The following is a 47,755-nucleotide window of genomic DNA, read 5'->3' as shown; positions in this document are numbered from 1 at the left end:
GTATTGGAATGACCAAATTGTTTTTCGCAACGAAATGATTAGAATCTACCAAAATCAGCAAAATTCAGAGATTTTTAATTCCATGCTGTTCGAAAACTTGTTTGAGGACAACAAGCCGCGGAAACCCGAAGACGGAACAAAAATAAAAAATTCCCGCATCGTGTCCAAGCTTGTAGTGACGAACAATAAATGGATTTTGCCAATTCCCAACAAAGTCGTTCATAAGAATGAAATCGACGCCGCAACGGCAAGATTGAACGACGCCGTTACATTCGCCAAAAACCAAAAAACAGAAGCATACTTCGTCTTTAATCCGTCAAGGACCAAAGCGTTGATGCATTTATATCCGAAATATTTTCAAACCGACGCTTATGCTAAATCGAAAGAGTATTTCTTGTCTAAACTCGATAAAGATGTAAACGTGATTAATCTGGGAGAAAAGTTCGATACCTTTACAAAGGCACAATTGGAAGAGCTTTACTTCGAAACCGACCATCATTGGAATATCAAAGGCGCTTTCATAGCTTATCAGGAAATGATTACGCAGCTATCTAAAAAGTCCTCCAAATTCGAAGGCACGCCAATGTCCTTGGATGAGATCAATGTTTCTACATTAACAACCGGTAATTTCAAAGGCAGTTACAATACTCAAATCAATTATGCTGTAAATCCGAAAAATGCAGATAGAACGCCGATTTATGAACCAAAAATGCCGTTTACATTTAAGAATTTTGAGGCTATTAGCACGGACGGCAAAGAATTTATCACGAGCTTTCATGATTTTTATCGTTTCAAATATGGAGAAAGCGATTATTCTTATAAGATCCTATATGGTGGAGACAAACGAAAAATCGCTTATGAAAATCCAAAAGCCAATAATCAATTAAATGTCCTGCTGATAAAAGATTCTTACATGAATCCAATTACGCCTTATCTGGCGCAGCATTTTAACAAACTAACCGTTTTAGACAATCGCTATTATTCGGATTTCAGCTTAAAAAAGATTTTGACTAGCGAGAAATACGATATCCTTATCATCGCTTGCCATGATGACAATCTATTCAGTAACAATTATCAATTTGAAAAAAGGGCAGGAGAGTAGATAAAGAACATGCTGTTGAGTATTGGGCATGAGTAATATTTCCACATTACTGCAAGGAATAAAATTCCTTTCTAATATAGAGCAGAATACAAATCAAAGCCTCCTACAAATTCGTCAATTAAACTATTTAATTAAAGGATTTTTGTTTGTGTTGTCCCTTCAATGCCAGTAACAACTAATATTGAAGGGACTCCCAATAATATCATTATTAGTAATTGTAACGAATTTATCTTACGTAGCCTCTTGTAATTCTCCTGTTTTACTAAATGTCTTGCGATTTAAGAAACCAACAATAACAGCTACTGTCGTCAGAAGTGCAGCTAAAAGGTACAAATTGTCTATACCGAATCGATCTGCGAACCATCCCAACATTAATAAAGAAACACCAAATGTAAGATTGACCATAACATCCAACGCAGCTAATGCTTTGGGCAACTGGAGAGCATTTATACTCTGCTGAAAAAGAGTCCTTCTTATTACAGCAGCTATTTCTATTGGTGGTCCAGTTAATGTCATGAGTACGAGGGCAAGTAGAGGGTGTGTATTACATGCAAAAAACACAGCTAATAGGATATATACGGTAAATCCAAGTAACATGAAGAGAAAACTGCGCTTTTGTAGCCGTTTTACCAAAGCCACTACTAAAATACCACCTACAATTGACCCGGCAAAAAAGGAGCCGTTCATGATGCCTAACCAGCTTTCATCACGATTCAGGACTTGCTTAACAAAAGCCAATACAAACACGCCAATCCAGGCTGTTCCCCCCATGGTGTCCAATGTATCAATGATGGTAAGTGTACGAATACGTTGGTTATGCCCAATGATTTTCCAACCTTCTGAAAAATCATTCCAAAATGACTCTTTTCCCTCAGTAGTCTTGTCCCTTCCTGTTACATTCTCCTCTTTATCAAGTTGCTTTTTCTTTTCTGCATTCATGTCCAGAGGATCTTTAATAAGAGCTGTAAACACCATCGCTATAAAGTAACAGACCAACGCTAACGTGAGCGTAGATTGCGAGCCAATCAAAACAACAATTACCCCACTTATAGCCCATCCCGCGCATTTTACAATATGATCACTTACGGAAATGAAACCATTTGCTTTCATCAAACCTTCCCCTAATGCTAAACGGGGCACAAGCGCATTACGCACAGGATTAGTCCACCCATCCAGAAAGGACATTCCAAATACAATTGGAAAAACGATGGGATATGAGCGCTCCTCTGGAACCATCCAAAGATAAAATAACAGCAAAGCAAGTAGAAAGAACTGTCCGAATTGCGAAAAAAGAAGTATTCCAGGTAATCTGTACCTTGAGAGTACCAGTGGTGCCAATAAACCACTCAACGTTTTCGAGAAGAATCGGAATAAGGGAACAAAAATAGTTATCAGTAGCGAATCAGTGCTGTTTAAAACTAAGGATATCAGACCCATCAAATAAATAATATCAGCTATATTTGAAAGCGTCTGAGTCCCGAATAAGTAATAAAAAGATCGTGTAATCATATTTTTTCCTTTCATTATGTTTAATCTTTTAAATGTTTATTATTTATAATCTTTCCACCTTTTTTATAACATATATTACTATTAATTGGTATTATAAGTTAAAATAAAAAAATATTACAGTTATATCAATAGGTGGGGATTTTTGAAATGGGTTCAATAAAAACGTTACGCTCTGAAATTGAAAGGAGCATGATGTTATTCGGTTTTAATCTCACACAGCTAGGTAAGTTAGCAGATATAAAGATAGGAAATTTGAGTACCTTTTTAAAAAAAAATCGCCCTATACCCATACAACAACTTGATCGAATTACGAGGGTATTTGGATATGGTGATGGATGGTTTTATCCGTTGTACGTGGATGAATGTTTTTCTAATGAGAAAGTAATTCGTCATAAGATGGTGTCTTACTTAATAAGATGTTCAGAGCTAAGTAAATTTGACTGCATAAATTTAGTTATGCCAAGGTTACTGGAAGATCAAAAGAACATTGAGATTTTGTTTTCTGTTGCTGAATCATTGTTTGACAAAGGAAAAAAGAAAGAGTCTGCTTTCTTTTATCAGATTATAACTGAACATGAAAAGGACAGTCATTCTGAACGTTTAGCTATCAGCCACTATAAATTATTTAGAGTTTATCTGGGAAAGAATGCAGAAGAGAACTGGAAAGCGATTATTCAATTCCATCCTTTTCGAAAACGCGTGCCAGAGAGATTTCAATTAGATGCATTATTACAATTATCTACTATTTGTTTTACATTACACAGATGGAAAGAAGTTGAGACATATGCAGATGAATTAAGGGAATTGGCAGAAGCTGTTTACAATGATGAATTGAGAAAGATTAATAATAATATCATTGAACCACTTACAACTGACCGACATCTCGTTGTATATTATGGGCAAGGGTATTTATTGAAAAGTGTAGCTCTTGAAATGCAAGGACAATATGAAAAATCCAAAAAATACCTTCAAGGATACGCTGATTTAAGTTGGTTTACATTGCTAGATGATGTGGGAAAGAGAGAAGTAGAAAAGTTCTCCGTCTGGAGCAAAGCAAATTTATACACTCTAGATTTGTTATCGGGGAATATAAATATTTTGACCGACTATGTAAATTTTCTTGAAAATCATTCAGAAGAAATATTACCTGCACTAATAACCATTGTGCAATCTGCTAATGTATATAAATTTTCAATAGATGATATTCTTGAGCGTTTTTCTGACTCAATCATTAGTTTTGATTCCTACAGAGATCCTGTAAATGTTAGTAGATATTTGCAATTCAGGTATCACAAATCTAAGTATGAATTTGAAAATTCTCGCATTGGAACAGGGTTAGATGATATATTAAGGTGTATAGCTTTAGCTGATATTGCCAATCATCATGAGGAGTATAAACGTTCTTTGAAATTGTTCTGGAAATATAAAGATTATGCATCAGATCAACAAATAGATTACTTTCAAAATATTATGGATGGAGGTTGTGAGGATGAAGAAACCTTTACTTTCGTTAGCCGTGTCAACCAGATTAATTAGTGGAGTTCATGTAGCTATCATGGCAATTATAGCTTATCAACATGGTGTAGGTGGGTAATCGTATTAAGTGATGAAAGGAGCCAAGTTATTCTTATTCACCTTTCATTTTTTCATTAAACGTTATATATTTCCCTTAATCATATAGCGCTTCCACCTGTTATGACGTTTATACGGATGTTTAGAGACCTCCGTATAAACGTTTTTTATGTTATTTTGATGTCTGGTTCCGAAAAAAATTAACCTAAGTATTAACTCATTTTTACCGCGTTAACTTTTTATACAATTTTCTCAGTCAGGATTTTGATGAAAGCTGATGTATAGTTTGATTAGTAAATATTGGTTATTAAGGAGGAGGTTGATATTAATAATGAGCTTGAAATAGAAAGGGACAATCCTCATTCCCACAGTACAGGAACGTCCTCTTTCCAATCACTACATTGTGCTGCCACTTTATCACAGAATGACGATCTTGAAGTCGTGCGCCAGAAGTTAGTAAATTATTTATCCAAGAAGGATCTTTTTCAATCAGCAACTGGATGAATATATCGTTGTAATTCAAAAAGTTACAAAAACAACAAAGTAACTATCACGTAAAATAAGCTGTACAGAAAACTACAAAACCCTTTTGAAATAGCCATTTTTCAGCTATTCCCTTCCTTGATTATCCACTCAGTCAAACTAAGTAAAGATATTCAGACAGACGATGAGAAAAATCTGAATAGGAGGAAATAATATGCTAGCGTGGAGTGACTCAGACCCTATAGATTGTTTGCAGAATAAAAACAATGATCAGAAATCTATTGGATTTCAAAAGTCAGCAGTCAAGTCTCAAAACAAAAATCAAACAACACATCAACAGGAGAGAGAATTTAAAAGAATCTTGGAGGAGGTGATGATCGATGAAAGATAAAAGGACGTTCCCAGCCGGCCAGCGAGGAACGTCCAATAACAAAACATTAAATACATCCCTATCTTAACACAGCGTGGTTGCGATTCACAGAAATTCTCAGAACCTTTACTCAAAAAAATTAGATGTGACTACCACCCCTAAAGAGGAAATAGCTTATGTTCACAGAGTTCTGGGGTGGTAGTCAGAAGTGTGTTTCTCCGTATAGTTGTCTCAATTTGATTTAGATAATATTTTTTATGAAATATTTACAAAAAATATCATTGTTGGTAATATTTATTAGGAGAGGTTGTTATGAATATGAAAAAGAAAAAACTTATTGCAAGTATCCTTGCAGTTGCGTCTATTCTCACAGTCATTTCTTCCGCACATGCTAAAGTCGAACCTAACAGAGAAGATCCTGGTACGTATCCATTCAAGTGGCCAGTTCCAGATTCCAGCAAAATTAACAGTGACTTCGGATATCGAAAAGATCCTATAACAGGGAAGAGAGTGTTGCATGCTGGACTTGACATCGCTCCTGTGAAAAGAGGGGTTCCAGGAGACAAAATCGTAGCAGCTTATCGGGGAACAGTGATTCGTTCTGAAGAGTCTAGTAGCTACGGAAATGTAGTCTATATAAACCACAAACTTAGAAAAAATGATTGGGTTCAAACAAGGTATGCACATATGCACAAAAAGCCTATCGTAGATGTAGATGAGGAAGTTTCAAAAGGAACAAAATTGGGCTTGATGGGAGAAACCGGTGAAGTAACAGGAGTCCACCTGCATTTTGAAACACGAGAATCTTCGAAGGAACCTGATAGATCAAATAAATCAGTACCTGTAGACCCTCTAAACTATGTGGAGCAACCAAGAAGTCTAGATATCCAATCAACTGTAGATGAAGATGGCTTTGTACCTAACCCGTACAATGAACTATACAGTGAAGAAACATCCGATCAGTAGGTAATACAAATTCCCCTTGGCACCTCAAGGGGAAATTATTTTTAGGAGGGAACCATGAGAATAATAAGCTCATTCATTGTGATGATCCTACTTGCTATAAACCTTTCTGGATGTGCTAGCACAAATGTAAGTAATCAATCGATGGGAAATACTGTTGGTAATATTACGAACATGGGGTTCATTAGTTCAAGTTCAGATGATTGGATTTATTATGCTAACACGAATGATCAAAATAAGTTGTACAAGATGAAGGCAGATGGATCAAATCCTACAAAAATCACAGATGATCAAGCTTATGATCTCAATGTTGTAGATGATTGGATTTATTATCGAGCATTAGATAAAAACGCTATGATGTATAAGATGAAAACGGATGGCACTTCCAAAACCCAATTAACCAAGGAACCATCAGGTTATATCAACGTGGTGGATGATTGGATCTATTACTCGGACTATTCCGGGTATACGCCTGTGATGTATAGAATGAAAACGGATGGGTCTGGTAAACAAAAAATTACCGATGATTATTCGGAGCAACTATTGGTATTGGAACCATATGTTTTCTATCGTAATGGAAACGATGATAGTGCCTTTTATCGTATAAAGAATGATGGGAGCAGTAAAGAGAAAATCAGTGATAACCGTGTAAACTTCCTTAGCTATTCGGATGGGTGGTTGTATTTCGCCAATGGGAGGGATAAGTTCAAATTATATAAGATGAAGATAGATGGAACAAAAAGCACAAAACTAACTGATGATTCCATTAATTCGGTTGTTGTGGATAATGAATGGATCTATTACAGCAATGACATGGACCACAACAAATTATATAAAATTAGGATAGATGGTACCAATAAAACAAAGATTTTAGATGATACTGTAGAGCGGCTTAATATCGCAAAAGGATAGGTTTTTTATTGGGAAGGTAGGCAAAAAGCAAATCTTCACCGTGTTAAAACAGACGGAACGAACAAACAGGAAGTTAAATAAACCTAAAGGTAAGATAAACAGTTTGAATATAATTATTATGTATCAGCTGTAAAAATCTTGAAAGGAGGAAGTCATTCTTCTCGATCTTAGTACAAGCCCTACATTAATGTAACAATTTTTATCAAAATTCGTTTAAAGGAGTTGTTTGTATTGCGTAGAATCCTTGCCTCCACTCTTACATGCTTATTACTCTTTGGAGTTGTAGGTCAAAGTGCATTTGCTCTAAAAGAAGAACAAAAAGGTATAATCGTATTAAAAAATTTGAATGGTCTAGATCGAACTATAAAAATTGATATTCCTAAGGACGCAAACAGTACTAAAGAAAAAGTCTCATTTGCTTTGCACGAATTATTATCAGGCAATTATGAAAACAGTGAGGCATTTAGCGAGATTCCAAAGGGAACCGATATAAATAACCTAGACTTTGATGGGGAAAAGCTTACGATTGATCTGAATCATGAGTTTCAGGATAATTTGACAAATAACCACAATGTTGGGTTTATTTTAGACTCATTGTTGGGAACAGCTTATCAGTTTGACGATATCAAAGAAGTAGATTTTTTAATTGATGGTGCTCCAATCGGATATCTTGATATGTACGATTTCTCAGTTCCTTTTGAACGTCCAACTGAGGTTAAAGAAAAAAGTAAGAAACAAAAAGTGTCTCCTATGAGAAATGAGCCAGGTGCTGATCCAGTCATAGTTATTGATCCCGGTCATGGTGGAAAAGACCCTGGATCAATAGGAAGCGACGGAACGGAAGAGGCTGATTTGAATCTTGAGATCGCAAAAAAACTCAGAGATTATCTCGAAGATAGATTAAATGCCACCGTATATATGACTCGCACAACAGACAAGTATATTGATCTTGATAAAAGATATGCACTTGCTAATGAAAAAAAAGCAGATATTTTCATTAGTGTACATATCAATTCCAGTTCAAATTCCAGTGTTAAAGGAACCACTGTAATATATCCTAACAATCATCATATTAAATTAAGTAGAGAGGCTGCCGATTTTGTACACAACAGAGTTATCGATGTCCTACGCGACTATAAATCTCCATACGAAGACAACCGTAACTTGGCAGTTTTACGTGGAACTAAAATGCCCTCAATTTTGACTGAAACAGGTTTTATATCCAATAGTTCTGATTTGAAATATTTGAAGTCAAGCTCAGGACAGGATGAGATTGCTAATAAGATTTACAGAGGAGTAAAAGACTGGTGGTTTGATTAAAGGAGGAATTTAAAATGAAGCTAATTCCGTTTATTACCTTATTGCTTTCTTTTTTGTTACTTGCAGCATGTGGAAATCAATCTACTATGAGTCAAAATGTCGAATCCACTCTAAAGAATTTAGCTGTTCAATACATTGAAGCAGAGTATAAAGGTGATAAAGAGTTACTCATGAAAGTAACCAGGGAAGAAGCAAAGAAAGCTGTTGAAGAAGATCAACTCAACATCTTTAAAGATCAACATCTTGATCATATCGTAGACACAAAAATCGAAAAAATTTCCGATAATGAATATAGTTTGGTTGTAACCGTTAGCTCATCTCCAAAAGAAAACGAGCAACCAACAAATTACACCGAAAACTTAACTATGACTAAATATAACGAAGAATGGTTAATTACAAAGGTTACTAGAGAACAATAGAAACAAATAGGAAGTTATAAGAAACCGGTTTTCACCACGTTAAGGGTGTAACCGGTTTTATTACTAACATTGGTTAACGACCGTAATGATTCTAATGTAGTGTCGGTCGCTCCGGGCAGCAATGATATTAAAAAAATTAGCTGGTGTTAGAATAGGGAAGTATCCCTGAATTTCTGTGGTGAATAGTCTCCTGTCACCATGATATACAGCTACCGAAATGAGTAGGGAACTTGATCTTTCTGTTAGTTATCTAACCGAAAAAAATAACAAGAAGCAGCCATCACTTAAGAAACTAGAACGCTATGCAAATGTTCAGGGCTTAAAAAATCTTCAATTCTGCTTTTGGCGGAGCAATTGCATAAGGCAGAAAAGACAAATACAGAACGTGAGTTAATCAGGAGTTTAATGGTTCGCTGAATCCCAAGGGCTTTTCGTGTTGCCTTTTTTTATAAATCCAGAAAATAACGCATGACTGCCAAACATAACTTGAGTAGTTTTCCGCATGTAAATCAGAATCGAAAAAAAACTTGCTCTTGATGCCTAACTAAACTACCCACAAGTATTCCTTCTATTCGGCTGTAAAACCAGCACTTCATCTCCTAACTCCGATAATTTCTCCATCAGGGCATCCATGCCATGCTCTAATTTATATTCCATTTCCTCTTTATATAAAGGCAGCAGGAAATAGGCATTAACCTTATTGCCATCCTTTGTTGGAATGACGCTGATTTCCTCTTTTAACTGGAAGATGACAACTCCGTTTAACCCAGTTGAATCTGCATATGGCTCATAGTCCTGATAATTGGGGATGGTATGTCCATATCCCAACCAGGTATTATACTGATGAGGAAAACGAGCCATCTGCTTCATTAATCTGATCGGCCAATAATTATTTTCATCCTGCATCGATTCTTGTGTTAATTCCCAAGAAGCTGGCAGGAACATCATAACCTCTGCTCGATCGAATTGATCATCAAGCTGCTCTTGCACCTCATCTGGTATTGTCATTGGTAAATCACTCATACCAGTTGTATATAAGACCCAAAAGGGCTCTTCTTCTGTAGGCTTCAATATATTCACATCAATATGTATGGTATCAGATATGATCTCATGAAAAACACTGCTTTCTCTTCCGGGAAATACTGCTTCAAAATGTTCCGCGATTTCCTCTACATATTCCATTGGGGCTGGGGGAGAATAGCTAGCTGATTCTTCATATTTGTAAATCGTAGTGCCGTCCTTTGATTTTTCTCCGTTGTTCTTGCCGCCGAATATCTTTTTTAAAAAATTCATCTAACATTTTCCCCTTTGCATTATTTGTTTTCAACAAATTTCTTGGAAGTCTTCTTGTGCTTCTCATCTTGTTTTGTGAACGAGAGAAGCGTATGCTGTTCTATTCCTTCTTTACCTATGTATTTCATTTGTGCACATTAAATGAAGATTATGAAAATATTGCAAGGACGAAGTAAACTAGCCTTACATGACACGTTTACCTACACATTTATATTTAAGTAAATGCTTTATAAAATAGCAAGTAAAATAAGGAATTTCATTGTAAAGTTTCACATGAATGACTCGGTGAAAAAATGATTTTCCAGAACGTATCGTACAGGGCTACAACCTATACCCCGGCAAGAGAAGAGCAGCCAAAAAATTTTTATAATAAAAGTGAAAGATCAGCAGAAGCTCTTCCGTCTATACAGTGATAAGGAGGTGGAACACAATTGGATGACAATGCTGGAGCACGCATTGAACAATGGTTTCTAGCGTACAGCACTGATATATATCGTTTTCTCGTCTATTATACGGGGCGAACGGATATAGACGATCTTGTACAAGAGACCTTTATTCGTGCCCTAAAGGCTATCCATTATACCGAGATTGCAAATCCCAAAACATGGCTGTTTGCCATTGCTAGAAATGTCGCCATTGATGAAAAGCGTAAGACAAAGCTAATAAGCTGGCTGCCGGATATATTCCTGCAGCATCTCGTTTCACCTGATAAAACACCTGAAGAATCTTTAGAATTAAGCGAGAATAAACGTTTTCTTTATAACATCATCAATCAGTTGAAACGATCTTATAGGGACGTGCTGATATTGCGTGGTATCAAGGGGTTATCTAGCGGGGAGACTGCGGAGGTATTGGGGTGGAGCGAAGCCAAAGTAAATCTCACTTTACATAGGGCAATAAAAGCTGTTCAAAAAAAACGGAATGTTCCTGTTTCGGAGGTGATTCAAGATGCCGTCACAAGATGAACAAATGATATTGGAAGAGTTAAATCATTTCCCCAATCAGAACCTTTCTTGGGAGCGCAAGCAAGTGATAGTAGAAAACATACGAAAGGAGAGAAGAATGATGCAAAAACAAAAAAGACGGAAAGCATATTTGGGATGGGCGGCAAAAGGACTTATCACATGTGCAGCGTTATTTGCTTTTATCTGGATGAAGCCATTCTCTTCTCCATTAGAAACCTCTTCTTCAATAGACACATCAGGAAATAAGGATGTAATAGAGCAAAAGTATATTACGGCTGCTCAAACAGAAATAAAAAAAGCGTTTGGCATTAATAAGGATTTTCATTTTGAAAAGTTGGATAAACACACTGATTCCTATACGTTAGAGACAGAGGATCGAGAGGCAATGGTGTGGTTTAAAGCTGGAACTACAGAGGTTATAAGCGTCACGGCTGAATATAATATAGATGAGCTGCCGAATATCTATCAACAATATGTAGAGACCGCACGAAATCGGATTAAGGAAACGAATCTACATGATAATTTTCAAACGGTCCGTCTTTATAAAAACAAATCAGGAACTGGCATGACTCTTTTGTCAGAAGTTAACCAGAGGCTTAGTGTCGATCTGAATACAAATAAAGTGGACCATTACTCTTTAGATTACAATCTGGATAATGTGGATAAAAAGTATGTGTCCATAGCTCAAAAAGCGTTAGTGAAACTTTCAAATAAAAATGATTTCTCATTTAATCATGCAAAAAAGACCTCTTATGAAAAAGAAGATAGGTGGAGGTTCTCCAATAAGGAAGATGAGTATCATGACAAATATTCTGTTGAGATTGGAGCAAAAACAGGTCAAGTGTATCGTGTACATTATGAAACTGATCATTATAATATCAAATCAATAGACGAAGCGATGTCAGTGGGTAAACCGCTCATCAAAAACATAACTGGAATAGATGTTACTGGGTATAAGGTTGATGGCGGTGATCATATGGGAGGCTATTTATTTCAGAGTCCGGGGAAAACAGCCGTCTCCATATTAACTGATAGAGCGATTGATAGATCGGACGGTGGTAATGTTAGGGGTCTCATTGTTTGGTGAATAAGCAAAAGCTACTGACTAGCATACTTTGTCAGTAGCTTTTTTGTCCTTTTGACAGCACTATATTACTAATTCCTTTTGAATTTTTTTAGGTAGCTTATGAAAAACCAATTCATAAGAATGAGTAATCAGCTTCTCCCACAATTCAGCAGGAATATCGGCATCTAAATAAATAGAATTCCAATGACTTTTATTCAAGTAGTAACCAGGAATAATCCCCTCATATGCTTCTCTTAGCTGTTCGGCTCGAGCTGGATCGCATTTTAAGGATAGGATAGGCCTTCCGCTAGAATCTCCACCAAGCATTGCAAACATTTTTCCTCCTACCTGATAACGCTCTGCTTCCCATTCCACTTTGTAATCATGAACCGCTCAATAGGCTTCCAGTGTGGATTTTTCCATGATAAGCTCCTTTCTGCACGCATTTTTTTCATTTTATCACTGATGGCTATCTTAGGTGTAAGAGACTATTGATTGAAAAAAGAGGTTGGAGGCAGTGCAAGGATTTTATCATGAAAAAGAGAAGGAACGAGGCTTGTTGATGACGTATAGGAAGAGAACAAACAGGAGGACAACCTAAGGAAGGAACAGGATTGGACTTTTATCATTTTTTTCATTTTATTATCAGCAGAGGGATAAGCTGATCCGTTGTTGAAAGCAATCTGGGTGGAATGATTTATATTCTAGAAATGAATCAGGCGGGTAAAGGGATGATTGCTCCAAACACAACCAAATATAAGACAATGTAGACTAGATAAAGATAAACAAGTCTGATCTTAAATCTTTCACAAAACCGTTTAACTGCGTTTGTCAGAAACGAATCAAAGAATGTAAGGATAAGAAAAATGATGGATAGCTCAATTATTGATGCAAGATAAAAGTTGGTAAATAGGAAATCGACCCAATAATTCAGCTTTATACATATACTAATAAAAACAAAAAAGATAAACATGGAGTATCTTTTTTCATGGTTCATATGTGTTCCTCCCAATTCCTAAAAACGAAAGAGATACTCCCATTTTTAGATATGGATTACCACTTTTTTCGGTCTATTTCGTAATACTCTACTTTTTTCGGCTTCTTAAAATTCTCATCTTTGTAATGAACAACAGTCTCGTAGTAAATATCAGATTGTATGTCAGAATCCTGTACCTTCCAAACCCAATATCCAACATAAGTATCAGCTAATGTTTTCTTGCTCCATGCGGAAAGCTTCGCAATAGTCCAACCTAATAGTGCCTTTTTTAATTTTTTTGTTGGAATCGGAATCTTTTCTGCCACCCAAGAAACAATGATGTCAGCCATTTCTCTGTGGACACTATGGTCGTAATGATCGTATTTTGGACCATAGACAATTTCAGCGCTTCCACCAGGTCCGTCAATGATTGATGTTCTATTTTCTTTCATCATGCTCTCATACATACTCTCCAATTGATGTTCACTCAATGGATTTGGGCCAGCAAAGATAATTCCATGGCAGGTGTACGTATATTCCGCGCTTTGTTCAATAGGAGAAGTCGTCGTGCTCTCAATTGATGCAAAAGCAGATGTTGTCATGCTTAATGTAGTAAGAAATGCCAATAAGCTTAACGAAAATCTTTTCATCAAAAGAATCACCCTCCTTTTTGTTTTATTATAACAAATATTACAAAAATAACCAATTTAAGATGTATTTTTTACCAAAAAATCCCTTAACCTTTTTTCCTTAGCTGTTTTTTCAGTACAAATAGGTGTATTAATCAACTTGTGTACTAATTTTTCCATAATCCATAACTCAGTTGCTGTTGTTGAGAAATGGTGTCTCACTTACAACAATATATTGTATTTTACGTTGAGACTTTCTCTTGAGTTTAGCTATTTTAATAACATCCTATTGTACAGTAAAAAGCATCAATGTATGTGTTAAAACCGCTTGTTGCCTCCTATATGGTATTTTGCATGGTGTCTTGAGGTTTTCCTTTAAAATAAAAAAGGAGAAACCCTCTTTCGTGTTAGACAAAATATGACAAGCTTTCACCGATAAAAAAGAATGCGATAGCTCTTTTGATGTGTTGCTATAACATATGACAGCGATAAGCTGCGCGAGTATCTTCATATACTTGGTGCAAACGGAGCTTTTACATCGACAATGTGAAGCATAAAACACCAAATTAGTAACTAAAAATGAAATATCCCGCTGCTAATTTCACTGGGTATAATGGTTCAGATTCATATGCATTTGGTCACCGCTATAATTTACTTACAAACTAACTCCAAAGGAATGTAATCGTATTTATAGGTAGTGAAGTATATCTGTTCTATTAGGTTAAGCAAAAAAACGATGATGGAAAAATTGCTATTTATTTAGTATAAGTATATGAATGTGTATAAAATGTCACCGTTTCCTATAAGGGTATTTAGCTTTCTTTACTAGATTATGGTGATAGGAGTAGTAATCATAAATTGGTATAAAAACAAGAAAACCAAGCATGAATCAAACATTCAGGGTTTTTACATGACTAAAAAAACATGGTGGATTTCTCTCAATCTAGTCACATTGTACAGTTAACGAATACTATATATAAATTACATATACTAAATGTTAATCTCGCATAGTAAAAGGTTAACATTTGGTAGATAAGACCCATTTACTTACAATTATTACCTAATTATGATAATGGTGTAAGTTACATTGGGATGGAGGTAGATTTATGCGTAAACAATCTAAGAAAATGATTGTAAGTCTTTTGTCTACGTCACTATTGGCTGTATCTCTAGCAGTTCCTGTTTCAGCATCAACCACATCTTCCGTACAGCAGGCTGTAGTAGTACCGAACAGTGAGGTTGGGGCGCAAAAGGTAGGGACCTATGGATGGAAGACTCATATTACAAAAGAAGGTGTACAAATAGTTATTAAACACATTAGAAAAGGGGGAGCTACGTTAGAAAGAGCGATTAGTAAGCTATCTCCTGCGGCGGCTCAATCATTTAAAAGATGGTCTAATAAAATAGCAGATCATCTGGAAGGACTCATCAAAGGGTGGGAACAAAAAGAAGAATACGCTATTGTTTATGTAAAGGATCAACTAAGGAACTTTTTGAAAGCGAACTCCAATCTTTCTGATGGAACAATCCAGGAGATTGTTGTTGCGATTGAGTGGCTCCTCTGGTTCGTAGCTTAGAGAATAGCTGAGGGGGAACCTTATTGCGCGAAAAAAATACCTACTATGATTGGCTAATCGAACAGAACATATCACCTGACCAGCAATCTAAGCTTCATATTCTGCTTTATTTACTTTCTGATAAGCTGACAGGCGACCTTATTACCGCTGAGTATGACCGAAAAATACGCGACTCGGTTCCAGAGTTTGCGCATATTTTGGATGCATCCACAATAACTCAGGAGTTAGTCTATTCTACCTTAGAGTCAAATTTTCAGTTTTCGAAACCTTCAATCAATCGAATGATAGAAGGTATGAGACAGCAAGGTAATTTTGCAAAGCTTACAGAATTTATGGGACAACCTTAAGCATCCATATAGAATAAAATATAGGATATTGGAGCGGCGGTGATAAGCTGCTCTTTTTTCTTTTTATAGAGCAAAATCGAATGGAATATTTTCACTTCTTTTTATTGAAAACGACATCAATGTCTTTTATAATAAACATACCAACAAAAACGACAACATTGTATATTTTACAGGAGGCTCGAACCACTATGGCTCCAAGAGTAAGCGAGGAATACAAAAAACAAAAGAAAATGGATTTGTTACAAGCGGCAAAACGGGTGTTTGTGGAAAAGGGTTATACACGAGCGACGATGCAAGACATCATGGACGAGGCAGATGTTTCAAGAGGGGCCTTGTATTCATACTTCGATAACATCGAGCATGTGTATCTTGAACTGCTTCATGCTGAGGATGAAAAGGATGCGATGTTTTTTCGTATAGATGAGAAAGGCACGTCCTGGCAACAGATAACCAAGTGGGTTAATCGGCAGCAGCAGGAAATGCAAAGGCTTGATCAATCTCTTCTGCTGGCTAATTCGGAGTTTTTTTTATCAACGAATTACCGCAAGAATCGAGACAGCTATCCTTATGTCACCGCACGCTATCAACGTCTAGCTGAGGTATTAACGGCTTTTTTTCACAAAGGAATCGAGCAGGGGGATATATGTCCGCGTATTCCAGTTGAGTCTATTTCGCTTTATCTGATTTCATTTATGGATGGTTTAATGCTAGATACTGCCCATTTGGGGCCAGAAAAAACAAAGGTGAAGGAGCAATTGGACGTGTTGCTGTTTTCATTAAGGGAAATGCTTTGTCCGATTGCAGAAAAATAAGCAGACAATATGCAAAAGGGGGAGTAAGGCGATGCTGTTTCAATCTGCAAGAATTTATTTTAGAAAAATGACTGCCGACGATGTAGCTATCTATCATAGATGGAGAAATGATATGGAAGTGATGCGAACTACCAATCCATCTCTTGATCTGTTTACATTAGATAGCACAGAAGAATTTGTGAACCAGGTCATTTTGGGAGCAAGTACATCGAAAAGCTATATGATTATCGAGAAGGAGTCGGAAGCCCCTATTGGGATCGTCTCACTCATTCACATTGATTGTAAAAATCGGAATGCTGAATGCATCATCGATATTGGGGAGAAGGCATATTGGGGAAAAGGCTATGGAACAGAGGCAATGAAGCTGCTACTGGATTATGCCTTTTTGGAATTAAACCTGCACCGCGTATCATTACGAGTGTTTTCTTTTAACAAAAAAGCCATTGCCTTGTATGAAAGGGTGGGATTTAAGCACGAAGGAATTTCACGAGAATACATTTTTCGAGACGGAAAATGGAGCGACATTTTTCACATGGGGATACTTCAAAGAGAGTATATTGCTACAAATGCCGCTGTTTGTGAATAGGCGAAAGCTACGCAAAAGATCTAGATTTCTAGATCTTTTTTGCAGGTAAAGGACTTAAATGTTCATGAATAAGCAACCATTCAGTAGATTCTTTGACGAATACATTTGTCGCTCTTCCTTGCCCGCTGGTATACTCGCCATTCATATAGCCTTCATAGCAATATGTATACGTGCAGGTTGCAGAGTCATTCCCTACATGTAGCCATTGAATATCTTGGGCTTTATAAATCTCGTTTTGAATGATGGACCAAGCGTTTTCAAAATATGCTTGTATTTCCTGGTGAGTAGTACAGGTGTGATTGGAAAAGTAGTAAATGGCATTTGGGTGCAGTAATTTTTTCACTTCACTAAAGTTGTGGGTGTTCGTTGCCCCTATATATTTATCTAATATCTCCATGTACGTACCCTTCCTTTATTTTGAATTTTACGTTAAATTATAATTTTTTAACTATCATTTATCAAGATTGATAGTGAAAATAGTTCAAAATATCTTTTACTCTATAAAAGTAAGGAACTAGGTTTACTTCCGAAGTGGTGAATGGAGGGTCAGTGCCCAAAATAGGAGTGCTAAAGCACTTACAGTAGCACCTAACAGACAGACTCCTATCCAGCCAGCATATGCGTAGATATTGGTCGAGGCGATTGAACCGGTGCGGTTGCTAACAATATTTCTACATAGCGTGACATAAAAGGGGCAGGAGCTGGTTTGGATAAATGAAGCGATCCTTGGGCTGCTTCAGCTTCTATATCTGGGGCATTACTTACATTGTTTAGATAAATTGGTCGACGCCGTTTTCTATGAGCTTCAGGAGGAAAAGCATGTGTCATTTTTTACCTTATCTTGATCATCTAGGAACCCCATTAAGGCCCGTAGGTATCCTGTTTTCTGTTTGTAATTAATTACCATAGCAAGAATGTGTAATAGCTATATTCTCCGTGAATTTTTTTTCCGATAAACATTAAAACAACGAAAAAAATGCATGGAGAGGAAACTTAAAAAATATGGCACGGAAATTTAAATTTACTTTGACGATCAGAAGAAAATTAATTTTCTCCTTTGCACTTATTTTAATCATTCCAAGTATCGTAATTGGCATGATGTCTTATCAAGTTGCAGCAGACAAAATGGAGGAGGAAATTAACAATTTCGGTATCAGAAGTGTTAATATGCTGGATCAAATTATCAACGATACGATTGATCCCAACATCCATGATATCACATACTTTTCCAAGCAAATCACCGCACCGCTTTTACAAGGGGGACTGCAAGCTCCCATAAGAGAAAGATTGAAGGAATATTACGCTCTGCATTCCGAATTGGTTAGTGTTTTCGTAGGAACCAAAGATGGAGTAATGATACAAGAGCCTATTCAGAAAATGACGGCCGACTATGATCCAAGGAACAGACCTTGGTACCAGGAAGCTGTCGCGAAAAAAGGACAAGCTATTATTACGAAGCCCTACGTATCGGCATCCACGGGCAAGGTGGTCGTAACCATTGCGAAAACACTTGAGGACAATTCCGGGGTAGTAGCAATGAATTTGAATTTAGATAATCTAGCCGAGATCGTCCACCAGGTTAAAATTGGGCAACAGGGCTACGCATTTATTGTCGATCAAACAGGCAAATATTTGGTTCATCCCACGATAAAAAGCGGAACTGATTTTAAGGAGAAATGGGAAGATGAGATATTTGCACAGAAGTCAGGTCAGATAAAACTAGATGAGTCAAATGAATTTATCGCATTTGAAACAAATAAAGTAACGGGTTGGAAGATAGCCGGAAATATGTTCGCCTCCGAGATTCAAGAAGCAGCTCAGCCTATCTTCACTCAAACTCTAGTTGTTATTGCAGTGGCTTTACTTGCAGGTACAATTTTGATGATCTTCGTCATTCTTTCCATTACCAAACCGTTGAAAAATTTAATAAAGGCTTCCCGTAAAATTAGTGAAGGGGATTTAACTGAAACGATTAGCGTGAACGGGGAGGACGAGATTGGATTACTGTCTCAATCGTTCCAGCAGATGCAGACTAATCTTCGCAATCTGATTGGGCAAGTAGGTTTTAGTGCAGATCAGGTAGCCGCTTCGGCTGAAGAGTTAACTGCAAATGCAGATCAGACAAGCAAAGCTACAGAGCAAATCAGCACGACGATCCAGTTATTAGCCTCCGGGGTAGAAAAGCAATTTCATAGCGTAGAAGAAACCTCGGAAACCGTACAGCGCATGTCACTGGGTGTAGAGCAAATGGCCTCCCATTCTGAAGAGGTAACAGCTAAAGCGATTGAAGCATCTGTGAAAGCAACAGAAGGCAGTCATTCGATTCAGACAGCAGTAGAACAGATGAGTTCCATTAATCATACAGTTAAAAAAGTGGCAAGTGTCATTAAGGGCTTGGGTGAGCGTTCCGAGGAAATCGGTAAAATTGTTGACGTTATCGCAAATATCGCTACTCAAACCAATTTGTTAGCATTAAATGCAGCTATTGAAGCAGCACGAGCAGGCGAGCATGGTCGGGGATTCGCTGTTGTTGCGAATGAAGTCCGATTATTAGCAGAGCAATCGACCCATTCGGCTGAACAAGTGGATAAGCTGATTATGAGCATTCAGGAAGAGACGAATCAAGCTGTCCATTCGATGGATTTGGCCACCCAAGAAGCGGAAGAGGGGATCAACCTGATTACTACGGCTGGAGATTCCTTCGAACTGATTCAAGTAACTGTAGAGCAGGTGACAGCCCAAATTCAGGAGGTTACAGCAGCGATTAAACAATTGTCAGAGGGATCGAAGGAAATGGTCAGTTCCATGGAAATGATTACGGAGGTAGCAGAAACAGCGGCATCAAGCACGCAGGAGGTTTCTGCATCAACAGAGGAACAGCTCGCGACAATGGAGGAAATCACCCATGCCGCTGCTTCCTTGGCAGGCATGGCTGAGGAGCTTCAGGGGTTATTGGCAAAATTTAAAATCTAGGGGAACGATCTAGGGAAATACAAAATGGAGAAAGCCGGTCATTTGTAGCTATCACCCTATGAGGGTGGAGAAGTAGTGATAGATCGTTTCTGATATTTTCCCCTCTTAGTAGACAGGAAGAAGCAAAACACCTTGCTGTATTGACTAAGAGGGGATTTTTTATAAGGAAACGGAACATATTTTTAGGCGATTTTTTGAAGAAATTAGGAAGGAAACCAAGAAGCGAAAGTGATGTATCAATAAGAATGAACTATATATATCTGTGTCTCTATATTCATTTTCCCCTTACAAAAGTGTAAGGTTTTTTTTTGATGGGAGCATAAAAAAATCGGGCCAAATGATGTGACATTTGCTTCAGGAGACTTTATTTTTAAAGTTACGGAGAATGAATAATTTATAGATTGAAATGACCTGCATTCACTAGGAGCCAGAACAACACTGACAGACTGGTTGTGACGGCATTGTAATAGTTGCTGTGGTACGACTGTAGGTATGTATATACGAAGAAAAGCATCTCGTTGAGGTGCTTTTCTTTTTTAAGTTACTTATTTTTACAATTGTTATATAATAATCAAGGATCAAAATGGGGACTATTGGTAGATGCAGACTAGTCCTCGAAGCAGATCACAGGTACTTCTTATATGTAGCTATGAAAATCACTGATAGGAGAAAATGAGATGAAATTGATGTTTTTCTTGCTTTTGATTCTGATTATAGGTGTTGCAATATTTCTGAAATTCGGGGGCTTCCTTAAAAAATCTCCAAATACGAGACAAATAACGACTGATATTGATCCATTGTCTATAGATATCCATGATATAGATAAAATGCTTGATGGCTCAGAATTTGAGATATATTTGTATAGACTGTTTCATGCATTAGGCTATAAAGAGGTTTATAAAACAGTGGGGAGCAGAGACTTTGGGGCTGACCTAGTTTTTACAGATCGCTCTGGGGTTCGTACTGTTGTGCAAGCGAAACGTTATAAGATTGATAATTTAGTAGGAATTAGCGGTGTGCAAGAGGTATATTCCTCAATGAGATTTTATAAAGCGAAGAAGTCCATTTTGATTGCAACATCTACATATACGGATTCATGTGAGACTCTGGCCGGGATTAACCATGTAAAATTGTTAGATCGTACGGATTTAATCTCCATTATCGCAGCTTTCAAACAAGGGAATCTAGAAAAGGCAAAAGATATAATTGAGGCAGAGCCAAGAGTAATTCTAGACTCATGGACTGATTATACAGATTCAAGTCGAGAAATGAAAAAGGATAAAAGGGCTGAAAAGCTAATACGTGGAATATGATTTTGGGTTTTGTTATTCAGTGGTATCTACATATTGACACTAGATATCGTTGTCTGATACATTTACTACGAAATTGAGAATCATTATCAAAATCCTTGTTGATACATATAGGGGAGAGATTCCATGTTAAGGAAAAAGTCATTTTTCTTCATTACAGCGATGCTTATCATGCTGTTGGTTCTGATGACTGCTTGTGACAGCACGACAAGCACGACAAGCAATAGTGCTTCTACAGCAAAGGAAAAGGAAACAACTGCTGAGGGAATGCGCAGCTTTGAAACGAAAAAGGGAGTTGTAAATATTCCAGTAAAACCAAAACGAATCGTTACTGATTTTTACGGTGGGGAATTGCTTTCTGTGGGGGCAAATGTTGTCGGTGTTGAGCCAACTGCTTTCAAAAATCCGTTCTTAACCGATCTCCTCAAAGGGGCTACTGATATCGGAGAGCCTATTAGTACAGAGAAAACATTGCAGCTAAAGCCTGATTTGATTGTTGTTATGAAGGATGAAAACTATGAAGCATTATCCAAAATTGCCCCTACCCTGCACATCCCATATGGGACGGCCACCAACATCTATGAAACAGTCAGATTGTTTGGTGACATTGCTGGAGAAAAGGAAAAGGCAGAGGAATTTATCGCTGCATTTGATAAAAAGGCTGTGGAGGGTCGCGAGAAGCTAAAGGGTGTTATTGACGAGAATGCAACCTTTGGACTTTATGAGCTGACCGATAAGGGAGAGCTGTGGATTTTCGGAGATAACGCTGGTCGAGGAGGACAGGCAATCTATAACGCACTGAAGCTTAAAATGCCGCATGCCAAGAATAAAGCAGAGGAACAGACGCTACAGCTATCTATGGAAATGCTACCGCAGTATGCTGCTGATTACATGTTCTTGACAACCTATGATCCTGAGAAAAAGGGAGAAGCATTAAAGCAATTAAAATCCTCAGCCGTTTGGAAAAATCTAAAGGCTTCTAAAAACAATACGTTATTCTATAACGATTTTGATACGTTTTATCGCTATGATCCAATCGCTATTACTGGACAGATTGATCTAATCGTTGACATGCTACTGGAAAGAAGCAAGGAAACGAAAAAGTAGCGAGCGGATTAACACCCCACTTGTAGAGCTAATGCTCTGGTGGGGTGTTTTCTATTTTGGGCGAGTACCCTATCAAAGAATATCGTCATTACCGTATAAAGTTACGAACTCTTGTCTTGTCATTCCGAAGCAGACGCCATCATAATAGGCTCCTTTTGTAAAAATGATATTTCGTAGTTGCCCTTCTTTAACGAATCCTAGTTTTTCATGCATGCAGATAGAAGGCTTATTAAACGAATAAACGGTAGTGTTCACTTTTTGATAGGACAGCTCTAGAAAGAAAAACCGCATAACCATCACGATCATTTCTGTAGCATAGCCCTTGCCTCGATGGGGATCAAAGACTGCTAAATAGTAATCGAACGTACCATTTCTCCTATCACAATCAAAGGTTTCGATCATGCCTACGACCTCGTCGTTTTGATCTATAGCAATAAACCGAAAAGCGTCTTCTTCCTCAGCTTGTTCCTCTAACCATTCCTTTCTTTTTGCTTGGGAACGAGGAAAGTGGAGTGAATTCATATTTCGTAGGATTTCATCATCTAATAAATCAAAAATACTCTCATCCTCAGGCTCCAATGCTCGTAAAGAAATCTTTTGTCCTGTCCAATAGGTGATAGCCATATTTCTCCTCCTGATATGTATTTGAATCAAAGGGCAAGCTAGTGCCACACAATGCCAATCCATTTACCTGAATGTTCAGACATATTTTTGGGATGCTTATCAAGAATGCTTCCGGGCTGGTTGTAATGACAGGCTGTTCTTGTACCTTATTTGCTATGGTGTTGCAATCGTGTATCTCAAAGCGAATCGTGGGTGGTGTCTTTGCTTGCTTAAAAATAACTTCTACCTGAGTCTGATAGATTCCTCTTGTCAGGTTGAATGGTTCACGCTCTACAGCTTGAACATCAATGAATTCTAGTTTTTTTCATCGGATGTTCCTTTGAAACGGAGACTATCATCTAATCTCTCATGAATGAGAAATTCTTTTTTGGTAATTTTTTTTCGACAAAAAAATGAATATCTTGCTTGACAGTCGTACATATACCTTAGTATAATTCGTAGTAATTTCAAAGGGAAATATATTCGGAATATTGAATGCGATGAATAGGAATAGTAAAGACATGTATTTGTGCAGAGAGCTATGGGTTGGTGCGACATAGTCAAATGACATCTTGAACTCGCCTAGGAGCAGTAAGGTGGAACGGAAGTATACTTCTTAGTAAATCTTAACGACTAACCTTCGATATCAGGTTTGTAATCAAACGATTACTGCTAAGGTGGATTCATTATGGAATCAATAAGAGTGGTACCGCGTTAAGTAAATGGCTTGGCGTCTCTTTATATAAAGAGATGCTAGGCCTTTTTTATTTTATACAGGAAGAAATGGAGGTTTTTTGGATTGATCAATAATATGTTTATTCATATAAAGTAATTTAATTAGGGGGAAATGTAATGAAACAGACGGAGCAATGGACGTCGAAATTAGGATTTATCATGGCTGCAGCAGGCTCTGCGATTGGTCTTGGCGCAATATGGAAGTTTCCGTATATTGCTGGAAAGAGCGGGGGAGGAGCATTCTTTTTAATCTTTATATTGTTTACTGTATTAATAGGTCTTCCGCTATTGATAGCTGAATTTATGATAGGGCGTAGTACACAAAAACAAGCAATTCAAGCTTTTAAAAATATTGCACCAAATACAGGATGGCACTGGATTGGACGGCTTGGGGTAGGTACTTGCTTTATCTTGCTATCATTCTACAGTGTTGTTGGTGGTTGGATATTAATCTATTTATTCAGAGGAATTACAGGACAGATTATTGCACCACAGCAAAATTATGCCGCACTATTTACAGAAACAATCGGGAACCCAGTTTGGGCCATTGTCGGGCATTTTGCTTTTATGTTTATTACGATATTTGTTGTATCAAAAGGTGTACAAAATGGAATTGAAAAAGCAAGTAAATACATGCTACCAGCATTGTTCATTCTATTTTTGGCTCTTATTATTCGTTCATTAACACTTGATGGTGCAATGAAGGGTGTTACGTTTTTCTTACAACCTGATTTCTCAAAAATTACTTCAGAAAGTATTTTATTCGCAATGGGTCAATCATTCTTTGCGATTAGTATTGGGATTTCCATTATGATTACGTATAGCTCTTATTTAAATAAAAAAGAAAGCTTGCCACGATCAGCCATAACGATTGTTGGATTGAATTTATTTGTTTCTCTTTTTGCCGGCCTTGCTATTTTTCCAGCAGTATTTTCATTGGGAGTGGAACCAACAGAGGGACCGGGATTGCTATTTATCATTTTGCCATCCGTGTTTAGCCAGATTCCATTTGGAAGCTTCTTCTTAACCGTATTTCTTGCACTATTCACCTTTGCAACTTTAACATCTGCATTTTCTTTACTTGAAACAGTTGTTTCAGCACTAGCGAATGGACAGCAAGAAAGAAGAAAAAAATTAGCATGGGTAATGGGGCTTTGCATTTTCTTAGTAGGTATTCCGTCAGCACTTTCATTTGGTATATGGAGTGATATTACCATCTTTGGTAAAAATATTTTTGATGCAGTAGACTTTTTCTCACTTAATATTTTAATGCCGCTTGGAGCTTTACTGATTAGTATTTTCGTATCGTTTAAAATGGAGAAAAAGATACTAGAAGCTGAATTCTTCGTAGGTGGAAACTACGGAAAGACCCTGTTTACTTGCTGGGTATTCTTGCTTCGATTTGTTGCTCCAGTTGCGATTATTATTGTTTTCTTGAATGCGGTTGGTATTATTCAGTTTTAAGAGTTTAAATATTCTGTAAAATTCTGACGTTATGTATTTTTCTAATCCTTTCCTTAAACATAGAAGAGCGGTACAGCCAGTATTTTAAAAAACACATTGAGTAAATCATAAAACAGTAAAAAGTCGATTTCCTGTATGCTACGGATAATCGACTTTTTGCTGTTCCTGCCTTTGTAGCGGTGAACGAGCTTACGTATGGCGTATTTTAGAGGTGTTGCAAAATCTAACTGATCTGGCAGCATTCCTAATGCATCTCCCGCAACGGGGATGAGCTGAATATTCAGCATGTTGGCTAACTCAATAAAATTGGGATAGGCATAGCTGTCCACTGCAATTTTGTCATCAGGTTGAAAAAGAGTAATCAAGATCAGTGTAAAAGAATTTTGTCCTCCGGAGGTTATAGAGATATTCTCCACATTGACGTCTAAGTTAAAGCGCTGTAGCCATTGTTTTGCTGCCATTCTATGATAAGCGATTCCTAATGGATGTCCGTAGTCGAGTAATTTTTCCAGATAATTTTTGGCAGTGAACTCTTAATTGCCTCAGCTACATATAGGTTAAAGGAATCTAATGGTTTTATAATGCCCATTTCAATATAATTCTTATTTGTGTCGCTTCTGCTATAAAAATAGTATTTCCGGCATTAGAAGAAACAAAGGTTCCACTGCCTGTGATCGCATAAATTAGTTTTTCATCTCGCAAATTTTAAAGGCCCTTGTGATGGTACTAAGGTTTATATCGAGATAATCGGCAAGTTCCCAAATTATCAAATGAATGAACTGGCATGTTGATTGAGCCTTTTGATAATTGTCTTGCATACAATTTTAACATTTTAACCATACGATTTGGGTGTTATAATCAGAACAAATAAAAATTGAAGAGTTGAAATTGCTGCCTAGCAAGTAATAAAATTTAAAATCTGCAAAAAGGATGGTATAGAAAGATGTCGCTAGAAAGAGTGAAATTATATTTTACACAATATGGTATGGAAGATAGAATTATAGAGGTTCCAAAATCTAGTGCAACAGTAGAACTGGCAGCCCAAGCCTTACACTGTGAGCCACAGAGAATCGCAAAAACACTTTCTTTTACATTAGAGAGCAGGGTTATACTGATTGTTGCAGCAGGTGACGGTAAAATTGATAATCAGAAATATAAACGCCAGTTTGGTGAAAAAGCGAAAATGCTTGACGCAAGTGAAGTAGAAACCCTAATTGGTCATGCGGTAGGCGGTGTATGCCCATTTGCAGTCAATAAAGGCGTTGAGGTTTATTTAGATCAATCACTGAAACGCTTTACAACGGTTTTTCCTGCCTGCGGTAGTGCAAATAGTGCCATTGAATTAACGATAGAAGAATTAGAAGAATATTCGCAATATATACAGTGGATTGATGTATGTAAAGGATGGGCGGATTCAAACTAGATTCAGTTTCTATGTAACATTCATAGGTCTTTTTGTGATTCTCATTACTTTTGGTCTTGTTGTGCGCAGAATCATTTTAATATGGATAGAACGATTCAATATATAAAACTAGTGCATTTCTTACTGAAAAAATATTTGAATTTTCGAAAATAAAAAAGGCTACTTCTTTACAAGAAAGATAGAGCCCACATCTGGGAAAGCGGAGATATCTGTACCGAGCTCTGCACAAGAGTACCTGAAGAACCATCCAGTTACGTTTGTTTGCATTTGGCCGAACGGTCATCAAGCTCCTGAGCTTGTCCATTTGCCATTACATCCCCAGATTTTTTTATCTCGAAAAGATAATTCGTAAAACGTAAAAAAGCCCTGAAGCAGATCAGGGCTTTTTACATGCTGGATTCATTTATTTTGTGATAATGAGCTATCTATTACTAGTTTTCATAGATTTGATACATCGACATGTTTTCATCATCCATCGCCTTGCTTACTTGGAAGGCCTCTTGAATGCTTTTCTTGTTTTGGATGATCTCGTAAAAGAATCGCAAAACAAATAGTAGCGCGGCATTTCCATCTGGATAGTCGTTTGGACCAATATACGTTTGGCATCCACAATGTAGGAATGCTTTTGCCAGTTCAGGATCGCCTAACGAACATCCGTTAGCAATAACGATTTTCCCTTCCAATCTGGCCGAACGGGAAATTTCCTCTGGACCAAAGTTGCCCGGCACCTCATCTGCATCATACACGTCTTCTCCTAGCTCCGGCATGATGAATTTCCCTTCATCTCCGTGGAAGTTTAGAATAATCATGTCAGTATTGGGATATAAGTCCTCACCTGATAAGATGGCAGTGAAATCATTTGGTCTACCTATCCAATACGTAAAGACTCTTACGCCAAAATACTCCAAAGCAGCTCGGATTGCTTGTGTATCCATATCAGAATCAGGCCCACAAACTAAAGCAACATGCATTTCTGGTTTACTCATCATTGATTCCTCCATAATTTCATTTTCATAACGCTAAAATGAGTGGATATGGAGGAGGTGCTCGTGCTTTAAAGAAGCTGACAACACGTTACTTCTTATTCGGCTTCATATGCAAACTCCTTTTGTAATAATATTTATTATTTTATCAAATATAGCATAATAAAGATGAATAGTGCAAATATTTGGTGTATTATTTGGTAGGTACTTAAAAAGAAATGAGGATTCTAGCTATGGATGAAAAGATACCAAAAAAGATTAGACCTTTATTACAAGAGTATAGTGACTTAATCATGTCTGAATTAACTGATGTGATAGAAGGGATTTATTTATATGGTTCGATCGCTTTGTCAGCATTTGATGAGTATAAAAGTGATATAGATTTCATGACAATTGTAAAAAGAAGATTAACGCACGAAGAGCTTGAAATAGTAAGCAAGCTACATCATAAGCTAAAGAAGGATAATCCACTGGCCCAAAAATTGGATGGTATGTATATCAGCCTTGATGACATTGGACGAGATAATAAATCCTTACAGCCTTACCCATGCTGCGCTAGTGGAGTTTTTAAAAAAGAGGGGCACTGGGATAGTAATCATGTGACGTGGTGGACATTAAAGCATTATGGAATAACGATTGCGGGTAAAAGGATAGATGAATTAGGAATTGCTACAGAGTGGCAGGATGTTCATGCGACAATGCATTATAACATAAATGAATATTGGGCCCAAAAGGGGAAAAGCCGGATTTTTTTCTTGTTTGATGTGTGGATTGAAGACGCTGTAGTAACCTTGTGCCGAATTTATTACACCCTAAAGTTTCAAGAAATTATTCCAAAGAATAAAGCGGTAGAGCATGCGCTTCAAGCTCTGCCCTCTGACTGGCACCTACTTCTTAGAGAAACCTTGAGAATTCGTAACAGAAAAAATGAACCATCGTATTTTTCTTCTAGAATAAAGAGAGCGCGTGAAGCAAGAAATTTTATAGCATACATGATTACTTTTTGTAATCTGCATTTTTTTACTAGTGATAGTCATTTGGAATTATAGGACGGAATAGAATATTGACAAGGATAATGATTATCACTATCATTTAATTATGAAAATATTTCCAACAGATTGATCACTTCCCAGATGATGTATAATTCGCTCAGTTGGTTTTCTACCATACTTTTAAGTAATAAGTTGTCGGTTTGCTGCTATGTGCTTTTCGCAACCTGCTTGTCAGCTGTGGGATGGAAATTAAGATGGAAGGGGAAGAGAATAGATGAAAAGCACAGAAAATCAAGACTATATTCCGGCTTTAAAATTTCATTGGTTGACCCGATTGTATGATCCTTCGTTGTGGGGAATGAAGGAAGTAGCCTTCAAAGGGCATCTTGTGAGTCAAGCGAATTTGATGTCGGAGCAACGCATCTTGGATTTGGCTTGCGGAACAGGTACCTTAACTCTTATGCTCAAACAGGCACAGCCGAATGCAGAGGTAATTGGACTAGATGCTGATCCGAACATACTATCCATAGCTAGAAATAAGGCAGAGGAACATCAGGTAGCTCTTACCTTTCGACAAGGAATGTCGTGTGAGCTACCCTTTGAGGATAATCACCTCGATCACGTTTTTTCTAGTCTGTTTTTCCATCATCTTACTCGAGAGATGAAGTGTAGTACGATACAAGAATTATTGCGAACCCTGCGTCCGGGCGGAGAAGTACACATCATTGACTTTGGCAAGCCTCATAATGCAGTAATGAGGGCAGCGTTTTTTACCGTTCAGCTATTAGATGGTTTTGAGACTACAGCAGATCATGTTACAGATGTTATTCCTGAACTTCTTGAAGACACCGGGTTTGAGAATGTTCGACCAGTAGGTGATTTTAAGACAAGAGCAGGATCCCTTCGTGCCTACTCAGCAAGAAAACCCGCCTAAATAGGGGCGGTTTTTTTTGTTTTTTCCAGACTTATTTTTACAATGGAAAAAAATCCGTGAAGTGGTTGCCTTTCACCGGCAAGTGGCAGAGAAAATGTAGTCGAACAGCTATCATTATCATGTAACGGTACACGATTCATTTCATTTTGGCAAAAAGAAGAAGGGAGGGAATCGGATGAAGCAAAAAACGGGAGTTCCTCGACTGCTTGAAATCGCGGGCGAAAAACGCGGATTATTAATCGTCTCGGCTTTGCTTTCTACAGTGAGTGCAATCAGTATGCTGGTGCCTTATGCGTCGGTTTACTTTATTTTAAAGGAATTATTGGAGTATGCTTCCAATCCTGTCTTGGCCAATGGGGATGTAATGATTCGTTGGGGTGTTATCGCCTTGCTTGGCGTTCTCGTGAGTCTAGTAACAATGTATGCAGGGGGAATGGCTTCGCATCTTGCGGCATTTCGCATTTTGTACGGTTTGCGTGTTCGTCTCGCTTCCCATATTGGAAAATTACCACTGGGTTGGTTAAGCGGAACCTCTACAGGTGCTGTTAAAAAAACGCTGGAGCAAAATGTAGAAAAGGTAGAGACATTTATCGCTCATCAGCTACCAGACTTAGTCCACGTGCTGGTTACCACGATTCTGATGATTATTGTCATGTTTTACCTCAATATTTGGCTTGCGGTTGCTTGCATGATACCTATTTTAATTGGATTCGGTGCGCAGTTATTTCTCATGACTGGCCCCAAAATGAAAGATAGTATCAAGCTTTATTATGACTTACTGGAGAGGATGAATGGCTCCGCTGTCCAATATGTGAGAGGGATGCCAGCTATCAAGGTTTTTGGACAGACTGTGCATTCGTTCCGCAAGTTCCATGTCGATATGATTCTTTATCGTGATTATTGCGTGAATGTTACGAATCAGGTGGAAAAGGGATTCTTGATTTTCAAGGTGACACTGGGCTCTTTTGCGGCATTTTTTTTGCCAGTCGGAGTTTTTCTGCTAAGTAGTCAGCCAGAAAGCATCGCATTTGCTTCCACACTGTTGTTTTTTTTAGTGATGGCCCCTGGGATTTCTTCTTCCATGTTTAAAATAATGTATTTGACATCAACATTGCGGGAAATAAGTGAGGGGGTAGTGCGAGTTGATCAGATATTAGCAGAAAAGCCAATCCCAGAGCCTGAAAATCCGCAGAAACCACGCAGGTTTGATATTCAATTTGATCATGTTTGTTTTTCGTATCCATCCAGTGAAAAATCTACTAACAGCTCTTCTGCCATCTTTACTGGTGACGAAATACTCTCGCAGATTTCCTTTACAGCGAAGCAGAATCAAGTGACGGCTTTAGTGGGACCCTCGGGTGCTGGTAAGTCAACGGTTGCAAATCTGGTGCCGCGCTTTTGGGATGTAACGGAGGGAGCGATCAGAATTGGGGGAGTGGATATTAGAGAAATAGCAGGTAAGGACCTGATGAATACGGTGGCGTTTGTCTTTCAGGAGACCTTTTTGTTCTACGATACCGTATTTCATAATATTGCAGTCGGAAGCCCCCATGCCTCTTTAGAGCTGGTGATGGTGGCAGCCCGGGCGGCGCAGTGTCATGAATTTATCAGCAAGCTTCCCAATGGTTACGATACATTGATCGGAGAAGGTGGCGTGTATCTATCTGGCGGAGAAGAACAACGTATTGCTGTGGCTAGAGCGATCCTAAAAAACGCTCCTGTGCTGGTGCTAGATGAGGCGACGGCTTTTGCTGATCCGGAGAATGAATACGAGATGCAGCTTGCTCTCAAAGAACTGATTAAGGGAAAAACGGTTATTGTTATCGCCCATCGACTGTCTACCATTCGAGATGCTGATCAAATCATCGTGCTGCATGAGGGGCGTATTTCAGAACAGGGAAAACATGATGAATTATTGGCCTCTAAAGGGTTGTACAATCGAATGTGGCGTACGTATATAGACGCAGAGCAATGGCAGATAGGGATGGAAGAGGAGGGAAGCATAGGTCATGAGCATGTTGCACAACATCACAGTGGGTAATCCTAAAATGCTGATTAAGCCAGTCGTCTATACCACACTGGCTAACCTCGTAGGAATTCTGCCATTTATACTATTGGTGGAAGCAGCACGTCTGATCTTCCAGTCTTTTACCAGCTCAGGCGTGGAAATGGATTTTGCGAGGCTATGGTGGGTATGCGCAGGTCTGGGGGTTTCCATTGTCTTCTTGTATTTGTGTGAGCTTCCGGCATACCGAGCACAATTTCGTGGAGCTTATAACGCAGCGGTGGATGGCAGAACCAGGTTGGCAGAACATGTAAGAAAGCTATCGCTGGGATTTTTAAACAAACGTGACCCAGGGGACCTTGCCAACATGATGATGGGAGATATCTCATTAGTAGAGCATGGGATTTCTCATGTTGTTCCACAGATGATCGGCGCACTCATTATGCCTTTTCTTGCTCTGATAGGGCTGTCTATATTAGACTGGCGCATGGCGGCGGCTATGTTTTTGGTATTTCCAATAGCGATCGCCCTAGTACTCATGACTTCTAAATTACAACGCAAGCTTGGCAGTCAGCATATGCGAGCCAAGGTAGATGCGGCTAATCGTTTGCAGGAATATTTACACGGGATTCGAGTGATTAAGGCCTATAATTTGACGGGTGAAAAATTTGTACGTCTGGAAAACTCATTTAAAGAGTTGATGAAGCGCAGTCTCCTCATCGAGGGTTTGCTTGGACCGATTGTATTGAGTGCGATTGCATGCTTACGAGCAGGGCTTACTGTCATGGTGATTGTAGGCGTTCATTTATTGCTTGGAGGCAGTCTTGATCTCATGACATTTGTTACTTTCTTACTTGTTGGTACACGAATTTTCGAGCCCTTAACAGTTGCGCTTATCAATTATGCGGAATTTGGTTATCATGAGCAGGCAGGGGAACGCATTGTGCAATTGTTAAATGAGCCGGTTATGTCTGGAGAGCTTTTGCCCCCAGAGTGCCACGATGTTGAATTAAACAACGTTACCTTTGGTTATCAGGATAAAGCTGTGCTACGTGAGGTGAGCTTACGGATGCAGGCAGGCTCTTTTACCGCATTGGTCGGACCGTCAGGAAGCGGGAAAAGTACGGTTCTTCGCTTGATTGCTCGCTTTTATGATCCTGACCAGGGGACAGTTACCCTGGGAGGCGAGGATATCCGCCGTATGAACCCTGAGGAGCTATTACGCAAGGTATCTATGGTTTTTCAGGATGTGTATCTGTTCCAAGATACCATTGCAAATAACATTAGATTTGGCAAAAGTGATGCATCCCAGCATGAGATTGAGGAAGCGGCTAGACTTGCCTGCTGCCATGATTTTATCGTAAAGCTACCACATGGATATGATACGTTGGTTGGAGAAGGCGGAAGTACGCTTTCAGGCGGCGAAAAGCAACGTATCTCGATTGCACGAGCTATTTTAAAAAACGCTCCCATTGTTTTATTGGATGAAGCAACTGCATCACTGGATCCTGAGAATGAGGCGGAGATTCAAAAGGCGATTGACCAGCTTGTGCGAGGGAGGACTGTCATTGCGATTGCTCATCGGTTAAAAACAGTGAAGGCTGCAAGCCAAATCGTTGTGTTGGAGAACGGACAGATCAAAGAACAGGGGAAACATGACGAACTCCTCGCGTTAGACGGGCTGTATGCACGCATGTGGAGATTGCAACAAGAAGCTCGTGGATGGGGCGTATCCAATTAAGTAGATTGTTTTCTATATCAATAAATTGTAAAGAGTAAAGCCAAGACCTGAGGCATCGTACCTCAGGCCTTATTTTTTATACAATTATGTACTGGAATATCATTTTATCGCATACATAAGCAGCCAGGATATGATAAACTGCTATCCACATCTTGAGCTTGCGTTTACGCTGGATGGGGGTGGGTATTTCTCTGTTGATGGACAAAACAAGGATATTGTAACAGAAGCAGGTAGTGCCCAACTCGTCTATTTACATGATATAAGATTTCATGCCGAGCAAATCAAAGAAAGACCAACTGTTCACATGGAGCTGCGCATGGATGCAAGGCTTTGGGGCAGCCTGTTTCCCAATATAAAGCTTGGGTATAATCAGTCCTTCCTCTATCTTCAGGATACGATTCGTCCGAAAATGCAGGTTCTACTACAGCAACTGCGCAATTGTTCTTATAGCGGGTCAGCCAAGCGCCTTTATATGGAAGGAAAAACCCTAGAGCTTTTGGCGTTGTTTATCTATGAAATGGAAATGGGACAGGTCAAAGGGCGCAGCAGTTTAAAAAAAGACGATATTGATCGAATTTATTTAGCTCGGGATATTTTAGTAAAAATGCTAGGCCAGCCACCCAGCCTGCTTGCTCTATCGAAATTGATTCATCTGAATGATTACAAGCTCAAGATCGGCTTTAAAGAAGTGTTTGGTATGACTGTATTTGAATTTGTTAGACAACAACGGATGGAAAAAGCGAGGATGCTATTGGAGAATAATAAGATTAGTGTCAGCGAAGCTTCATCGCTCGTGGGCTATCATAATTTTAGTCATTTTGCTTCTTTATTTCGCAAAACATATGGTGTTAATCCCAGTGAATATGGCAAGAATGCTTTAAAGTAAATAGAATGTCAGAAATGCCTATCATATACAACCGACTATAGATAAGAAATGACCGCCTAGGATCAGCTAAGGCGGTCTTTTTTGTGTATCCTGATACACCTAGCACATTACATGACCAGCAGATGCTTCCAAAAACTCAAGTTGCAATCATCCTCGTGTTTTTTCATGTATAATAAGCGAAAGTATGGTATGAAGGGATCAGGTATAGATTTGTCCATGCGGCAATTAGGATGAATGGCAAAATATAAATCAATTCTCTACAGAATATATGGAATGAGGAACGAGTTTTGAAGACATTTAAAAAGATGTACATTGAAATTACTAGTGTTTGCAATCTTGCCTGTAGCTTCTGTCCACAAACAGGTCGACAAGCTAGATTTATCAAGCTAGACACGTTTACTAACATTTTGGATCAAATTAAACCACATACAAAGCACATCTATCTTCATGTGAAGGGCGAACCGCTCCTGCATCCCAAAATTGATCAATTGCTGGATATAAGCCATGAAAAGGGATTTAAGGTCAACATCACGACAAACGGAACCCTTATTCAAAAGAATCGTGCCAAGCTACTGGGTAAGCCAGCCCTGCGTCAAATGAACTTCTCGTTGCATAGCTTTGATGGTCATGAAGGCTCTGTTGATCGTGATAAATATTTATCTAACATTCTATCCTTTGTTCGAGAGGCGGCGGAGCATAATGTAATCATATCCTTTCGTCTCTGGAATCTGGATAAAGATAACGCAACGAATCTTCAACGAAATAGGAACAGAGAGACCTTAGAGGTGCTGGAAAAGGAATTTAATCTGGACTATAAGATTGAGGAAAAAGTAGTTCCGGGCAGCGGGGTTAAGATTGCTGAACGAATTTATCTCAATCAGGATCATGAATTTGAATGGCCGAGCTTACACGCGCCCGAGGATGATGGAAAAGGCTTTTGCCATGCCCTTCGCACTCAAGCAGGAATCCTCGTGGATGGAACGGTTGTGCCGTGCTGTTTGGATGGGGAAGGTGTGATTAATTTAGGCAATGTCCAAACTACACCTTTCTCTGAAATCGTAGAGAGCGAGAGAGCAAACAATCTTTTTGACGGATTCTCAAGACGCGAGGCTGTTGAGGAATTATGCAGAAAGTGTGGATATAGAAAGCGGTTTGGAGCTTAATGTGTATAATTCATTTGCAGGATTAACATCAAGGAACACTTAGCTAGATTGTTTGAAATCAACTACAAGCGAAAGCCAAATTGGGAGACTCCTTTTATGCTAATGACATAAGAGGAGTTTGTTTTTTTCGTGTGAAAAAAGGCTCCATAAATCAACTAGATCAGAAAACCTGTTCATGGAGCCTGTATTTCGTGACAATTCTTATGTAGATTTTTATGCATCTGATAATTCACTAACAAAATCCCTCGGCGCATTACAATTTGAGCCTGAAGCGTTTCATATCCATGGTATTCGAAAAAGGGCTTAGCCGTAATACTTGCATGTGTACCCAACGATTGCACGGTTTATTTCAGCGACATACGTGCTATTAAGGCGTAAAGACTCTGGCCAACTGATCAGCTTGTTCATTTGTTCGTCCGCTGGAGCCCAAGCATTGAGCTGTTCTGGTGAGTAGTCATGTGCCGCAATAGAATGAACCGTATCATAAAAGAGTGAGACCAGTTGCTCTGTATCCGATTCAGTATACATTCGAACGATCATTATCATCTTCCTTTTCATATTGTAATAATGAGAAAACAGTATAATGCTATGGAAAAAGAAAAAGCAATCTTTTACAATCATTATATCTGATTTGATATTTTGAAATGGAGCATTGAGGATAACAAGTACCTAATGAGTAGAAGGGAAGCATAGATGAATATTTTTCACTCTGTAAAAGGATTTATCAAGGAAATGCTGCTTTTCCTTATGGGGATTTCATTTGTATTAATCGGAATTTTTACAACTATTGGATTGGTTGCTTCCGATTCTTATTTGACAAATACGATTGGCTATATTGTTCTTGTATGCATTGTTGCGCTTTTAATAAGCGGAGGATTATATATGTGTTATTTATCTGTAAGAGCTAGAAAGAAGCGACGTAAAATTCGACTGGAAACCATGATTTTGCAAACAGCTAGTAAAAAGGGCGGAAGTGTAACGGCGTTAGAAGTAGCGATGGAAACATCATTATCCATTGAAGAGGCAAAAGAAGTGTTAGAACAGCTTGTAGAGCAAAAAATTGCATTTCTGAAACTATCCTCGAATGGCACTTATGTCTATCAATTTGATGGTCTTATCAGTCAAACGGACAAAGAGGAGGCAGAATCATTGAAAAACTTAATCTATAAGGAGTAATTTCGTGATTTTTGCCAAAAGATCAGCATGAGGGGGATTTCATGAGTGCAGACCTACAGCCTGTTACGCGAAATAACTGGCAGGAGATGATTCAGCTTACAGAGTTTCCTTTAGATTTTTCATCAAGGGATGTTCCTTTATTTTTTCAGATTTATCAATTGTTTAAGGAAGAAATTCTGCATAACCATATACAGTATAACGACCTTCTTCCTTCTATACGAGGGTGCGCAAGGTTATTGCACGTTAGCAAGAATACAGTAGAGGTAGCCTATCAACTTTTACTCTCTGAAGGTTATGTTATCAGTATACCTAAAAAAGGTTATCAAGTAGTATACAAAGGCAGCCTGATGGTAAAACAGGACAATGCTTTTTCTCAGGACCATGTGCTTGAAAACATTGAATTAGATTTCCGTTACGGCAATATTGAGCTAAACACCTTTCCTTTTAACCAGTGGAACAGGCTGCGCAATAAAATCATAACCCATAACCAAAGTAATTATATGGTGGAAGGCCAGCCGCAAGGAGAATATGTGTTGCGAAAGCAGCTTTCCAAGTTCTTATACGAGTCAAGAGGAGTTAGTTGCAATCCAGAGCAAATGATTATAGGAGCTTCTCCTCAGCAGTTAGTATCTGTTTTGTGTCAGCTATTAGATGCGAAAAAGCACACCATCGGGGTGGAGAATCCGGGCTATGATGGGGCAAGAAATTCCTTTCTTAACTATGGTTTTCAAGTGAAGGCAATTTCTTTATTTGCCAGTGGAGTTTCAATTGCTGAGCTTGAAAATAGCTGTGCGAATGTTATGTATGTGAGTCCATCTCAACAATTTATGAACAAGATGGTGATGTCCTTAGAAAAGAGACAAGAACTAGTGGACTGGGTACATACACATGAATATATCATTGAGGATGATTATGAATGGGAATTTAAGTATCAGGACCGCTATCTTCCTTCTATTCAAAGCTTATCTCCTGCAAAGGCGGTTTATATAGGGAGACTTTCAAAAGCGCTGTTACCTCTTGTTAATGTTAGCTATCTTGTACTTCCATACGATCTCTTATCCTTATTTCATAAAAACGTATCTGAATACGATCAGCCAGTTTCGAGGCTTGATCAATTGACACTGGCGGATTTTTTATCAGATGGATATTGGCATAAGCATGTACAGATGATGAGACAAAGCTATACAGAAAAGAAACAAATGTTTCTTCAAGTGATTGACGAATATATGAAGGGACGAGTAGAGCTGGTAGGAAAAGACATAGGGCTCCATGTTTTTTTAACTGTGAAAACAAGCCATACAGAAGCAGAATTGCTTGAATTAGGCCGAAAAAAGGGGGTGAAGGTGTACGGAACGTCTCGATACTGGTTTCAGAGAAAACGTCAGTATCCCACCGTTTTACTAGGCTACGGAACATTAAGCCAGCAGCAAATCCGTCAAGGAATTCGATTATTAGCGGAAGCCTGGTTTTCGTAATGTCCGTTTTTTTTGTCCCAGCCAACTTAAGTAAGCTGTCCCTTTAACATTCGCTTCGTTACCTGTACGATGTACACAACCCTTACTTGTAAAAGGTGGCGAATATTGATGGATTTCATTTTTGATTTGGATGGAACGATTTGTTTTCATGGACAGCCTATTTCAACAAAAATTTTAGATTGCTTGCTAGAGTTGGAGCATGCGGGGCATTCTATCGGATTCGCTTCAGCAAGACCTTGTCGGGACATGCTTCCTGTCCTTGATGAGAGGTTTGCCAAGCATCTCTTAATTGGGGCAAATGGGGCTATGACCTATCATCATGGCAGTCTGCGCAGTTGTGTTCCTCTACAGAGACCGTTAGCCAAGGAGATTATTACCTTATTAGATGAGTATCATGCAACCTATTTAGTTGATGACAAGTGGGACTATGGGTTCAACTGCCCAACCTCTCATCCTTTTCTGATGAATATCGATGGCAATAGACTGGCTAATCAAGTAGATATTGATCGGATTCAATCTATTTTGAAAATTTTGGTATTATCCTGTGATCAGCTTGATGTTCTGTCTGCTAAATTGAAAAACCTTGATGTGACATTGCATTATCATTCAGCAGAGGGGATTCTGGATATTACATATAAAGGTGTTAATAAATGGACAGCCTTGCAGCAATGGGGGATTCAGGAGGACCAAATGGTTTGCTTTGGAAACGATCTGAATGACCTCCCGATGTTTCAAAAGGCTTACTACTCTGTATTGATTGGCAAATGTGAACCTTTGCAGGCTTTTGCGCGGAAGAACATAGCATTTGATGATCAAATCGAACAAAATATGATCGCTACATTACAGGAGCTATGCTTACGATTTGCTAAAGTGAAATAGCCAAAATACTTATACGATCAATGTAGAATTGATAGAAAGAGGTGCATTAGCTTTGCAACGATCATTAGAAGAGAGACGTGCAGGATTACGTGAAGCGGAAAGAAAAGCTGAAGAGTTATTCAAACAGGTTGAAGAGAAGGGAATATTATGCAGTGGTGTAACTGAAAAGCAGGTGAATAAAGAAATATATGAATTGGCTTTTCAAATGTATGGTATCAAGAAATATTGGCATAAACGGATTGTAAGAGCGGGCAAAAATACACTGTATCCTTACCGTGAGAATCCCCCAGACTTAACTATCTCTGAGGAGGATATTATTTTTCTTGATTTCGGCCCCATTTTTGAAGAATGGGAAGCGGATTTTGGACGGACATACGTGCTTGGAACTGATCCATACAAGCTAAAGCTACGTGATGATATCGAGAAAGCTTGGCAGGATGGGAAGGACTTTTTCCTATCAAAACCCAATATAACTGGAAGTGAGCTATTCGAATATATGTGTCGTCTCGCAGAGCAGTATGGATGGGAATATGGAGGACCGCACGCAGGTCATCTAATAGGGGAATTCCCTCATGAGCGAATCCAAGGGGATGAAGTAGAGAATTACATCCATGCTGATAATAACATTGACATGCGAGAGCCTGATAAGGATGGCAGACCGCGAGATTGGATCTTAGAGGTGCATTTTATTGATCGTGAGCGTGAAATCGGAGGGTTTTTTGAGCAGCTATTAACAGTCGAATAGCCTTGAAGAGGTTTGAATTTTATAAAAAATAAGCCGGGAATCAACGAGCTTTCGATAAAAATTTAATAAAAAGAGCGTCCGCATAAAGGGAGACGCTCTTTTTTATTCTTGTTCTGCCGCAAGCATATCAGAGTGGCAGGTCATTGTTATTAACGTACCAGCAATGAATTGATCAGCTCTGATGCTATTTTCAATAAGGCTTGCAGTTGAATCGCTAATGAACTGCTTAGCTCAGCAAACATGTTTGCGTCCATTGATACAACAATGAGCAGAAGGCAGGCGATAAATACGCCTTTTTCTACGGGGCCTCCTGTTTTAAAAGCAAGAGGTAATTTTATTCTTGCTTTACTAAAAGGATAGAACAGGGGTACACCGGCGACCGTTAATAAATCCCCTACGATATGAAAGAGATATCCAATCCACAAGCCTAAAAATACGTTCTCCTTCATAAAGAATCCAAGGGGAAATAAACAAAGCCAAAAAGGCAGAGCATGTGTCAGGCCACGGTGTCCTAATGTTTTACTCATTACCCTCGATGTTTTGGATAGTTTTTTACCTATGTAAGATTTAGGGTGATCAATATCGGGCAATAAGCTTCCCACAGCTACTCCCATTACATAGTCTGTTTGGAATGGGATATCCAAAAACTTCGCCACACATACCCCAGCCAGCGTTGAAAAAGCAATATGCGTTTTATACTTCAAAATGCTCCCCCTCTTTTTGCTGTAAACAAAGAGGGAATAATTCGTACTGCAGATGATACCGCTCTTTGAATAGCTTCTGATAAAAAAGAGAACTTTTGTTCTCTTTTTTATACTACCATATTTCTTTGCAGGTGGGCAGTCTTTCTTGAAATAATTTACTTTTTAGCGGGAAATCGTACCGTTTCAACTAAAAAAGAAACTCGATTATCGCAATAATTTCAGATCAAACTCCGGAACAAGTCCTTCTTGTGCAGCGTGGCTTAAAAGAGCAGTTACGGCCGCATATCCATCTTCCCCTAGGTCCGCAGTAAATTTGTTTACATACAAATTAATATGAGCTTGGGCAACTGCTGGGTCCATTTCCTGAGCATGGTGCATGATATAATCTCTGGACGCTTCTGGATGTGCCCAAGCATATTCTACGGAGGAGCGGGTCCAGCTAGCAATAGCATCCAAGTCCAAGGAGCGTCGAGCGATAATGGCACCTAGTGGAATTGGCAGCCCTGTATCCGTTTCCCACCAATTACCTAAGTCAGTCATCAAAGAAAGACCGTATGAAGGATAGGTAAAACGTGCTTCGTGAATTACTAAACCAGCATCAATTTTACCATCGCGTACAGCGGGCATTATTTCGTGGAAAGGCATTACAATAATTTCTCCTACTCCACCGGGCACATTTTGGGCAGCCCATAGACGGAATAACAGATAAGCGGTGGAGCGTTCGCTAGGAACAGCTACGCGTTTGCCAGATAAAGCGGAAGGATCGGCTTGTTGCTGGGATGGCTGATCAATAGCAGACGAGTTTTTCGTTAAGACTAAGGGACCGCACCCTCTACCCAACGCTCCGCCACATGGCAGCAGGGCGTATTCCGACAATACCCAAGGAAGTGCAGCGTAGGAAATTTTGAGTACTTCTGGTCCAGTTAAACTAGCTGCAAGTCCATTCGTGATATCAATATCTGCATACATAACATCTAGGGCTGGAGCTTGGGGAATGAGTCCATGAACCCAAGCATGAAAAACAAATGTATCATTAGGGCAAGGAGAAAAAGCAATTTTCATCGTAACACCTCCGCAAGTACTGAGCTTACTTTTTCAAGAGATTCTAATGCTTCTTTTATACGCCAAGCAGATCGGTCGCGTGGACCTACAGGATTAGAAATAGTGCGAATTTCCAATGCGGGAATCTCGAATTGCTGTGCGGCGGTTGCTACTCCATATCCCTCCATCGCTTCGGCAGTCGCTCCCGCTATTCTGCTGGCTATGGCTGTGGCTGTTTCGGCACGGCCTGTTACTGTGGAAACCGTAAGAATTGAGCCGGTATGGGTAGATAAACCGGAAAATTGCAGGGCTTCTGCTACACGCTTTGCCAGCGTAATGTCTACAGGGATTCGAGCAGAACCAAATCCTAGTTCGTCCAAGCTTAGAAATCCATCAGGGGTTTCGGCGCCGAGATCGGCGGCCAAGATTTCATCTGCTACCACCACTGAAGCTATATCTGCTTTCCCTTTAAATCCACCAGCAATACCAGCGCAAATGACTACATCATATGTAGTAGATGCCAACGTGCGTGCTGTACTGGCTGCGGCACAGACTGCACCGACACCACCCACTAGAACGTCAAAGCCTTCTGCACCGTTTAAGCCGCGGATTACCGCTTCTTGTTCGGCTTCTACAGAGGTGACGATAAGTATACGTTTTAGTGATCGTGAGGATGGATTGTTCGAGTTTACAAATATACCCGAAGAGATTTCTGCTTGTTTAGCTTGATTCATGTGAACAATCTCCTTTTCGTGCAAACCATAGCGTGAGCTCTCGAAAGACTATATAAAACGAATCCTCTCTATAATAAAGAAGGAAGCGGAATATAAAGGCTTCTGCCTCCAATTATACAAAGTTGAGCCGTTGAGTGAAACACTTTATAAGGCGTTCAAGTCTGAGTTATGCGTTGTCAACAAATGTTTTGGCTACCTGTATCATCTGTTGGTGTATCTTTTCATTCCGCTTATTTTCATTGATAGAGTAAGCAAGCTGATGCAAAATCCCTTGATGATAAAAAACAATTTCGTCTGCTGCTGTATTGTGCAAGTGAACGGAGAGTGTAGATTCATCCTAATTATAGTAGGAATAGACTAGTACACCGACGTACCATAGCTTTGCCAGCTTTTTATTTTACATAATACCATTATCTGTATATAGATGGATGAGACATAATAAAAAAGACTCCGATCGTATCTATCGGAGCCTCATGTACTTGTCTTTTTAGCTAAAAAATACTTAAATCCCATTGCTGAGCCATTTCTTTTAGCAACAGGGAGCCAGCCACGCTATTGCCAACCTCATCAATCGAAGGACTAAAAATCCCAATTCCGCAACCATCGGCAAAAGGTAAGTCACGGGAGCGATAGCGAGGCGGTACAGCGGAGAGGATACCTCCAGAGACCCCGCTTTTCGTTGGAACGCCCACAAAGGCAGCGAATTTACCAGACGCGTTATACATTCCGCATGTCAGCATTAGGGATTTAGTGAAACGAGCTACGTCCTTAGGAATTACTTGTTCCTGACGGATCGGGTGATAGCCGTCTAGGGCTAGGATTAAGCCGATTAGGGCCGTATCCTTGGTCGTTACCTCAAGGGCGCACTGTTTTAAATAAACCTCCAGAGCACTCTCCACATCTCCATCTAAGAAACCAATATCCTTCAGATAATAAGCTAAGGCACGATTGCGGTGAGCAGTATTCCACTCTGACTCGAATACCTCTTGATTTAGCACGGGAGCGGTACCGATTAGTTGGATAAACAGCTTGTTAAGGGAATCCATTTTTTGGGCAACAGAATCACCAGCGAGCATAGATGAAACTGTAATGGCCCCCGCGTTAATCATCGGATTGTAGGGACGACCCGGTTTGCTCATTTCTAATCGAATAATAGAGTTAAAAGCATCACCAGTAGGCTCTGCATCAACTCGCTGCAAAACATGAGGAATGCCATATTCCATACATACCGCGACTAGACTGAGTACTTTAGAAATACTTTGCAATGTGAATAAAGCCTCACAATCGCCAGCGGTAATCATCGTTCCATCTGTACCTATTACAGTAACCCCTAGCTGATGAGGATTCATCTTGCCTAGGGCAGGTATATAGTCAGCGCACTTCCCTTGAGAAGCTGCATCCTTAAATTGATCAATCCAATGTAACAATTGAGCAGATACTTGCTGATGCTGTTCTGTTTCTGACGGTGCCAAGATACTTGGGCTCATCTCAGATGCTCCCCTTTCATATTAAAAATAACTTGAATAACATACCAAGACAGGGGCACTGCCAGTTAGTATGACCCACATCCCCATATTCATATCAATGGTGAGTGGGAATCGTCAGCTTAATGTGTCGTGGAACTCTATTTTAAAATCATAGAGGTGTAACAGCAAGTATATTTCCAGAAAAAAGCTTATTTTTTTCAAGAGAGGGAGAATAGTGGAAAAAAAGAAAAAGCCACCAATTAAAGGTGGCTTTATGGTTTCCATATTGTAGCTGTCCCACATGACTTCATGTCGGTGTTTTATAACCTTATTCGAATTCTTTTTCCCTTACGACATAGTATCTGGAAAAAGATAGATATAGCATTTTTGAACCTCAAAACAACGAAAGCCCTACCTCTCTTCCGTCCTTACGGCTCCAATGACCGCGCCAGTGTGAATCGGGTAAATCAAAACGCTTGCCTGAAAATGAATTGCTTCTTTGGGAAAATAGTTTTTGGACGTGAGATTTGAAAAAACAGGTGAGAGTAATTCATTTCGAGGAAAAAAGAATTGGTTGGATGAAGGTAAACAATCATCTTACATATGAAAAACACAAGAATAATCATAACATGTTGATAAACAAAAAGCAAATTCTATTAAAAAAATAAAAAAAATTTTAGATATGTGTAATTTTACAGAGTAACATTTATGATTTTTTGATATTATTTACTATAAGCCAATAAAGACGATGGAGAAGTCGACCCATGATTACGGAGCTGGAGAAAAAGGATTTTCTAAAGCTTCAATTGATTTTGAAGTGAAAAGCTAGCCTGTTTCTTTAAGCAGTGATTACAGGTAATCCTCCATATATTGTGTCTTTATTGACGATCCAGATCAACCTACTTTGTGACTGCAAGGCATTGGTGAATTTCATGTAATCGTAAGCATAGCTAATGATGTATTAGCAGTGTGAAACGATTGAATGCACAAAATCGGCTACGTTCAGACAAAACATGAATCATTTCGCGATAGATGAAACCCAAAGCATGGCTCATTGAATGTATCGGTATCATATCAAGCTGCGTATAGAGACAACGAAACCCAAGGAGTTAGATATCTTTTTAATGAAGGTATTCTCTCTAATGTGCTTTTACCGGACGAAAGCTCTTCCGTCTATCCAGAAAGATTGATGATGAATTGTCTACAAGACTCCGCTCTTCTAAAACTAAAGGGTTCTTGTTAAATAAGCTGAAGCTGTTCTGAGATTCCCAAGAAGCCTTCATACAGATAGGTTTGACTGGAGCATAGTTCATGACAACTGATCATGAGCAGATTGATGTCAGCATTCGTATCAGGAAAACCTCTTTCTATTGAAAAGAAACCTTTACCATAGGACCTTATGAAAAGCTAGCTGTGTGAACGTAGCAGTTTTTGGGTTTTTGATAAACACAAAACAAGAGCCTTATTTGGGATTGTAGCAAGGGCAGTAGTGCTTCAGCTACATTGGCAAAAAGGAATTGGATTGGTATAGGGCCCAAAGATAGATTGTATCAGTTTTGTATGTACGAATGATGACGCAAGAGAGACAAAGAAAAAAGGATAAGGACAGGGAGAAAATAGAGATGAAAATATGGTTAAAGACCTTCTTGCTATCTGGGTTACTGCTGTTGCTATTCGGTTTACAGCCTTCCCAATCCCTAGCAAGTGGTAATGCAAAAATTTTACTAGATGGTTATCCACTAACCTTTCCGGTACAGCCTCAAGTAGTAAAAGGAACGACTTTAGTGCCATTCCGAGCGATTGCAGAAGCGATGGGAATCCAGGTGCAATGGGATAATGCAACACGGACGATCGTTGCTACCAATCCAAATGGAACTGCTGGAACACAGCTTCGCCTACAAATCAACAATGCTACTGCTTATGTGAATAATCAACCAATCACATTGGCTGTAAGCCCTACGCTTTACAAGGGGAGCGCATTAATCCCGTTGCGGGTTTTCAGTGAGCAATTTGGGGCTACGGTTAACTGGGACGGTGCTAACCGAACTGTGTTATTGCAATCTCCACCAAAAGATTTATATACGATGGCTTTCTATGCCATTTCTTCATTTAGTGAGCGACAACTTATCCCTTCCTTTGATGCAGTTGCCTTTGGCTGGGCAAGAATCAATGAAAATGGTGAGTTTACACTTCAAGGCAAAGATTTTTATTGGCCTAAATCAGCAGGAGATGTAACACCAGAGGGGATCGTAAGTGAAGCAAAGTCAGGCGGAACACAGCCATACTTCATGGTTTTTGCTTCAGATCGCAAAGGTGAGCTAATGAAAATGCTTCAAACCGCGCAGCTACGACAACAAACGATTGATGGAATTTTACAAACTGTGCGCAATCAGCCGTTTGAAGGGGTTGCCTTAGATTTTGAAGGATTGGGCTTGAGCGGAGATATCGAGCTTGAGAAACGTCTATACACTGAATTTGTTGGACAGCTAGCTCCTGTGTTGCATCAGGAAGGTAAAAAGCTGTCACTAATCTTGCATCCGCCAAACGGTTCCTATAAAGGCTACGATTATGCACAATTAAGTGCTATGGCAGACGATTTGATTATCATGGCGTATGACTATGGACAAAAGGGACAGCCGGAGAATTTGGACAAAGTAAATGAGGCTATCCAACTTGCGTTAAAGCAGGTGCCAAAAGAGAAGCTGATCCTAGGTATCTCTATGGGCAGTGAAAATGCTGGTACCATTAACAGTAAAATTGGTCTAGCTAAACGATACGGTTTAAAAGGTGTTTCTCTATGGCGATTGGGGCTAATTGGTGAGCCTACTTATTTAGAAATGAAAAAGGCTGTAGCAATGTAACGATACATCCTTTTATCAAATGGAATATATAATCGCTAAATCCATCCCTCACATTGAAGGGATGGATTTTTTTATGTCTCTATTGGCCTTAAATGTTATACCATTATTTCTTTTATTCATGTTAACATAGCTGTAATTGTAGTTGATGTGGGAATAAGGAGAGTGACGTTATGAAAACAGAAAAACAAAAAATGATAAACGGTGAATTATATGATGCCTCCGATATAGAGCTGAGCAAGGAGCGTCAACAAGCTAGTAGGCTGACGAGATTGTATAATCAGTCGTTAGAAACCGAAAAGGAAGAACGAAAGGACATATTATCTCAGTTATTCGGTACGAAGGGAGAGGACTGTGTTATACAGCCTAACTTTCGATGTGATTATGGATACAACATTCATCTTGGAGAGCATTTCTTTGCCAACTACGATTGCATCATGCTTGATGTTTGTGAAATACGTATAGGCGAGCATTGTATGCTGGGACCAGGTGTTCATATTTATACGGCTATGCATCCACTCCATCCTTTAGAGCGGGCAAGTGGTTTGGAATATGGGAAACCGGTTGTCATTGGCAATCATGTATGGATTGGTGGGGGTGCTATCATTAATCCAGGGGTCAGGATTGGAAATAATGTAGTTGTCGCTTCAGGAGCTGTCGTAACGAAAAACGTGCCGGATAACGTTGTCGTAGGTGGAAACCCAGCTGTAATTATTAAAGAGATTGTACTTTAAAAATTACAGGATAGAAATTACATTATCTCATAACGATTTTGCTATAGAGTTAAATACATAAGGGAAGAAGCGTCTAAATGATGAATTTGGACGCTTCTTTTTTTGGCTAAAGGGTGATGAACGTACCTTTACATGTACAACAAAAAGGCACATTTTTTTTAAAATAGTTTATTTACACAATACCCTTTTTAAAAATTTGAATACTGTAAAGGAGAAAGGAAGGTGTTATTGCGTTGGATAATCGTTTTGAAATTGACAAGATTTACGACAGCATTATTCAATCGGAGTTAGATCTTTATTTAAGAAAAGATCCACTGTTTGCCCATAAACATTGTAACCACAGTTCTTCTACCACTTGCAGATCTACGTTTATTACCTTTATTGAATGCCCGACAGGTCCAACCGGTCCGACAGGCCCAACCGGCTCGACAGGTCCAACGGGTCCAACCGGAGCAACCGGAGCAACGGGAGCAACGGGAGCAACGGGAGCAACGGGAGCAACGGGAGCAACGGGAGCGACCGGAGCAACCGGAGCGACTGGAGCAACTGGAGCGACAGGGGCAACGGGAGCAACCGGAGCGACAGGGGCAACGGGAGCAACCGGGGCAACCGGAGCCACAGGAGATACCGGAGCGACCGGAGCAACGGGAGGAACCGGAGCAACCGGAGATACCGGAGCGACCGGAGCAACCGGGGCAACGGGAGCAACGGGAGCAACCGGAG

At 39.1% G+C, this 47,755-nt stretch carries 44 protein-coding genes, 1 pseudogene and 1 other annotated feature; of the genes and pseudogenes, 31 read left to right on the top strand and 14 right to left on the bottom strand.

Translation table 11 applies throughout. The annotated features are described in order from the left end of the window. Window positions 1-1,102, top strand: a 1,102-nt coding sequence (locus tag AYJ08_RS00860) for a DHHW family protein (RefSeq protein ID WP_064016210.1), incomplete at its 5' end; no start/stop codon positions are given. Between the two features lie 231 nt (window positions 1,103-1,333). On the opposite strand, the gene AYJ08_RS00855 is transcribed toward AYJ08_RS00860, so the two are convergent. Then, the gene (locus AYJ08_RS00855; protein ID WP_369799653.1) at window positions 1,334-2,539 is read right to left on the bottom strand and encodes an MFS transporter; all 1,206 of its coding nucleotides are present in this window, start codon (window positions 2,537-2,539) and stop codon (window positions 1,334-1,336) included. A gap of 219 nt (window positions 2,540-2,758) precedes the next feature. Here AYJ08_RS00855 and AYJ08_RS00850 point away from each other — a divergent pair, with 219 nt between their 5' ends. The 6 genes from AYJ08_RS00850 to AYJ08_RS00830 all read left to right on the top strand — a co-directional run bounded on the left by AYJ08_RS00850 (window position 2,759) and on the right by AYJ08_RS00830 (window position 8,650). After that, entirely contained in the window at window positions 2,759-4,147 is a 1,389-nt protein-coding gene (locus tag AYJ08_RS00850) for a hypothetical protein (RefSeq protein WP_064016206.1), read from the top strand. A 733-nt stretch (window positions 4,148-4,880) separates the two neighbouring features. Next, window positions 4,881-5,057: a hypothetical protein gene (locus AYJ08_RS23230; protein ID WP_157452760.1), complete on the top strand. Its 177-nt coding sequence runs from the start codon at window positions 4,881-4,883 to the stop codon at window positions 5,055-5,057. Window positions 5,058-5,348: 291 nt separating this feature from the next. Next, window positions 5,349-6,002, top strand: coding sequence for a M23 family metallopeptidase (locus tag AYJ08_RS00845; protein ID WP_064016205.1), 654 nt, complete (start codon window positions 5,349-5,351; stop codon window positions 6,000-6,002). 54 nt (window positions 6,003-6,056) lie between these two features. Beyond that, window positions 6,057-6,911 (top strand): DUF5050 domain-containing protein, encoded by an 855-nt coding sequence (locus AYJ08_RS00840; RefSeq protein ID WP_231928958.1) that lies wholly within the window; start codon window positions 6,057-6,059, stop codon window positions 6,909-6,911. Window positions 6,912-7,142: 231 nt separating this feature from the next. Further along, entirely contained in the window at window positions 7,143-8,231 is a 1,089-nt protein-coding gene (locus AYJ08_RS00835) for an N-acetylmuramoyl-L-alanine amidase (protein ID WP_064016204.1), read from the top strand. A gap of 14 nt (window positions 8,232-8,245) precedes the next feature. Further along, window positions 8,246-8,650, top strand: coding sequence for a hypothetical protein (locus AYJ08_RS00830; protein ID WP_064016203.1), 405 nt, complete (start codon window positions 8,246-8,248; stop codon window positions 8,648-8,650). 549 nt (window positions 8,651-9,199) lie between these two features. Here the strand turns inward: AYJ08_RS00830 and AYJ08_RS00825 are convergent. After that, window positions 9,200-9,943 (bottom strand): suppressor of fused domain protein, encoded by a 744-nt coding sequence (locus AYJ08_RS00825; protein ID WP_064016202.1) that lies wholly within the window; start codon window positions 9,941-9,943, stop codon window positions 9,200-9,202. Window positions 9,944-10,374: 431 nt separating this feature from the next. Between AYJ08_RS00825 and AYJ08_RS00820 the strand changes: the two genes are divergently transcribed. Further along, window positions 10,375-10,908, top strand: a complete 534-nt coding sequence (locus AYJ08_RS00820; protein ID WP_064016201.1) for an RNA polymerase sigma factor — start codon at window positions 10,375-10,377, stop codon at window positions 10,906-10,908. Then, window positions 10,892-11,995, top strand: a complete 1,104-nt coding sequence (locus AYJ08_RS00815) for a hypothetical protein (RefSeq protein ID WP_064016200.1) — start codon at window positions 10,892-10,894, stop codon at window positions 11,993-11,995. The genes AYJ08_RS00820 and AYJ08_RS00815 overlap by 17 nt, the downstream gene beginning before the upstream one ends. Before the next feature lie 60 nt (window positions 11,996-12,055). Here the strand turns inward: AYJ08_RS00815 and AYJ08_RS00810 are convergent, their stop codons facing one another. After that, the gene (locus tag AYJ08_RS00810) at window positions 12,056-12,349 is read right to left on the bottom strand and encodes an MmcQ/YjbR family DNA-binding protein (protein ID WP_231928957.1); all 294 of its coding nucleotides are present in this window, start codon (window positions 12,347-12,349) and stop codon (window positions 12,056-12,058) included. A 678-nt stretch (window positions 12,350-13,027) separates the two neighbouring features. Further along, window positions 13,028-13,600 (bottom strand): hypothetical protein, encoded by a 573-nt coding sequence (locus tag AYJ08_RS00800; RefSeq protein ID WP_064016198.1) that lies wholly within the window; start codon window positions 13,598-13,600, stop codon window positions 13,028-13,030. Window positions 13,601-14,685: 1,085 nt separating this feature from the next. On the opposite strand from AYJ08_RS00800, the gene AYJ08_RS00795 reads away from it, so the two are divergent. The 4 genes from AYJ08_RS00795 (at window position 14,686) to AYJ08_RS00780 (ending at window position 16,901) form a co-directional block, all read left to right on the top strand. After that, window positions 14,686-15,156: a hypothetical protein gene (locus AYJ08_RS00795; protein ID WP_064016197.1), complete on the top strand. Its 471-nt coding sequence runs from the start codon at window positions 14,686-14,688 to the stop codon at window positions 15,154-15,156. Between the two features lie 23 nt (window positions 15,157-15,179). Continuing rightward, window positions 15,180-15,503 carry a hypothetical protein gene (locus AYJ08_RS00790; RefSeq protein WP_064016196.1) on the top strand — a complete coding sequence of 108 codons (324 nt, stop codon included), beginning with the start codon at window positions 15,180-15,182 and terminating at the stop codon, window positions 15,501-15,503. Window positions 15,504-15,691: 188 nt separating this feature from the next. Continuing rightward, entirely contained in the window at window positions 15,692-16,315 is a 624-nt protein-coding gene (locus tag AYJ08_RS00785; protein WP_064016195.1) for a TetR/AcrR family transcriptional regulator, read from the top strand. A gap of 31 nt (window positions 16,316-16,346) precedes the next feature. Then, window positions 16,347-16,901 carry a GNAT family N-acetyltransferase gene (locus AYJ08_RS00780; RefSeq protein WP_064016194.1) on the top strand — a complete coding sequence of 185 codons (555 nt, stop codon included), beginning with the start codon at window positions 16,347-16,349 and terminating at the stop codon, window positions 16,899-16,901. A 28-nt stretch (window positions 16,902-16,929) separates the two neighbouring features. Here the strand turns inward: AYJ08_RS00780 and AYJ08_RS00775 are convergent, their stop codons facing one another. After that, on the bottom strand, window positions 16,930-17,298 hold the full coding sequence (locus AYJ08_RS00775; RefSeq protein WP_064016193.1) for a YybH family protein: 369 nt from the start codon (window positions 17,296-17,298) through the stop codon (window positions 16,930-16,932). Window positions 17,299-17,504: 206 nt separating this feature from the next. Continuing rightward, window positions 17,505-17,729 carry a hypothetical protein gene (locus tag AYJ08_RS00770; RefSeq protein ID WP_064016192.1) on the bottom strand — a complete coding sequence of 75 codons (225 nt, stop codon included), beginning with the start codon at window positions 17,727-17,729 and terminating at the stop codon, window positions 17,505-17,507. A 174-nt stretch (window positions 17,730-17,903) separates the two neighbouring features. Here AYJ08_RS00770 and AYJ08_RS00765 point away from each other — a divergent pair, with 174 nt between their 5' ends. From AYJ08_RS00765 to AYJ08_RS00755, 3 genes are all read left to right on the top strand, one after another. Then, window positions 17,904-19,874 (top strand): methyl-accepting chemotaxis protein, encoded by a 1,971-nt coding sequence (locus AYJ08_RS00765; RefSeq protein ID WP_064016191.1) that lies wholly within the window; start codon window positions 17,904-17,906, stop codon window positions 19,872-19,874. 677 nt (window positions 19,875-20,551) lie between these two features. Next, window positions 20,552-21,187, top strand: a complete 636-nt coding sequence (locus AYJ08_RS00760) for a restriction endonuclease (protein ID WP_082890819.1) — start codon at window positions 20,552-20,554, stop codon at window positions 21,185-21,187. 123 nt (window positions 21,188-21,310) lie between these two features. Further along, a complete protein-coding gene (locus AYJ08_RS00755) occupies window positions 21,311-22,291 on the top strand; it encodes an ABC transporter substrate-binding protein (RefSeq protein ID WP_064016190.1) in 981 nt (326 codons plus the stop codon). 72 nt (window positions 22,292-22,363) lie between these two features. On the opposite strand, the gene AYJ08_RS00750 is transcribed toward AYJ08_RS00755, so the two are convergent. Further along, a complete protein-coding gene (locus AYJ08_RS00750) occupies window positions 22,364-22,915 on the bottom strand; it encodes a GNAT family N-acetyltransferase (RefSeq protein ID WP_064016189.1) in 552 nt (183 codons plus the stop codon). 470 nt (window positions 22,916-23,385) lie between these two features. Beyond that, window positions 23,386-23,635: a binding site (T-box leader), on the top strand. A 111-nt stretch (window positions 23,636-23,746) separates the two neighbouring features. On the opposite strand from AYJ08_RS00750, the gene AYJ08_RS00745 reads away from it, so the two are divergent. After that, the gene (locus tag AYJ08_RS00745; RefSeq protein WP_064016188.1) at window positions 23,747-25,093 is read left to right on the top strand and encodes a sodium-dependent transporter; all 1,347 of its coding nucleotides are present in this window, start codon (window positions 23,747-23,749) and stop codon (window positions 25,091-25,093) included. Window positions 25,094-25,146: 53 nt separating this feature from the next. Here the strand turns inward: AYJ08_RS00745 and AYJ08_RS23720 are convergent, their stop codons facing one another. Then, the gene (locus AYJ08_RS23720; RefSeq protein ID WP_231928956.1) at window positions 25,147-25,554 is read right to left on the bottom strand and encodes an aminotransferase class I/II-fold pyridoxal phosphate-dependent enzyme; all 408 of its coding nucleotides are present in this window, start codon (window positions 25,552-25,554) and stop codon (window positions 25,147-25,149) included. A gap of 482 nt (window positions 25,555-26,036) precedes the next feature. Here AYJ08_RS23720 and AYJ08_RS00730 point away from each other — a divergent pair, with 482 nt between their 5' ends. After that, complete coding sequence (locus AYJ08_RS00730) at window positions 26,037-26,516, top strand: YbaK/EbsC family protein (protein ID WP_064016187.1); 480 nt, start codon at window positions 26,037-26,039, stop codon at window positions 26,514-26,516. A 431-nt stretch (window positions 26,517-26,947) separates the two neighbouring features. Here AYJ08_RS00730 and AYJ08_RS00725 read toward each other — a convergent pair whose 3' ends face one another. Next, window positions 26,948-27,502, bottom strand: a complete 555-nt coding sequence (locus AYJ08_RS00725) for a hypothetical protein (protein WP_064016186.1) — start codon at window positions 27,500-27,502, stop codon at window positions 26,948-26,950. A gap of 230 nt (window positions 27,503-27,732) precedes the next feature. Between AYJ08_RS00725 and AYJ08_RS00720 the strand changes: the two genes are divergently transcribed. From AYJ08_RS00720 to AYJ08_RS00695, 6 genes are all read left to right on the top strand, one after another. Continuing rightward, window positions 27,733-28,548 carry an aminoglycoside adenylyltransferase domain-containing protein gene (locus AYJ08_RS00720; RefSeq protein WP_064016185.1) on the top strand — a complete coding sequence of 272 codons (816 nt, stop codon included), beginning with the start codon at window positions 27,733-27,735 and terminating at the stop codon, window positions 28,546-28,548. 217 nt (window positions 28,549-28,765) lie between these two features. Then, complete coding sequence (locus tag AYJ08_RS00715) at window positions 28,766-29,425, top strand: class I SAM-dependent methyltransferase (protein WP_064016184.1); 660 nt, start codon at window positions 28,766-28,768, stop codon at window positions 29,423-29,425. A gap of 175 nt (window positions 29,426-29,600) precedes the next feature. Next, window positions 29,601-31,466 (top strand): ABC transporter ATP-binding protein, encoded by a 1,866-nt coding sequence (locus AYJ08_RS00710; protein ID WP_064016183.1) that lies wholly within the window; start codon window positions 29,601-29,603, stop codon window positions 31,464-31,466. Beyond that, complete coding sequence (locus tag AYJ08_RS00705) at window positions 31,435-33,171, top strand: ABC transporter ATP-binding protein (protein ID WP_064016182.1); 1,737 nt, start codon at window positions 31,435-31,437, stop codon at window positions 33,169-33,171. Before AYJ08_RS00710 ends, AYJ08_RS00705 begins: the two co-directional genes overlap by 32 nt. Before the next feature lie 130 nt (window positions 33,172-33,301). Then, on the top strand, window positions 33,302-34,057 hold the full coding sequence (locus AYJ08_RS00700) for an AraC family transcriptional regulator (RefSeq protein WP_231928955.1): 756 nt from the start codon (window positions 33,302-33,304) through the stop codon (window positions 34,055-34,057). Window positions 34,058-34,344: 287 nt separating this feature from the next. Continuing rightward, window positions 34,345-35,220 (top strand): radical SAM/SPASM domain-containing protein, encoded by an 876-nt coding sequence (locus AYJ08_RS00695; RefSeq protein WP_031411988.1) that lies wholly within the window; start codon window positions 34,345-34,347, stop codon window positions 35,218-35,220. Window positions 35,221-35,523: 303 nt separating this feature from the next. Here the strand turns inward: AYJ08_RS00695 and AYJ08_RS24825 are convergent, their stop codons facing one another. Further along, window positions 35,524-35,760 carry a GNAT family protein gene (locus AYJ08_RS24825; RefSeq protein ID WP_369799652.1) on the bottom strand — a complete coding sequence of 79 codons (237 nt, stop codon included), beginning with the start codon at window positions 35,758-35,760 and terminating at the stop codon, window positions 35,524-35,526. 153 nt (window positions 35,761-35,913) lie between these two features. On the opposite strand from AYJ08_RS24825, the gene AYJ08_RS00685 reads away from it, so the two are divergent. The 4 genes from AYJ08_RS00685 to AYJ08_RS00670 all read left to right on the top strand — a co-directional run bounded on the left by AYJ08_RS00685 (window position 35,914) and on the right by AYJ08_RS00670 (window position 39,495). Next, complete coding sequence (locus AYJ08_RS00685) at window positions 35,914-36,396, top strand: hypothetical protein (RefSeq protein ID WP_064016181.1); 483 nt, start codon at window positions 35,914-35,916, stop codon at window positions 36,394-36,396. Between the two features lie 41 nt (window positions 36,397-36,437). Further along, a complete protein-coding gene (pdxR, locus tag AYJ08_RS00680) occupies window positions 36,438-37,871 on the top strand; it encodes a MocR-like pyridoxine biosynthesis transcription factor PdxR (RefSeq protein WP_231928954.1) in 1,434 nt (477 codons plus the stop codon). Window positions 37,872-37,979: 108 nt separating this feature from the next. Continuing rightward, a complete protein-coding gene (locus tag AYJ08_RS00675; protein ID WP_064016180.1) occupies window positions 37,980-38,750 on the top strand; it encodes an HAD-IIB family hydrolase in 771 nt (256 codons plus the stop codon). Window positions 38,751-38,802: 52 nt separating this feature from the next. Continuing rightward, on the top strand, window positions 38,803-39,495 hold the full coding sequence (locus AYJ08_RS00670; protein WP_064016179.1) for a M24 family metallopeptidase: 693 nt from the start codon (window positions 38,803-38,805) through the stop codon (window positions 39,493-39,495). A 149-nt stretch (window positions 39,496-39,644) separates the two neighbouring features. Here AYJ08_RS00670 and AYJ08_RS00665 read toward each other — a convergent pair whose 3' ends face one another. The 4 genes from AYJ08_RS00665 to AYJ08_RS00650 all read right to left on the bottom strand — a co-directional run bounded on the left by AYJ08_RS00665 (window position 39,645) and on the right by AYJ08_RS00650 (window position 43,449). Then, the gene (locus tag AYJ08_RS00665; RefSeq protein ID WP_064016178.1) at window positions 39,645-40,199 is read right to left on the bottom strand and encodes a metal-dependent hydrolase; all 555 of its coding nucleotides are present in this window, start codon (window positions 40,197-40,199) and stop codon (window positions 39,645-39,647) included. A 204-nt stretch (window positions 40,200-40,403) separates the two neighbouring features. Continuing rightward, window positions 40,404-41,261, bottom strand: a complete 858-nt coding sequence (locus tag AYJ08_RS00660; protein WP_064016177.1) for a 1,4-dihydroxy-6-naphtoate synthase — start codon at window positions 41,259-41,261, stop codon at window positions 40,404-40,406. After that, window positions 41,258-41,974, bottom strand: a complete 717-nt coding sequence (locus AYJ08_RS00655) for a futalosine hydrolase (protein WP_064016176.1) — start codon at window positions 41,972-41,974, stop codon at window positions 41,258-41,260. The genes AYJ08_RS00660 and AYJ08_RS00655 overlap by 4 nt, the downstream gene beginning before the upstream one ends. A gap of 491 nt (window positions 41,975-42,465) precedes the next feature. Further along, a complete protein-coding gene (locus tag AYJ08_RS00650) occupies window positions 42,466-43,449 on the bottom strand; it encodes a glutaminase (RefSeq protein ID WP_197490562.1) in 984 nt (327 codons plus the stop codon). A 1,613-nt stretch (window positions 43,450-45,062) separates the two neighbouring features. On the opposite strand from AYJ08_RS00650, the gene AYJ08_RS00645 reads away from it, so the two are divergent. The 3 genes and pseudogenes from AYJ08_RS00645 to AYJ08_RS00635 form a co-directional block, all read left to right on the top strand. After that, window positions 45,063-46,301 (top strand): stalk domain-containing protein, encoded by a 1,239-nt coding sequence (locus AYJ08_RS00645; RefSeq protein ID WP_064016174.1) that lies wholly within the window; start codon window positions 45,063-45,065, stop codon window positions 46,299-46,301. A 170-nt stretch (window positions 46,302-46,471) separates the two neighbouring features. Next, a complete protein-coding gene (locus AYJ08_RS00640; protein WP_064016173.1) occupies window positions 46,472-47,032 on the top strand; it encodes a sugar O-acetyltransferase in 561 nt (186 codons plus the stop codon). 233 nt (window positions 47,033-47,265) lie between these two features. Next, window positions 47,266-47,755: pseudogene (locus tag AYJ08_RS00635) on the top strand (BclA C-terminal domain-containing protein); the annotation flags it as partial.

Origin of the sequence: Brevibacillus sp. SKDU10, assembly GCF_001645205.1 — a bacterium.
GTDB lineage: Bacteria > Bacillota > Bacilli > Brevibacillales > Brevibacillaceae > Brevibacillus_B > Brevibacillus_B halotolerans.
The sequence above is the reverse complement of the archived record's forward strand: the minus strand, read 5'-3'. Positions and strand labels throughout refer to the sequence as shown.

What these genes read in the sequence shown, in the direction of transcription:
- AYJ08_RS00715 (WP_064016184.1), top strand. Translation starts at nt 28,766, where the DNA reads ATGAAAAGCACAGAAAATCAAGACTATATTCCGGCTTTAAAATTTCAT.
- AYJ08_RS00770 (WP_064016192.1), bottom strand. Translation starts at nt 17,729, where the DNA reads ATGACACATGCTTTTCCTCCTGAAGCTCATAGAAAACGGCGTCGACCA.
- AYJ08_RS00815 (WP_064016200.1), top strand. Translation starts at nt 10,892, where the DNA reads ATGCCGTCACAAGATGAACAAATGATATTGGAAGAGTTAAATCATTTC.
- AYJ08_RS00825 (WP_064016202.1), bottom strand. Translation starts at nt 9,943, where the DNA reads ATGAATTTTTTAAAAAAGATATTCGGCGGCAAGAACAACGGAGAAAAA.
- AYJ08_RS00655 (WP_064016176.1), bottom strand. Translation starts at nt 41,974, where the DNA reads ATGAATCAAGCTAAACAAGCAGAAATCTCTTCGGGTATATTTGTAAAC.
- AYJ08_RS23720 (WP_231928956.1), bottom strand. Translation starts at nt 25,554, where the DNA reads ATGGCAGCAAAACAATGGCTACAGCGCTTTAACTTAGACGTCAATGTG.
- AYJ08_RS00850 (WP_064016206.1), top strand. Translation starts at nt 2,759, where the DNA reads ATGGGTTCAATAAAAACGTTACGCTCTGAAATTGAAAGGAGCATGATG.
- AYJ08_RS24825 (WP_369799652.1), bottom strand. Translation starts at nt 35,760, where the DNA reads ATGATCGTTCGAATGTATACTGAATCGGATACAGAGCAACTGGTCTCA.
- AYJ08_RS00685 (WP_064016181.1), top strand. Translation starts at nt 35,914, where the DNA reads ATGAATATTTTTCACTCTGTAAAAGGATTTATCAAGGAAATGCTGCTT.
- AYJ08_RS00845 (WP_064016205.1), top strand. Translation starts at nt 5,349, where the DNA reads ATGAATATGAAAAAGAAAAAACTTATTGCAAGTATCCTTGCAGTTGCG.
- AYJ08_RS00720 (WP_064016185.1), top strand. Translation starts at nt 27,733, where the DNA reads ATGGATGAAAAGATACCAAAAAAGATTAGACCTTTATTACAAGAGTAT.
- AYJ08_RS00725 (WP_064016186.1), bottom strand. Translation starts at nt 27,502, where the DNA reads ATGAGTAAACCAGAAATGCATGTTGCTTTAGTTTGTGGGCCTGATTCT.
- AYJ08_RS00640 (WP_064016173.1), top strand. Translation starts at nt 46,472, where the DNA reads ATGAAAACAGAAAAACAAAAAATGATAAACGGTGAATTATATGATGCC.
- AYJ08_RS00745 (WP_064016188.1), top strand. Translation starts at nt 23,747, where the DNA reads ATGAAACAGACGGAGCAATGGACGTCGAAATTAGGATTTATCATGGCT.
- AYJ08_RS00660 (WP_064016177.1), bottom strand. Translation starts at nt 41,261, where the DNA reads ATGAAAATTGCTTTTTCTCCTTGCCCTAATGATACATTTGTTTTTCAT.
- AYJ08_RS00755 (WP_064016190.1), top strand. Translation starts at nt 21,311, where the DNA reads ATGTTAAGGAAAAAGTCATTTTTCTTCATTACAGCGATGCTTATCATG.
- AYJ08_RS00800 (WP_064016198.1), bottom strand. Translation starts at nt 13,600, where the DNA reads ATGAAAAGATTTTCGTTAAGCTTATTGGCATTTCTTACTACATTAAGC.
- AYJ08_RS00705 (WP_064016182.1), top strand. Translation starts at nt 31,435, where the DNA reads ATGAGCATGTTGCACAACATCACAGTGGGTAATCCTAAAATGCTGATT.
- AYJ08_RS00855 (WP_369799653.1), bottom strand. Translation starts at nt 2,539, where the DNA reads ATGGGTCTGATATCCTTAGTTTTAAACAGCACTGATTCGCTACTGATA.
- AYJ08_RS00675 (WP_064016180.1), top strand. Translation starts at nt 37,980, where the DNA reads ATGGATTTCATTTTTGATTTGGATGGAACGATTTGTTTTCATGGACAG.
- AYJ08_RS00730 (WP_064016187.1), top strand. Translation starts at nt 26,037, where the DNA reads ATGTCGCTAGAAAGAGTGAAATTATATTTTACACAATATGGTATGGAA.
- AYJ08_RS00700 (WP_231928955.1), top strand. Translation starts at nt 33,302, where the DNA reads ATGATAAACTGCTATCCACATCTTGAGCTTGCGTTTACGCTGGATGGG.
- AYJ08_RS00645 (WP_064016174.1), top strand. Translation starts at nt 45,063, where the DNA reads ATGAAAATATGGTTAAAGACCTTCTTGCTATCTGGGTTACTGCTGTTG.
- AYJ08_RS00830 (WP_064016203.1), top strand. Translation starts at nt 8,246, where the DNA reads ATGAAGCTAATTCCGTTTATTACCTTATTGCTTTCTTTTTTGTTACTT.
- AYJ08_RS00785 (WP_064016195.1), top strand. Translation starts at nt 15,692, where the DNA reads ATGGCTCCAAGAGTAAGCGAGGAATACAAAAAACAAAAGAAAATGGAT.
- AYJ08_RS00780 (WP_064016194.1), top strand. Translation starts at nt 16,347, where the DNA reads ATGCTGTTTCAATCTGCAAGAATTTATTTTAGAAAAATGACTGCCGAC.
- pdxR (WP_231928954.1), top strand. Translation starts at nt 36,438, where the DNA reads ATGAGTGCAGACCTACAGCCTGTTACGCGAAATAACTGGCAGGAGATG.
- AYJ08_RS00760 (WP_082890819.1), top strand. Translation starts at nt 20,552, where the DNA reads ATGAAATTGATGTTTTTCTTGCTTTTGATTCTGATTATAGGTGTTGCA.
- AYJ08_RS23230 (WP_157452760.1), top strand. Translation starts at nt 4,881, where the DNA reads ATGCTAGCGTGGAGTGACTCAGACCCTATAGATTGTTTGCAGAATAAA.
- AYJ08_RS00765 (WP_064016191.1), top strand. Translation starts at nt 17,904, where the DNA reads ATGGCACGGAAATTTAAATTTACTTTGACGATCAGAAGAAAATTAATT.
- AYJ08_RS00710 (WP_064016183.1), top strand. Translation starts at nt 29,601, where the DNA reads ATGAAGCAAAAAACGGGAGTTCCTCGACTGCTTGAAATCGCGGGCGAA.
- AYJ08_RS00795 (WP_064016197.1), top strand. Translation starts at nt 14,686, where the DNA reads ATGCGTAAACAATCTAAGAAAATGATTGTAAGTCTTTTGTCTACGTCA.
- AYJ08_RS00840 (WP_231928958.1), top strand. Translation starts at nt 6,057, where the DNA reads ATGAGAATAATAAGCTCATTCATTGTGATGATCCTACTTGCTATAAAC.
- AYJ08_RS00750 (WP_064016189.1), bottom strand. Translation starts at nt 22,915, where the DNA reads ATGGCTATCACCTATTGGACAGGACAAAAGATTTCTTTACGAGCATTG.
- AYJ08_RS00775 (WP_064016193.1), bottom strand. Translation starts at nt 17,298, where the DNA reads ATGGAGATATTAGATAAATATATAGGGGCAACGAACACCCACAACTTT.